Origin of the sequence: Aeromonas sp. S41-2 (assembly GCF_027705845.1) — a bacterium.
GTDB classification, from domain to species: domain Bacteria; phylum Pseudomonadota; class Gammaproteobacteria; order Enterobacterales; family Aeromonadaceae; genus Aeromonas; species Aeromonas hydrophila.
Genome location: NZ_JAPDCG010000003.1, coordinates 1 through 57,671, shown reverse-complemented (window position 1 = coordinate 57,671; position 57,671 = coordinate 1). Strand labels below are relative to the sequence as shown.

At 61.4% G+C, this 57,671-nt stretch carries 48 protein-coding genes and 1 pseudogene (1 of these 49 running past the window's edge); 24 read left to right on the top strand and 25 right to left on the bottom strand.

The window, feature by feature from the left end; all coding sequences use genetic code 11:
- A protein-coding gene (locus OKC44_RS08275) for a M16 family metallopeptidase (protein WP_270812196.1) crosses the window boundary here: on the bottom strand, positions 1 to 1,039 show its beginning. Its footprint begins 1,739 nt before the window's first position; the window shows 1,039 of its 2,778 coding nt (coding positions 1-1,039); it begins with the start codon at positions 1,037 to 1,039; its stop codon lies off the left edge, out of view.
- Between the two features lie 563 nt (positions 1,040 to 1,602).
- On the bottom strand, positions 1,603 to 2,718 hold the full coding sequence (gene asd, locus OKC44_RS08270) for an aspartate-semialdehyde dehydrogenase (RefSeq protein WP_227289637.1): 1,116 nt from the start codon (positions 2,716 to 2,718) through the stop codon (positions 1,603 to 1,605).
- Between the two features lie 339 nt (positions 2,719 to 3,057).
- Between asd and sugE the strand changes: the two genes are divergently transcribed.
- The 4 genes from sugE to pflB all read left to right on the top strand — a co-directional run bounded on the left by sugE (position 3,058) and on the right by pflB (position 8,817).
- Positions 3,058 to 3,372, top strand: a complete 315-nt coding sequence (sugE, locus tag OKC44_RS08265; RefSeq protein ID WP_011705814.1) for a quaternary ammonium compound efflux SMR transporter SugE — start codon at positions 3,058 to 3,060, stop codon at positions 3,370 to 3,372.
- Positions 3,373 to 3,499: 127 nt separating this feature from the next.
- On the top strand, positions 3,500 to 5,260 hold the full coding sequence (ycaO, locus tag OKC44_RS08260; RefSeq protein ID WP_227289638.1) for a 30S ribosomal protein S12 methylthiotransferase accessory factor YcaO: 1,761 nt from the start codon (positions 3,500 to 3,502) through the stop codon (positions 5,258 to 5,260).
- A 380-nt stretch (positions 5,261 to 5,640) separates the two neighbouring features.
- Positions 5,641 to 6,489, top strand: a complete 849-nt coding sequence (gene focA, locus OKC44_RS08255) for a formate transporter FocA (protein WP_011705812.1) — start codon at positions 5,641 to 5,643, stop codon at positions 6,487 to 6,489.
- 45 nt (positions 6,490 to 6,534) lie between these two features.
- Positions 6,535 to 8,817 (top strand): formate C-acetyltransferase, encoded by a 2,283-nt coding sequence (pflB, locus tag OKC44_RS08250; RefSeq protein WP_016350517.1) that lies wholly within the window; start codon positions 6,535 to 6,537, stop codon positions 8,815 to 8,817.
- A gap of 122 nt (positions 8,818 to 8,939) precedes the next feature.
- On the opposite strand, the gene phnX is transcribed toward pflB, so the two are convergent.
- The 3 genes from phnX to phnW are packed head-to-tail and all read right to left on the bottom strand — an operon-like array spanning position 8,940 to position 12,335.
- Complete coding sequence (gene phnX, locus OKC44_RS08245) at positions 8,940 to 9,779, bottom strand: phosphonoacetaldehyde hydrolase (protein WP_227289640.1); 840 nt, start codon at positions 9,777 to 9,779, stop codon at positions 8,940 to 8,942.
- Positions 9,772 to 11,196, bottom strand: coding sequence for an aspartate aminotransferase family protein (locus OKC44_RS08240; RefSeq protein WP_227289642.1), 1,425 nt, complete (start codon positions 11,194 to 11,196; stop codon positions 9,772 to 9,774). Before OKC44_RS08240 ends, phnX begins: the two co-directional genes overlap by 8 nt.
- The gene (gene phnW / locus OKC44_RS08235) at positions 11,193 to 12,335 is read right to left on the bottom strand and encodes a 2-aminoethylphosphonate--pyruvate transaminase (RefSeq protein WP_227289643.1); all 1,143 of its coding nucleotides are present in this window, start codon (positions 12,333 to 12,335) and stop codon (positions 11,193 to 11,195) included. The genes OKC44_RS08240 and phnW overlap by 4 nt, the downstream gene beginning before the upstream one ends.
- Positions 12,336 to 12,576: 241 nt before the next feature.
- Here phnW and phnR point away from each other — a divergent pair, with 241 nt between their 5' ends.
- From phnR to OKC44_RS08210, 5 genes are all read left to right on the top strand, one after another.
- The gene (phnR, locus tag OKC44_RS08230) at positions 12,577 to 13,284 is read left to right on the top strand and encodes a phosphonate utilization transcriptional regulator PhnR (protein WP_029303195.1); all 708 of its coding nucleotides are present in this window, start codon (positions 12,577 to 12,579) and stop codon (positions 13,282 to 13,284) included.
- 120 nt (positions 13,285 to 13,404) lie between these two features.
- Positions 13,405 to 14,424, top strand: coding sequence for a putative 2-aminoethylphosphonate ABC transporter substrate-binding protein (locus tag OKC44_RS08225; protein ID WP_270812193.1), 1,020 nt, complete (start codon positions 13,405 to 13,407; stop codon positions 14,422 to 14,424).
- Between the two features lie 272 nt (positions 14,425 to 14,696).
- Complete coding sequence (locus OKC44_RS08220) at positions 14,697 to 15,791, top strand: putative 2-aminoethylphosphonate ABC transporter ATP-binding protein (protein WP_270812191.1); 1,095 nt, start codon at positions 14,697 to 14,699, stop codon at positions 15,789 to 15,791.
- Entirely contained in the window at positions 15,788 to 17,536 is a 1,749-nt protein-coding gene (locus OKC44_RS08215; protein ID WP_270812190.1) for a putative 2-aminoethylphosphonate ABC transporter permease subunit, read from the top strand. The genes OKC44_RS08220 and OKC44_RS08215 overlap by 4 nt, the downstream gene beginning before the upstream one ends.
- Positions 17,537 to 17,554: 18 nt before the next feature.
- A complete protein-coding gene (locus OKC44_RS08210) occupies positions 17,555 to 18,961 on the top strand; it encodes an FAD-dependent oxidoreductase (RefSeq protein WP_270812188.1) in 1,407 nt (468 codons plus the stop codon).
- A gap of 115 nt (positions 18,962 to 19,076) precedes the next feature.
- Here the strand turns inward: OKC44_RS08210 and OKC44_RS08205 are convergent, their stop codons facing one another.
- From OKC44_RS08205 to sdhC, 10 genes are all read right to left on the bottom strand, one after another.
- Complete coding sequence (locus tag OKC44_RS08205; protein WP_005300228.1) at positions 19,077 to 19,532, bottom strand: YcgN family cysteine cluster protein; 456 nt, start codon at positions 19,530 to 19,532, stop codon at positions 19,077 to 19,079.
- Positions 19,533 to 19,698: 166 nt separating this feature from the next.
- Positions 19,699 to 20,634, bottom strand: a complete 936-nt coding sequence (locus tag OKC44_RS08200) for a 5'-nucleotidase (RefSeq protein WP_080722093.1) — start codon at positions 20,632 to 20,634, stop codon at positions 19,699 to 19,701.
- 182 nt (positions 20,635 to 20,816) lie between these two features.
- Complete coding sequence (gene sucD, locus OKC44_RS08195) at positions 20,817 to 21,689, bottom strand: succinate--CoA ligase subunit alpha (RefSeq protein ID WP_005300222.1); 873 nt, start codon at positions 21,687 to 21,689, stop codon at positions 20,817 to 20,819.
- Entirely contained in the window at positions 21,689 to 22,855 is a 1,167-nt protein-coding gene (gene sucC, locus OKC44_RS08190) for an ADP-forming succinate--CoA ligase subunit beta (RefSeq protein WP_016350506.1), read from the bottom strand. Before sucC ends, sucD begins: the two co-directional genes overlap by 1 nt.
- A gap of 223 nt (positions 22,856 to 23,078) precedes the next feature.
- Positions 23,079 to 24,266 carry a 2-oxoglutarate dehydrogenase complex dihydrolipoyllysine-residue succinyltransferase gene (odhB, locus tag OKC44_RS08185; protein WP_011705800.1) on the bottom strand — a complete coding sequence of 396 codons (1,188 nt, stop codon included), beginning with the start codon at positions 24,264 to 24,266 and terminating at the stop codon, positions 23,079 to 23,081.
- Positions 24,267 to 24,358: 92 nt separating this feature from the next.
- Positions 24,359 to 27,169: a 2-oxoglutarate dehydrogenase E1 component gene (sucA, locus tag OKC44_RS08180; protein WP_060389579.1), complete on the bottom strand. Its 2,811-nt coding sequence runs from the start codon at positions 27,167 to 27,169 to the stop codon at positions 24,359 to 24,361.
- Between the two features lie 122 nt (positions 27,170 to 27,291).
- The gene (locus OKC44_RS08175; RefSeq protein ID WP_011705798.1) at positions 27,292 to 28,008 is read right to left on the bottom strand and encodes a succinate dehydrogenase iron-sulfur subunit; all 717 of its coding nucleotides are present in this window, start codon (positions 28,006 to 28,008) and stop codon (positions 27,292 to 27,294) included.
- A 16-nt stretch (positions 28,009 to 28,024) separates the two neighbouring features.
- Complete coding sequence (gene sdhA, locus OKC44_RS08170; protein WP_011705797.1) at positions 28,025 to 29,791, bottom strand: succinate dehydrogenase flavoprotein subunit; 1,767 nt, start codon at positions 29,789 to 29,791, stop codon at positions 28,025 to 28,027.
- Between the two features lies 1 nt (position 29,792).
- Complete coding sequence (gene sdhD / locus OKC44_RS08165; RefSeq protein ID WP_011705796.1) at positions 29,793 to 30,137, bottom strand: succinate dehydrogenase, hydrophobic membrane anchor protein; 345 nt, start codon at positions 30,135 to 30,137, stop codon at positions 29,793 to 29,795.
- Positions 30,131 to 30,520, bottom strand: coding sequence for a succinate dehydrogenase cytochrome b556 subunit (gene sdhC / locus OKC44_RS08160; protein WP_011705795.1), 390 nt, complete (start codon positions 30,518 to 30,520; stop codon positions 30,131 to 30,133). The genes sdhD and sdhC overlap by 7 nt, the downstream gene beginning before the upstream one ends.
- A 424-nt stretch (positions 30,521 to 30,944) precedes the next feature.
- On the opposite strand from sdhC, the gene OKC44_RS08155 reads away from it, so the two are divergent.
- The 3 genes from OKC44_RS08155 to OKC44_RS08145 all read left to right on the top strand — a co-directional run bounded on the left by OKC44_RS08155 (position 30,945) and on the right by OKC44_RS08145 (position 33,259).
- A complete protein-coding gene (locus tag OKC44_RS08155) occupies positions 30,945 to 32,231 on the top strand; it encodes a citrate synthase (protein ID WP_270812185.1) in 1,287 nt (428 codons plus the stop codon).
- A 94-nt stretch (positions 32,232 to 32,325) separates the two neighbouring features.
- Entirely contained in the window at positions 32,326 to 32,652 is a 327-nt protein-coding gene (locus OKC44_RS08150; protein ID WP_270812184.1) for a DUF4377 domain-containing protein, read from the top strand.
- Between the two features lie 112 nt (positions 32,653 to 32,764).
- Positions 32,765 to 33,259 carry a GNAT family N-acetyltransferase gene (locus OKC44_RS08145; protein ID WP_270812181.1) on the top strand — a complete coding sequence of 165 codons (495 nt, stop codon included), beginning with the start codon at positions 32,765 to 32,767 and terminating at the stop codon, positions 33,257 to 33,259.
- A 59-nt stretch (positions 33,260 to 33,318) separates the two neighbouring features.
- Here the strand turns inward: OKC44_RS08145 and fabB are convergent, their stop codons facing one another.
- Positions 33,319 to 34,530, bottom strand: coding sequence for a beta-ketoacyl-ACP synthase I (gene fabB, locus OKC44_RS08140; RefSeq protein WP_016350500.1), 1,212 nt, complete (start codon positions 34,528 to 34,530; stop codon positions 33,319 to 33,321).
- 90 nt (positions 34,531 to 34,620) lie between these two features.
- On the opposite strand from fabB, the gene mnmC reads away from it, so the two are divergent.
- On the top strand, positions 34,621 to 36,639 hold the full coding sequence (mnmC, locus tag OKC44_RS08135) for a bifunctional tRNA (5-methylaminomethyl-2-thiouridine)(34)-methyltransferase MnmD/FAD-dependent 5-carboxymethylaminomethyl-2-thiouridine(34) oxidoreductase MnmC (protein ID WP_270812179.1): 2,019 nt from the start codon (positions 34,621 to 34,623) through the stop codon (positions 36,637 to 36,639).
- Between the two features lie 82 nt (positions 36,640 to 36,721).
- Here the strand turns inward: mnmC and OKC44_RS08130 are convergent, their stop codons facing one another.
- A complete protein-coding gene (locus OKC44_RS08130; RefSeq protein WP_270812177.1) occupies positions 36,722 to 37,321 on the bottom strand; it encodes a DUF922 domain-containing Zn-dependent protease in 600 nt (199 codons plus the stop codon).
- 335 nt (positions 37,322 to 37,656) lie between these two features.
- On the opposite strand from OKC44_RS08130, the gene dcuC reads away from it, so the two are divergent.
- The 5 genes from dcuC to OKC44_RS08105 all read left to right on the top strand — a co-directional run bounded on the left by dcuC (position 37,657) and on the right by OKC44_RS08105 (position 44,128).
- Positions 37,657 to 39,009: an anaerobic C4-dicarboxylate transporter DcuC gene (gene dcuC, locus OKC44_RS08125; RefSeq protein WP_016350497.1), complete on the top strand. Its 1,353-nt coding sequence runs from the start codon at positions 37,657 to 37,659 to the stop codon at positions 39,007 to 39,009.
- Between the two features lie 130 nt (positions 39,010 to 39,139).
- Positions 39,140 to 40,798, top strand: coding sequence for a bifunctional metallophosphatase/5'-nucleotidase (locus OKC44_RS08120; protein WP_270812176.1), 1,659 nt, complete (start codon positions 39,140 to 39,142; stop codon positions 40,796 to 40,798).
- Between the two features lie 195 nt (positions 40,799 to 40,993).
- Complete coding sequence (locus tag OKC44_RS08115) at positions 40,994 to 42,637, top strand: hypothetical protein (protein WP_270812175.1); 1,644 nt, start codon at positions 40,994 to 40,996, stop codon at positions 42,635 to 42,637.
- A 141-nt stretch (positions 42,638 to 42,778) separates the two neighbouring features.
- A complete protein-coding gene (locus OKC44_RS08110) occupies positions 42,779 to 43,282 on the top strand; it encodes a M48 family metallopeptidase (protein ID WP_270812731.1) in 504 nt (167 codons plus the stop codon).
- A gap of 24 nt (positions 43,283 to 43,306) precedes the next feature.
- Positions 43,307 to 44,128: a DUF2927 domain-containing protein gene (locus tag OKC44_RS08105; protein ID WP_270812173.1), complete on the top strand. Its 822-nt coding sequence runs from the start codon at positions 43,307 to 43,309 to the stop codon at positions 44,126 to 44,128.
- Positions 44,129 to 44,263: 135 nt separating this feature from the next.
- Here OKC44_RS08105 and OKC44_RS08100 read toward each other — a convergent pair whose 3' ends face one another.
- Positions 44,264 to 44,512, bottom strand: a complete 249-nt coding sequence (locus tag OKC44_RS08100) for a DinI family protein (protein ID WP_029303211.1) — start codon at positions 44,510 to 44,512, stop codon at positions 44,264 to 44,266.
- A gap of 255 nt (positions 44,513 to 44,767) precedes the next feature.
- On the opposite strand from OKC44_RS08100, the gene OKC44_RS08095 reads away from it, so the two are divergent.
- Complete coding sequence (locus OKC44_RS08095) at positions 44,768 to 45,037, top strand: type B 50S ribosomal protein L31 (protein WP_043122476.1); 270 nt, start codon at positions 44,768 to 44,770, stop codon at positions 45,035 to 45,037.
- Positions 45,034 to 45,159, top strand: coding sequence for a type B 50S ribosomal protein L36 (gene ykgO / locus OKC44_RS08090; protein ID WP_005300174.1), 126 nt, complete (start codon positions 45,034 to 45,036; stop codon positions 45,157 to 45,159). The genes OKC44_RS08095 and ykgO overlap by 4 nt, the downstream gene beginning before the upstream one ends.
- Positions 45,160 to 45,209: 50 nt before the next feature.
- On the opposite strand, the gene OKC44_RS08085 is transcribed toward ykgO, so the two are convergent.
- Positions 45,210 to 46,076: a pirin family protein gene (locus OKC44_RS08085; RefSeq protein ID WP_270812170.1), complete on the bottom strand. Its 867-nt coding sequence runs from the start codon at positions 46,074 to 46,076 to the stop codon at positions 45,210 to 45,212.
- 123 nt (positions 46,077 to 46,199) lie between these two features.
- Between OKC44_RS08085 and OKC44_RS08080 the strand changes: the two genes are divergently transcribed.
- Positions 46,200 to 47,105, top strand: coding sequence for a LysR family transcriptional regulator (locus tag OKC44_RS08080; RefSeq protein WP_270812168.1), 906 nt, complete (start codon positions 46,200 to 46,202; stop codon positions 47,103 to 47,105).
- A gap of 93 nt (positions 47,106 to 47,198) precedes the next feature.
- Here OKC44_RS08080 and araC read toward each other — a convergent pair whose 3' ends face one another.
- From araC to OKC44_RS08060, 4 genes are all read right to left on the bottom strand, one after another.
- The gene (gene araC, locus OKC44_RS08075; protein ID WP_045790020.1) at positions 47,199 to 48,110 is read right to left on the bottom strand and encodes an arabinose operon transcriptional regulator AraC; all 912 of its coding nucleotides are present in this window, start codon (positions 48,108 to 48,110) and stop codon (positions 47,199 to 47,201) included.
- 144 nt (positions 48,111 to 48,254) lie between these two features.
- The gene (gene araH / locus OKC44_RS08070) at positions 48,255 to 49,256 is read right to left on the bottom strand and encodes an L-arabinose ABC transporter permease AraH (RefSeq protein ID WP_011705780.1); all 1,002 of its coding nucleotides are present in this window, start codon (positions 49,254 to 49,256) and stop codon (positions 48,255 to 48,257) included.
- Positions 49,257 to 49,304: 48 nt separating this feature from the next.
- Positions 49,305 to 50,804, bottom strand: a complete 1,500-nt coding sequence (gene araG, locus OKC44_RS08065) for an L-arabinose ABC transporter ATP-binding protein AraG (protein WP_269381284.1) — start codon at positions 50,802 to 50,804, stop codon at positions 49,305 to 49,307.
- Positions 50,805 to 50,876: 72 nt separating this feature from the next.
- Positions 50,877 to 51,860: an arabinose ABC transporter substrate-binding protein gene (locus OKC44_RS08060; RefSeq protein WP_011705778.1), complete on the bottom strand. Its 984-nt coding sequence runs from the start codon at positions 51,858 to 51,860 to the stop codon at positions 50,877 to 50,879.
- 361 nt (positions 51,861 to 52,221) lie between these two features.
- Here OKC44_RS08060 and OKC44_RS08055 point away from each other — a divergent pair, with 361 nt between their 5' ends.
- From OKC44_RS08055 to araA, 3 genes are read left to right on the top strand one after another with little or no spacing between them, the layout of a single operon-like run.
- Positions 52,222 to 53,913 (top strand): ribulokinase, encoded by a 1,692-nt coding sequence (locus OKC44_RS08055; protein WP_270812163.1) that lies wholly within the window; start codon positions 52,222 to 52,224, stop codon positions 53,911 to 53,913.
- The gene (locus OKC44_RS08050; protein ID WP_011705776.1) at positions 53,910 to 54,608 is read left to right on the top strand and encodes an L-ribulose-5-phosphate 4-epimerase; all 699 of its coding nucleotides are present in this window, start codon (positions 53,910 to 53,912) and stop codon (positions 54,606 to 54,608) included. The genes OKC44_RS08055 and OKC44_RS08050 overlap by 4 nt, the downstream gene beginning before the upstream one ends.
- A 13-nt stretch (positions 54,609 to 54,621) precedes the next feature.
- Positions 54,622 to 56,121, top strand: coding sequence for an L-arabinose isomerase (araA, locus tag OKC44_RS08045; RefSeq protein WP_270812161.1), 1,500 nt, complete (start codon positions 54,622 to 54,624; stop codon positions 56,119 to 56,121).
- A gap of 854 nt (positions 56,122 to 56,975) precedes the next feature.
- Here the strand turns inward: araA and OKC44_RS08040 are convergent.
- Together OKC44_RS08040 and OKC44_RS08035 are read right to left on the bottom strand one after the other, a co-directional pair.
- Positions 56,976 to 57,249, bottom strand: a pseudogene (locus OKC44_RS08040) (leucine zipper domain-containing protein); the annotation flags it as partial.
- Positions 57,250 to 57,410: 161 nt separating this feature from the next.
- A partial coding sequence (locus OKC44_RS08035) for a pyruvate kinase alpha/beta domain-containing protein (RefSeq protein WP_333563242.1) occupies positions 57,411 to 57,671 on the bottom strand: 261 nt, incomplete at its 5' end.

Genomic DNA, 57,671 nt, shown 5'->3' with positions numbered 1-57,671 from the left:
CCAGATTGGGCACCGCCTCAATCACCAGCATGCAGGCCAGCACGCCGCACTCTTGCCTGGCCGTCACCGAGACCAGCCGGCCACTTTGCTGCAGTTGTCGCTGCAACAGGCCGCTGGCCGACCCCCCCAGCTGATCCGCCAGCAGATCGAGGGCCTCGAAGTCGGGCTCGCGGGCGGAGACGGTCGGATAGGCCAGCACCAGCATGGGCTCGCTGACCCGATCGACCAGGGTGCGATAGCGGCTCTTCTTCAGCGTCACCGGACGCACCACCGGGCTTGTCTGGGTTGGTGACGGAGGCAGCGCGGCAAAATAGCGCTCGACCCAGGCCAGGGTCTGGGCCGGCTGAATGTCGCCACCGATCACCAGGGTGGCGTTGTTGGGCCCATACCAGCGCAGGAAGAACTGGCGCACGTCCTCCAGGGTGAGGCGATCCAGATCCGCCACCCGGCCAAACGGCGTGTTGAAATAGGGGTGATTGGGGGGGTAGAGAGTGCGGTTGAGCACTTCCAGCACCCGGCCGTAGGGGGCAGCATCCACCAGGGTGGCACGCTCGTTCTTGGCGATGTCGCGCTTGGCCTCCAATTTCTGCTGGTAAAGGGTATCGAGCAGAAACCCCATGCGATCCGCCTCCAGCCAGAGCACCTTCTCCAGCTGATTGGCTGGCAGCGTCTGGTAATAACGGGTCTGATCCCGGGAGGTCAGGCCGTTGATGTTGCGCCCGCCCACCTGTTGCAGCAGCCGGATGTAGCCCTCCTCCCCCACGTGGGCCGAGCCCTGAAACATCATGTGTTCGAACAGATGGGCCAACCCGGACTGGCCGGGGGCCTCTTCCGGCAGCCCAACCCGGTAGTGGACCGCCACGTGCACCAGGGGATCGGAGTGATCCTGGGTCAAGATCACCGTCAGGCCATTGTCGAGCCGATATTGCTGATAAGGGACGATCAGCGGATCGGCCACTTTTTTCTGCTCCTTGACCAGCACAGGGCCGGCCAAGGCCAAGACACTGAAGAAATAGAGCAAACTCCACACGACTCTCATGTTATTTCCCAATTTTCAAACCTGAACATTATTATTGGCGGTCGCTGCGCGTCGTTCATATCCAGCGCGCAACAACGGAAAAATGGCGACAGCACTCTGCAGGTGCCTCGCATTATTGATGACATGAATAATATTTTTGCCGGCAGCAATTACAGCAACCAAAGGCTGGCAGCCTGCAACCCGGCCGTGGTCGTCAGTGTAATCAATCAAGCCCCGAAGGGATATCAGCAACAGACGTGCTTTTGTAACAAGGTATATATCTGGCCCATCCGTCAACGCCCTTGAATAGCCTGAACGGCGCTATTTAAGCTTGCTGGTTAACAGTGCCGAAAAATATCGTCGGCATGGCGTTTCGCCCGCTGATGGGAAATAAATCTGCCGTTATTGAGTCACGCAAAAATAAGCCAAGAGCGTATTCAATATTGATGCCATTAGTAACAAGCGGATGGCAGGCGCCACTCGCCAGCCCACTCTTTTTTGCACTCGCTGCCGGCCGGCAGGGTTGGCAAAGGTGCAAAAAAACAGGGGGCCGCGGCCCCCTGTTCATGCTGGGTGCAACCGGATCAACCGCGATCCAGCAGGATGTTGAGCATGCGGCGCAGCGGCTCGGCGGCGCCCCACAGCAGCTGGTCACCCACGGTGAAGGCGGCCAGGTACTCCGGCCCCATATTGAGCTTGCGCAGACGACCGACCGGGATGCTGAGGGTACCGGTAACGGCAGCCGGGGTCAGCTCACGGGCGGTGATGTCGCGATCGTTGGGGATCACCTTGACCCAGTCGTTGTGGGCAGCCAGCAGGCCTTCGATTTCCGCCAGCGGCACGTCCTTCTTCAGCTTGATGGTGAAGGCCTGGCTGTGGCAGCGCAGGGCGCCGATACGCACGCACAGACCATCCACCGGAATGGCGGCGTTTTCGATGCCGAGGATCTTGTTGGTCTCGGCCTGACCCTTCCACTCTTCGCGGCTCTGGCCGTTGTCGAGCTTGGTGTCGATCCAGGGGATCAGGCCACCGGCCAGCGGTACGCCGAAGTTGTCCACCGGCAGGGTGCCGGAGCGGGTCTTCTCGGTGATCTTGCGCTCGATGTCGAGGATGGCGGAGGCGGGATCCGCCAGCTCCACCGCCACTTCATCGCGCAGCAGGCCCATCTGGGTGACCAGCTCGCGCATGTGGCGCGCACCGCCACCGGAGGCGGCCTGATAGGTGGCCACGCTCACCCACTCCACCAGATCGGCCTTGAACAGGCCACCCAGGGCCAGCAGCATCAGGCTGACGGTGCAGTTGCCGCCGACGAAGGTCTTGATGCCGTTGTTAAGGGCATGCTCGATGACGTCGCCGTTGACCGGATCCAGGATGATGACCGCGTCCTTCTCCATGCGTAGGGAGGAGGCTGCATCAATCCAGTAGCCCTGCCAGCCGGCGGCTTTCAGGCGCGGATAGACATCCTTGGTGTAGTCGCCGCCCTGGGCGGTGATGATGACGTCCTGTGCGGCCAGCGCCTCGATGTCGAAGGCATCCTGCAGAGTGCCGGCATCGACGCCGAAATTGGGGGCGGCCTCACCGGCCTGGGAGGTGGTGAAGAAGGTGGGCTGAATGCGGGAAAAATCCTTCTCTTCCTGCATCCGGCTCATCAACACCGAACCCACCATGCCACGCCAACCGACCAAACCTACTTTTTTCATAATGTCCTACCCTGGATAGCTGCTTATAGAAACCGAGTGTGATACCCGTGATCCCTTGTCCGGCGCGGGCCGTTTACAAGCGGTTCACAAAATATGGGTTGCGAAAAATGTGTCTGTCCACATTACGGATTGTGACGGCGGGCGCAAGTCGAATTGCGCAATATTCTGTGCCGTTCGCTGCAATATCCGTCAGCCTGGCCGACCTGCGGGCAGCCGGTTGGCATCCCGCCACCACTTGGGGCATCATTGAGACCGACCGGCAGCCCCGCTGCCCCTCGGGGACGACCCCGAGGCCTCCTGATACGCAGGGACGACCCTGCTTCCTGCGGAATCTGCCTCATGTCCTGGTTGCTCCTGCTGTTGGCCGGCCTGTTCGAGGTCGCCTGGGCCATCGGCCTCAAGTACACCGACGGTTTCAGCCGTCCCCTGCCCACCCTGCTGACCCTGATCGCCATGGGGGTGAGCGTGCTGCTGCTCGCCATGGCGGTCAAACAGTTGCCCCTTGGCACCGCCTACGCGGTCTGGACCGGCATCGGCGCGGTCGGCACCGTGCTGATGGGAATCTGGTTGTTCAACGAACCGGCCACCCTCGCCCGGGTGCTCTGCCTGCTGCTGATCATCGGCGGGATCCTGGGTCTGAAATTCATCGGCTGAGTCGTGGCCGAGCTCGGTTGAATGGAGAGCAAAACGGGGTATGAGCCCCGTTTTTTGCCTGCCAAACGCGCCGACCCCTGCTATTATCTGCGGCCAAACATGAGCCAATAAAAATCAGGATATCGTGATGACCGACCACACTTTTATTCCCGGCAAGGACGCGGCGCTGGAAGACTCCATCGAACGCTTCCAGACCAAGCTGCAAGCCCTGGGGTTTGATATCGAAGAGGCCTCCTGGCTCAACCCCGTGCCCAATGTCTGGTCCGTGCACATCCGGGACAAGGAGTGCTCCCTCTGTTTCACCAACGGCAAGGGTGCCAGCAAGAAGGCGGCGCTCGCCTCCGCCCTTGGCGAATATTTCGAGCGTCTCTCCACCAACTACTTCTTCGCCGACTTCTATCTGGGCGAGCAGGTCGCCAATGGCGACTTCGTTCACTACCCGAACGAGAAGTGGTTCCCCATCGAGGGGGATCAGCTGCCCACCGGTCTGCTCGACCCCTTCACCCGCAAGTTCTACAACCCGGACGGTGAAGTGACCGCCGACATGCTGGTGGATCTGCAATCCGGCAACGAAGAACGCGGCATCGTCGCCCTGCCCTTCGAGCGCCAGTCTGATCACCAGACCGTCTACATCCCGATGAACATCATCGGCAACCTGTATGTCTCCAACGGCATGAGCGCCGGCAACACCCGCACCGAGGCCCGCACCCAGGGGCTGTCGGAGGTGTTCGAACGCCACGTGAAAAACAAGATCATCGCCGAGGCCCTCAGCCTGCCGCTGATCCCGAGCGAGGTGATCGCCCGTTACCCCGGCATCAAGGCCTCCATCGATGCGCTGGAAGCCGAAGGTTTCCCCATCTACAGCTTCGATGCGTCGCTCGGCGGCCGCTACCCGGTCATCTGCGTGGTGCTGCTCAACCCGAGCAACGGCACCTGCTTTGCCTCCTTCGGCGCCCACCCGCGCTTCGAAGTGGCGTTCGAGCGCACCGTCACCGAACTGCTGCAGGGCCGTAGCCTCAAGGATCTGGATGTATTCGTGCCGCCCTCGTTCGACAACGAGCAGGTGGCGGATCACCACAACCTGGAGACCCACTTCATCGACTCTTCCGGCCTCATCAGCTGGGATCTGTTCAAGCAGGATGCGGACTTCGAGTTTGCCGACTGGGACTTCCGCGGCACCTCGCAGGAGGAGTTCGACCACCTGATCGGCATCTTCCACGAGCTGGAGCAGCCGGTCTACATCGCCGACTACGAGCACCTGGGCGTCTACGCCTGCCGCATCCTGGTGCCCGGCATGTCCGACATCTATCCGGCCGAAGATCTGCTGCTGGCCAACAACACCATGGGTGCCCACCTGCGGGAGACCATCCTGGCGCTGCCGGCGCTGGAGTGGGACGCGGAGCAGTACATGGCGCTGTTCGACCAGCTGGATGAAGAGGGTCACGACGAGCGCACCCGGGTGCGCGAGCTGCTCGGCATCGCCGCCGCCAAGGGCACCGCCCTGCACACCCTGCGGGTGGGCGAGCTCAAAGCCATGCTGGCACTGGCCGCCGGCGAACTCGACACGGCGCTCGATCTCATCGACTGGACCATGGAGTTCAACCAATCGGTGTTCCCGGCCGATCGTGCCAACTACTACCGTGCCCTGCGCGCCTGCGTCGAGCTGTTCCTGGATGAGGATCGCGACCCCGAGCAGTACCGCGCCGTGTTCACCCGCATGTATGGTGCAGAGACGCTGGCACAGGCCTGGGCCCACGCCAGTGGCGAAGCGCGCTTCCACGGGTTGGAAGCTGCCGACCTGTCCCTCAGCCAGTTCCCGCTGCATCAGAAGCTGCTGGCAGCCTATGAGAAGCTGCAGAAGGCCAAACGAGCCCACTCATGGGGCTGATGTGGTAGTATGTGAAGGGGCCCTGATGGCCCCTTTTGCTTTATGGTCGCCAGAGAGGCGATTTGTTATTCAAAGATGAAATAAAAAACAAAAAATACCTCTTAGGGGGTTGCCAAGCCGGGGCAGAGAATGCTGGGGAGATGCAAAGATGCCTTGCCAGTACCATTTTTAGGCGATGAAAAATAAATTGTTTAAAATCATTGCATTAAAAAATCAGCATTTATGTTTCAGCTGAAACCTGGTGTAAAGCAACGCTGCCGGAGGACTCAAATTTTTGTAGTAAAATTACATTCACAATCTGCAATTCTTGATCGGAGTCAATTTTGACGATCTGGCCCTTTGTTATGATTTCCACAGGCAAAACATCAGGTACATGAGAATTGAAAGCAGAATCTCCCTTTGATTGTCTCAAGCCAGAAGCCATCGCTGCACTGGCAGAAGATATCACCTATGCCAAGGCCACCAAGCCTGCATACAAGGTCATCCCCCTGGCCATCACCGCAGGCGCTTTCATCGCCATTGCTTTCGTCTTCTTCATCACGGTGACTACCGGTGCCGGCAATGTGGCCTGGGGCCTCAGCAAGCTGGTCGGCGGTCTCTGTTTCGCACTGGGTCTGATCCTCTGCGTGCTGCTCGGTGCCGAGCTGTTCACCTCCACCACCCTGACCCTGGTGGCCAAGGCAGCCAACCGCATCACCTGGGCCCAGCTGTTCAAGAACTGGGGACTGGTCTACTTCGGCAACCTCATCGGCGGTCTCATCATCGTCGGCCTCATCATCATGTCGGCCGAATACATGGCGGCAGATGGTCAGTGGGGTCTGAACGCCCTCAAGGTGGCCCAGCACAAGATCCACCATACCTTCTTCGAGGCCCTTGCCCTCGGTATCCTCTGCAACCTCATGGTGTGTCTCGCCGTGTGGATGGCGTTCGGCGCCCGCAGTGCGACCGACAAGGTGATGGTCATGCTGCTCCCCGTCGCCATGTTCGTGGCCTCCGGTTTTGAGCACAGCATCGCAAACATGTTTATGATCCCGGTCGGTATCGCTATCCATGCGGTAGCAGGCCCGGAATTTTGGCAGGCCATCGGCCAGGACCCGGCGACCTTTGCCGACCTGACCGTATCCAACTTCGTCCTACACAACCTCATTCCCGTCACCATAGGTAATATCATTGGTGGTGGCGTCATGGTTGGTCTGACTTACTGGTTTATCTTCCGTCGTCATCATTAAGGATGATTGCGGGATACTACATCAATACCGTGTGAGGTAATGAAAATGGCAGAACTTAACGAACAGTTCCAAAAAGCATGGGAAGGCTTCGCGGCCGGTGAATGGCAGACCTCTGTCAACACCCGTGACTTCATCCAGAAGAACTACACCCCGTATGAAGGTGACGAGTCCTTCCTGGCTGGCGCGACCGAAGCTACCACCAAGCTGTGGGACAAGGTCATGGAAGGCATCAAGATCGAGAACCGCACCCACGCGCCGGTCGATTTTGATACCGACCTGCCCTCCACCATTACCGCTCACGATGCCGGCTATATCGATCAGAGCCTGGAGCAAATCGTTGGTCTGCAGACCGACAAGCCGCTCAAGCGCGCCATCATCGCCAACGGCGGTATCAAGATGGTCAAGACCTCTTGCGAAGTGTACGGTCGTCAGCTGGACCCGATGGTCGAGAAGATCTTCACCGAGTACCGCAAGACTCACAACCAGGGCGTGTTTGACGTTTACACCAAAGACATCCTGAACTGCCGCAAGTCCGGCGTCATCACCGGTCTGCCGGATGCCTACGGCCGTGGCCGTATCATCGGTGACTACCGTCGTGTTGCCCTGTACGGTATCGACTTCCTGATGGCCGACAAACTGGCCCAGTTCAAGTCCCTGCAGGCTGACCTGGAAAACGGTGTCAACCTGGAAGCCACCATCCGTCTGCGCGAAGAGATCTCCGAGCAGCACCGTGCCCTGGCACAGATGAAGGTAATGGCTGCCAAGTACGGTTGCGATATCTCCGTACCGGCCAAGAACGCCAAAGAAGCCGTCCAGTGGACCTACTTCGCCTACCTGGCGGCAGTCAAGTCCCAGAACGGTGCCGCCATGTCCTTCGGTCGTACCTCCAGCTTCCTGGACGTGTACATCGAGCGTGACCTGAAGAAAGGCCTGATCACCGAGCAAGAAGCCCAAGAGCTGATGGACCACATGGTCATGAAGCTGCGTATGGTTCGCTTCCTGCGTACCCCGGAATACGATTCACTGTTCTCCGGCGACCCGATGTGGGCTACCGAGACCCTGGCTGGTATGGGCGTTGACGGCCGTACCCTGGTCACCAAGAACAGCTTCCGTATGCTGAACACCCTGTACACCATGGGCCCGTCCCCTGAGCCGAACCTGACCATCCTGTGGTCCGAGAAGCTGCCGGTCGGTTTCAAGAAGTACTGCGCCAAGGTATCCATCGAGACCTCTTCCGTTCAGTACGAGAACGACGACCTGATGCGTCCGGACTTCAACAACGATGACTACGCCATCGCTTGCTGTGTGTCCCCGATGATCGTCGGCAAACAGATGCAGTTCTTCGGTGCCCGTGCCAACCTGGCCAAAACCATGCTGTATGCAATCAACGGCGGTATGGACGAGAAGCTCAAGATCCAGGTCGGTCCGAAGACCGAAATGGTCAAGTCCGAGTACCTCGACTACAACGACGTGATGGATCGTCTGGATCACTTCATGGACTGGCTGGCCAAGCAATACGTTGCCGCGCTGAACATCATCCACTACATGCACGACAAGTACAGCTACGAAGCCTCTCTGATGGCGCTGCACGACCGTGACGTATATCGCACCATGGCGTGTGGTATCGCCGGTCTGTCCGTAGCCGCTGACTCCCTGTCTGCCATCAAGTTCGCCAAGGTCAAGCCAGTTCGTGACGAAGATGGCGTTGCCATCGACTTCGAAATCGAAGGCGAGTACCCGCAGTTCGGTAACAACGACGCTCGCGTCGACGACATCGCCTGCGACCTGGTTGAGCGCTTCATGAAGAAAATTCAGAAGCTGAACACCTACCGTGGTGCTGTTGCTACCCAGTCCGTGCTGACCATCACCTCCAACGTGGTGTACGGCAAGAAGACCGGTAACACCCCGGATGGTCGTCGCGCTGGTGCGCCGTTCGGCCCGGGTGCCAACCCGATGCACGGTCGTGACCAGAAGGGTGCCGTTGCTTCCCTGACTTCCGTTGCCAAGCTGCCGTTCGCTTACGCCAAAGATGGTATCTCCTATACCTTCTCCATCGTGCCGAACGCGCTGGGTAAAGACATGGAAGCCCAGAAAGCCAACCTGGCCGGTCTGATGGATGGTTACTTCCACCATGAGTCCAACCTGGAAGGCGGTCAGCACCTGAACGTCAACGTGATGAACCGTGAAATGCTGCTGGACGCCATGGAAAACCCGGAAAAATATCCGCAGTTGACCATCCGCGTATCCGGTTATGCCGTTCGCTTCAACTCTTTGACCAAAGAGCAACAGCAAGACGTCATCACCCGTACCTTCACCGCTTCTCTGTAATAGAGTCTCGGTGAACAAAAACCGGCGCCAAGGCGCCGGTTTTTTTATGCCTGATAGTCAGGGAACATAGGCCTGAAAACCTGCCGGCAAGGCCGGCACTCCCCTCCTCTCACCCGCCTTGTTCAGGGCCGCTCTCCTGCCGCCAGACGGCGGTTGATATCGGCAATGACCGGGGCGATGTCGGCCAGGGTGTCGATGACATAGTGCGCCCCCGCCGCCCGCAGTTTGGCCTCGGCCGGTGCGCGCCGGGCGGCGATCTCGGCTTCACTCATGGCGGAAAACGCTTCCCAGGTGGCGCCAAACTCGTTGCCGGAGACCGACAATCCCACCGTCCACATGCCCGCGTTCAACCCTTCGCTGATGCCGGGCACGGCGTCATCCACCTTGATGCAGCGATGCACCGCATTCACTCCCAGCTCAATCACGTTGGCCAGCGCCATCCAGGGACCGGGGCGACCACCGGCTTTGAGATCGTCGGTGGCGACCCAGTGATCCGGCCGATAGCCGTGATCGGCCGCCGCAGGTACCAGCGCCGCCATCACTGGGCGGGGGTAACCGGAGCAGGAGCCGATTTTCATCCCCTGCCCCCGCAGAGCATCCAGCACCGGCAGCACACCGGGGATGGGGTCTGCGAAGCGGGTCACCGCAGCAATCTGCAACGGCATAAAGGTGTGATAGAGGTGGTCCACCTCGGCGTGGCTCATGGGGTGGCCAAAGCGGGCCTGCCAGCGCGCATCCACCGAGGGCAGACGACCCAGCGCGGCGATATGGTCCCACTTGCCCAGCCCCATGGGCTGGCGCGCCTCATCCAGGGTCACAGCAAAGTCATAGGCGCGGGCGAAGGCCTCGACGAAGATGGAGGTGGGGGCGAAGGAGCCAAAATCGACGACGGTACCGGCCCAATCGAGGATCAGCGCCTCTACGTCGGTGGCCGGGTCGATGGCAATCTGCAAGTCAGTCATGGTGATGTTCCTGTTTCGGTGAAAGCGCGATCTCGCCAAGGGCGCGATCGAGAATGGTGATGGCGCGCACCAGATCGGCGCGGACGATATTGAGCGGCGGCGAGAGCTGGATAACGTTCCCCTGGGAGACCTTGAAGCTGAGCCCCAGCTCCAGACAGCGGTAGAGCAGCCGCTCGGCGGCCTGGCTATTGCGGGTGCGACTCTGGTGATCGACCACTAGATCGAGCGCCCACAAAAGACCGATACCGCGCACCTGCCCGATCAGCGGGTGACGCTCGGCCAACTTGCCGAGCTCGGCCGCCATAAAGCGGCCATCTTCCTGCGCTTTTGCAAGCAACCCCTCTTCGCGGATGGTAGCGATGGTGGCGAGGGCCGCCGCACAGCCGATGGGGCTCTTCTCGTGGGTGTAGTGACCGAGCGAGATGGCCGCCGCCTGATTGAAACGGTCGCGGGTGATAAGCGCCGCAAACGGCACCACCCCGCCCCCCAATCCCTTGCCAAGGCAGATGATGTCTGGCTCGATGCCGAACGCTTCGAAGCTGAACCAGTGGCCGGTACGACCCAGTGCATTGGGGATCTCGTCGACGATCAGCAGCACCTTGTGGCGATCGCAGATCTCCCGCACCCGCTGCCAGTAGGCCTTCGAGGGCACCTGCACGTCGGTGTTGCGAATGGGCTCGGCGATAAAGGCGCCTATTCCCCCCTCCTTCTCGATGACGTACTCCAGATAATCGGCGTAGTGCAGGTCATCCCCCTCCCCGCGATACCAGACGCCGCGATAGCGGGTGGGGGGTGGGATGCGCTCCACTCCGGCCATCAGCGGGCCCATGCCGGCGCGAAAACAGGCTTCACCGCCGACCGAGATGGCATCAAGGGAGGCGCCGTGAAAGGCATCCCACAGGGACACCACCTTGCTGTTGCCGGTGATGAAGCGGGCGAGCTTCAGGGCAATCCCCACCACCTCGCTGCCGCCGGGGGCGAACAGCACCCGGTTGAGATCGCCGGGGGCCAGCTCGGCCAGAGTGCGGGCGCAGTCGATGGCGACCTGATGGGTGTAGCGGCGGGGTGCGAACGGTAGATCGGCGAGTTGCTGCTGCACCGCGGCCACCACCCTGGGGTGACCGTGGCCCAGCTGATGGACGCTGTTGCCGTGAAAATCGAGATACCGTTTGCCCGATACGCTGGTCAGCCAACTCCCCTGCGCCCCCTCAAGCAGATCGAGACAGGGGGTGGAGAGTGCCTGATGGAGGAAGTAACGGCTATCCTCCGCCAATCCGGCCTGTACATCTTCGTTTTGACCCGCCCACCAGCGTGAGCGCCCCTCGCCGAGGTTGATATCCCCTTCGCTGTCGGCGCGGCCGCTGCCGTGCAGCTTGCCGTCATGCAGATCACAACCGGGAGGCGCCATGCTGGTCATCGCGCGTCCCCTTGCCAGTAGCAGGCGCTGGCCATGGCGGCAAGCAAGCCGCGCACCCGCTCTGGGGTCACATCACCGATATTGCCGATGCGAAAGCAGTCGGCTTGCGAGACCTTGCCCGGATAGATGACAAAGCCCTGTGCCTTGAGTCGCAGGTAAAAATCGGCGAAGCGGTAGTCTGGATGGGCCGGAGAGTAGAAGGCGGTGATGATGGGAGACTGCCACTGCTCGGGCAGCAGCGGCGCAAAGCCGAGGGCGGCCATGCCATCCACCAGCGTGCGCTGGTTCTCGCTGTAGCGCCGATGGCGGGCAGCAATGCCCCCCTCTTCGTCCAGCTCTCGCAGGGCCTGGGCAAAGGCCAGCACGGTATGGGTGGGCGAGGTAAAGCGCCACTTGCCTCCCTGCTGCTCCATGGTCTGCCACTGGGCATGCAGGTCGAGGGAGACCGAGCGGGCACGACCGGCGCTGCCCGTGAGCGCGGCGCGGCGAGCGATGACGAAGCCAAAGCCCGGCACCCCCTGAATGCACTTGTTGGCCGAGCTGATGAGAAACTCGATGCCAAGGCACCCCATGTCGATGGGAATGCCACCAAAGCTGCTCATGGCATCGACGATAAGACGAATGCCACGGCGCTGGCAGAGCGCAGCCACCTCCTCAAGGGGGTTGAGCATGCCGGTGGTGGTCTCGCAGTGCACCATGGCCAGATGGGTGATCTCGGGGTGGCACACCAGCATCGCCTCGATGGCGGCGGGTTCCGGGCGGCTTGTCTCGCCGCAGTCGAGCTCATGGTGGCGCAGGCCAAGGCAGCGAGCCATCTCCCCCATGCGGGCACCGTAGGCGCCGTTGTTGATGATCAGCAGGCACTCGTCGCTGCCGATCGCCGAGCCCAGCACGCTCTCCACCACATAGCTGCCGCTCCCCTGCAGCAGTACGGCGCTGTAGTCGCTTTCATATTCCGGGCCGGTGGCCAGTCGCACCAGCTCGCGGCGGATGGGCTCGACCACACCCTGGTTGTAGTCCGCATCCCAGGTGCAGCTGTCTTGCAGCATGGCGGCGCGTACCGTCGCGGTGGTCGAGAGGGGGCCCGGGGTCAGCAGCAGGTAATCGACGGCGGCGGGGGCTGCAGGAATATGGGTCATGACTTCGCTCCTTTTGGTATATACCAGAATGAGCGCATTGTGGGTAACTGCCCCGCCAAGGTCAAAGGGGTGGCGCTACGTGCAACAAAAAATTCATTTTCAGCGCCGGGATCGCGATAATCTAGGAGGCCTCAACAGCAGGACCAATTCTGGTCTCTACCAATGTAGTCAAGCACCTGTATTTAGCGACTAGGCCGACGACCAGCCCGGTGCCCAACTCATTGCACAATCAGGGATTTTCATGAGCAAACCCCAATACCTGCAGATCAAGGATGCCCTCGCCAACCAGATCCTGGCGGGGGGCCTGGCCCCCAACGACAAGCTCCCCTCCGAGCGGCTGCTGGGGGAACTCTATGGCACCACAAGGGTCACCATTCGCGAGGCGCTGGTGCAGCTGGAGGCAAACGGCCTTATCTATCGGGAGGATCGCCGCGGATGGTTCGTCACCCCGCCGCGTTTCAGCCTCAACCCCAGACGCACCTCCAACTTTCACCAGATAGTGCGGGAGCAAGGGGGCGAGCCGCGCACCGAACTGCTGGAAAAAAGCCGCCAGGCGGTGCCGCCCGCGCTGATGGCGCAGTTGCAGCTCAAGCCGTTTGACAGCCTGTTTCTGCTCAAGCGGCTGCGCTATGCCAACGGGCGCGCCATCTGCTATTGCGAGAACCACTGCCTGCCAGAGCGTGTGCCTGGCCTGCTGGAGCTGGATCTCAACGGCAGCCTGACCGAGATCTACCAGGCCCATTACGATCTCCACTACGCCCGCATGCAGGTGCGCTTCTTCCCCACCGCCCTGCCGGATGAGGTTGCCAAGGCGCTGGGGGCCACCGCCGGTCTGCCCGCCCTGCGCCTCGAGCGGCTCAACTTCGATCAGCACGGCCGGGTGCTCGACTTCGATCTGGAGTACTGGCGCCACGACAGTCTGGAGATCGAGGTGGATACCCAGGATTAGTCACGAACATATCAGGAACGGCAAAACGTCACGGGGCCGTCACGGTCACGTCATAAAGATCCCCTAGCCTCTCTCTCGACCAATCTGGTTTATACCAAGCCAATTTATATGGAGAAGAGGATGAAACAGGGAACCCATCTGCTGGCCGCCGCCGTGCTGGCCGCCACGACAGCCCCGGCACTGGCCGCCACCGATATCACCGTCTATACCGCCTTCGAACCGGAGCAGCTCAGCGAGCTGAAAACCGCGTTCGAGCGCCAGCATCCGGACATCAACATCAAGTGGGTGCGTGACTCCACCGGCGTGGTCACCGCCCGCTTGCTGGCGGAAAAAGCCCAGCCCAAGGCGGATGTGGTATGGGGACTGGCCGCCACCAGCCTGATGCAGCTCGATCAGCAGCAGATGCTCAATGCCTATGCACCGAAAGGGCTGGATAAGCTCGACAGCCGCTTTCGCGACAGCAAGCCCGAGCCGCACTGGATCGGTCTGGACGCCTTCTTCAGTGCCATCTGCTTCAACAAGGTAGAGGCCGAGAAACAGGGGATCCCGGCGCCCACCAGCTGGGCCGACCTCACCAAGCCCATCTACAAGGGCAAGGTGATCATGCCCAACCCCAGCTCTTCCGGCACCGGTTACCTGAGCGTCGCTGGCTGGCTGCAGACCATGGGCGAGCAGCAGGGCTGGCAATTCATGAACGGCCTGCACCAGAACATCGACCGTTACACCCACTCGGGCTCCGCCCCCTGCAAGCTGGCCGCCAGCGGCGAGACGGTGATCGGCATCTCCTTTGACTTCCCGGCCACCAGCCTCAAGGCCAAGGGCGCCCCCATCGAGGTGGTGTTCCCGAAAGAGGGTTCGGGCTGGGACATGGAAGCCGCCGCCATCATCAAGGGCACCCCCAAGCTGGAGGCCGCCAAACAGCTGCTCGACTTTGCCGCCACCGAACAGGCCAACGCCCTCTACAACAAGTCGTTCGCCGTGGTCGCCATTCCGGAGGTAGCCAAGCCAAGAGCCGGCTATCCCGCCAACATCAAGGGCCAGATGATCGACAACGACTTTGGCTGGGCTGCCCGCAAGCGCAACGCCATTCTGGCCCAGTGGAGCGCCAGCTTCGACGGCAAGACCGAAGCCAAGCAGTAAGCGTGAAGGGCGGCGGTTTGCTCACGCCACACACCGCAGCCAATAAACTGCTTGCCGAAGGTCAACTCAAGTTGGCCTTCGCTTTTTTTTGGCATCGCCTCCCCTGTTTGTATCGTCCTCAATGGGCGACGCCTAACCCATCCACAAGCGACCAAGCCAGCTGCTTGCGACCCGATGTCATCTGACTGTCATCAAGCTGTCATCCCCCGATCACCTGACCGTCACACTTCACCCGCAAACTGGTATATACCAAATCAGTAGCGAGTCGAACCATGACCCAGCCCTATCTGGACATTCAACATCTCAACAAGCAGTTCGGTGCTTTTCAGGCCCTCAAGGGGATCTCTCTGACCATTGAGCCGGGGGAGTTTATCTGCTTTCTCGGCCCCTCCGGCTGCGGCAAAACTACCCTGCTCAGAGCCATCGCCGGGCTGGATCTGCCGGACAGCGGCGAGATCTGGCAAGGGGGGCGCAATATCTCCCAACTGCCGCCCCAGCAGCGCGATTTTGGCATCGTGTTTCAGTCCTATGCTCTCTTCCCCAACCTGACGGTGGCGCAGAACATCGCCTTCGGCCTTGAGAATCAGGGGCTGGCGCGGGATCTCATCAAGGAGCGGGTCGATCACTGGCTGGGGCTGGTGGATCTCACTGCCCAGTCCCACAAATACCCAAGCCAGATCTCCGGCGGCCAGCAGCAGCGGGTGGCGCTGGCCCGGGCCTTGGCCCTCTCCCCCGGCCTGTTGTTGCTGGACGAACCGCTCAGCGCGCTGGATGCGCTGGTGCGCACCCATCTTCGTAGCGAGATCCGCGCCCTGCAGCAGCGCCTTGGCATCACCACCATCATGGTGACCCACGATCAGGAAGAGGCGCTGACCATGGCCGATCGCATCGTGGTGATGGAGGGCGGCCGCATCGTGCAGATAGGCACACCGCAGGAGATCTACCACCAGCCTACCAGCCGCTTCGTGGCAAGCTTCGTCGGCACCATGAACTTCCTCGACACCCTGGTGCTGAGCCCCACTCAGGTGCGCCTCAACGAACAACCGCTGACACTGGCCAACCAAGCCGCTGCCGGCAGCAAATTGCAGGTGGCGATCCGCCCCGAGGCGATCACCCTGAGTGCGCCGAGCGAGCCGCACCTTGGGCAACATGGCGTTGAAGCAACCATCGATCAGGTGGAGTTTCTCGGCGCCGCTCAGCGCCTCATCTGCACCGCCGACACCTATCTGGGCCCACAGCAGATCCTGGTGGAGCGCCCGACCCACGAGCTGCCCCGCCACGAGCAGGGTGGCTGGCGCAGCGGCATGCGCTGCTCGCTGCACTGGCCCGCCAGGGCGATGCAGCTGTTTGAAGGAGAGCACCCATGACAGCCCCCCTGGCGACCTCCTCCCTGCAGCCACCAGCGACAGCCCGCCAAGACGCCCGCTGGCAGCGGCTCTGTCGCGGCTGGAGCCGGGATCAGCTGCTGCAACTGATCCTGCTGGTGCTCGGCATCGCCCTGCTCACCGGCGGCTTGCTGCTGCCGCTGCTCACCATGTTGCAAAAGAGCCTGCAGGATGAGAACGGCCTCTGGGTGGGCCTTGCCAACTTCAGCGCCTACTTCGACGCCCCTCATCTGGGGCGCACCATCGGCAACACCCTCTGGCTCGGGGTGCTGATCACCGCGCTGGTGGTGACCATCGCCTTTGGCTACGCCTACGCCCTCACCCGCACCTGCATGCCGGGCAAGAGCCTGTTTCGCCTCATCGGCCTTATTCCGCTGTTGATGCCCTCCCTGCTGCCCGCCATCAGTCTGGTCTACTGGTTTGGCAATCAGGGGATCGCCAAGGGGCTGCTCGGCGGCGAGAGCATCTACGGCCCCATCGGTATCGTCATTGGTCTGGGCTTCTGGTGCTTCCCCCACGCCCTGATGATCCTTATCACGGCGCTCGGTCAGAGCGACGCCCGCCTCTATGAAGCCTCCCGAGTGCTCGGCAGCAGCGGCTGGCGCACCTTTGTCACCGTCACCCTGCCCACCGCCCGTTATGGCCTGCTCAGCGCCGCCATCGCGGTCTTCACCCTCACCATCTGCGACTTCGGGGTGGCCAAGGTGATTGGCGGCCAGTACAGCGTGCTGGCCACCGATATCTACCGGCAGGTGATCGGGATGCAGAACTTCTCGCTGGGCGCCGTTGCCAGCGTCACCCTGCTGCTGCCGGCGCTCTTGAGCTTTGCGCTGGAGCACAGAGTGCGCAGCAAGATGCAGGAGCAGAGCAGCGCCAAGGCGGTTCCCTATCAGCCCAAACCCCATCGGCTGCGGGATCTGCTGGCGCTCGGTTGGTGTACCCTCTGGGCCCTGCTGTTTCTGGCACTGGTGGGGATGGCCGTTTACGGATCCTTGGTACAGTTCTGGCCTTACAACCTCGGGCTGACGCTCGATCACTACGCCTTTGACAGCAACAGCGTCTATGGCTGGCAGCCCTTTACCAACACCTTGCAACTGGGCTTCTATACCGCGCTTATCGGCACCGTGCTGGTGATGGTGCTGGCTTGGGCACAGGAGAAGGGGCGCCACTTCGCGCCGCTGCGCCAGTTGTTGCATCTGCTCGCCATGCTGTCGCTGGCGGTACCCGGCATGGTGCTGGGGCTGGGTTACATCTTCTTTTTCAACGGCAATCCGCTCTTTGGCAGCCTCTACGGCACTCTCTATGGCACTCTGCCGCTGATGGTGCTCTCCTGCGTCATCCACTACTACACCGTGGGCCATATGACGGCGCTGACCAGCCTCAAGCAACTGCCAAAGGAGCTGGAGCTGGTGGCCATCTCATTGCGCATTCCGCTCTGGAAGGCGTTCTGGCGAGTCACCCTGCCCGCCTCCCTGCCCGCACTGCTGGAGATCTTCATCTATCTGTTCGTCAACGCCATGACCACCACCTCGGCGGTGATCTTCCTCTATTCGAGCGACAGCGTGCTCGCCTCCATCGCCGTGCTGAACATGGAGGATTCCGGCGATACCGCCGCGGCTGCCGCCATGGCCACCCTGATCCTGCTGGCCGCCGCCACCGTCAAGCTGCTCCAGCTCTTTTTAAGTCGCGCCCTGCTGGATCGCACCCAGCGTTGGCGCCACCCATAACCTTGCCGAGGAGTCATCATGTCCACTCTCCCCTTCTGGCTGGCCGAGGCGCTCGCCGCCGAACAACCCGCGCCCCCCACGCCACTTCACGGCCACCACGAGGCCGATGTCTGCATCGTCGGCGGCGGCTTTACCGGGCTCTGGAGCGCCATCGCCCTTAAACAGGCCGAGCCACACTTGCGCATCATGGTGCTGGAGAAAGATCGCTGCGGCAGCGGCGCCTCCGGGCGCAACGGCGGCTGCCTGCTCACCTGGTCGGCCAAATACCTGACGTTAAAGCGCCTCTTTGGCGAGCAGCAGGCCGCCTTGCTGGTGCAAAGATCCGAACAGGCGGTACACGAGATCGCCCGCTTCTGCGAAACACACAACATAGAGGCAGAGCTGAGGGTCGAGGGCACCTGCTACACCGCCACCAGCGAGGCGCAGCGCGGCCTGATGGAGCCGGTATTGCAGGAACTCAAGCGCGCCGACCTTAACCAGTGGCAGGCAATTGCGGAGGGTGAACTGGCCAGCCAGAGCGGCTCCCACGTCCATCTGGAGGGGCTCTACAGCCCGCACGCGGGTTCGGTGCAACCAGCACTGTTGGTGCGCGGCCTGCTGCGGGTGGCGCGGGAATTGGGTATCGAGGTCTATGAAGGCTCCCCCATGCAGCGCCTCGAAGGGGGCCAGCCTGTACGGGTGCAGACGCCGCAGGGCATCGTCCACGCCCGCAAGGTGGTGCTGGCCCTCAACAGCGCCATGGTGCAACACTTTCGCGAGTTTCGCCGCAGTATCGTGCTGGTCTCCTCCGATATGGTGATAACCGACCCCGCGCCGGATGCACTGGCCGCCCAGCAGCTTGCGCACGGCCGCTCCGTGGTGGATGGCCGCACCTTTGTCCATTACTACCGTTCCACCCCGCAAGGGCGGCTGATGCTGGGCAAGGGAGGCAACACCTTCGCCTTTGCCAACCGCCATCTGGCCGAGTTCGACGCGCCTAGCCGTTATCTTGCCCCCCTCACCCACACCCTGCGCCGCTTCTTTCCGGCGCTCAAAGAGGTGCCCATCGCCGCCAGCTGGTGCGGCGCCTCCGACCGCTCGGTGGATGGCCTCCCCTTCTTCGGCCACTGGCGAGGACAGCCCAATATCGTCTATGGCCTCGGCTATTCCGGCAACGGGGTGGCCCAGAGCTGGTTGGGCGGCCAGATCCTGGCAGCGTTGGTGCGCGATGAGGTGCGGGAAGCGGACAAGCCGTGGCGCGACTGCGCGCTGGTCAGCGGCCCGCGCGGCTATTTTCCGCCCGAGCCATTTCGCTGGCTGGGGGCCATGGTGGTGCGCAATGCCATCCGGCGCAAGGAGCGGGCAGAAGATGAAAATCGCCCGGTGGCCTGGTATGACAAACAGCTGGCCAAACTTGCCGATGCGGCGGGCAAGGCGGACAAATAGGCGCCTTCACAGCGCTTCTGAAGGAGCCAGAAAGCCGAAGGGGCAGGAGAGTGATGACTCCCCTGCCCCTTCTCAGTTGGTACGGCTCGCAGCTGGCCCGATAGGCAGTCCGGCGTTAGCTGGCCCAGGTAATGATGTGATCGATCCAGTCGCCGGCATCCACCTCGTGCACCACCTTGCCGCGCACCGACTGGCCGGCCTGGTGCATGGCGCTGCGGCTGCCGGTGATAAGCGGATGCCACTCTGGCAGGCTCTGCCCCTCCGCCAGCAGGCGGTAGGCACAGGTAGAGGGCAGCCAGTCATATTCGGCAATCTTGTCGTGGGTGATCTGCAGGCAGTCCGGCTCTTTTTTAAAGCGGTTGCCGTAGTCGGAGCACTGGCAGGTCTTGGTATTGAGCAGGTTGCAGGCCACGTTGGTGAACACCAGCTCCTCGGTGTCCTCGTCGATCAGCTTGTTCAGGCAGCACTTGCCGCAGCCGTCGCACAGGGACTCCCACTCCGTCATGGTCATCTGTTGCAGGCTTTTTACCTGCCAAAAGGGGGCGTTCTGCACGGGTTCACTCTGCTGCATAAAAGTTGGCTCACTCAATACACTGACAAGCGCGTGGTTATACGCCCTATGGCCCGATTTTTCAAGGTTTGCGACTGAGGTTAATGTGAGCCTTGCTGGCTCAGCATTAACCTGCCACATCTGTAAGTTATGGGGGAGACTCAGAAGTCCAACATACGAAACTCTATTAAATTACCAAGTCCTTATTGGCGACACCAAACGGGATATGTACAGATGGTAAAATAGATGATGACTGTAAATGTAATTTTTGATCATCGAAAAATATGTGCGGTCTTAATATATTTAACACTTTTGACTTTTCAACCCCTCCCATAAAGAATGCCTCATTTACAGAAATCCCCCAAGAACGCATTGTATTGATAACACGCTTATGCGAGGGTGCATTTCTAGCTGTCACGATTGATACCTTAAGCATGGGCAAGTAACTTGAGTCTTCTTTTTTCTTGTCAGATTCAATTTTTTGTATATCCGATATCCGCTGTAGAAAATTTTTAAGTGGACCTGGGTTATGTGGCACATCAACAAGTTCAGATTCATGAGAGTGAAAATCAGCTAGCTGCCCTGAGCTTTTATAAATTCCCTCTGCCTCATCATCCGCAAGAACTCCATCAAAGTCGAACGCAATTCTAAGCTCTAAATCTTCGGTATCATCTTTTATATCACCATTCAAAATTTGTCCTGCTGGATAACCGGCAAGCACTGCTTGCCGAACATCTTGATAATTAGCTGATAAAAATAGCTCGATATCAAATGCAGGAATATATATGTAAGGTGATTTACCTTGTAAAAATACAGCTCTTGTAATGCCAAGCTCGTAGTGTTCAATCGAGTTCATCACTCGAAGTCCGGTGTCAGAATCATTTCGAGATAATAAAATGACCTCCACTAGAGGATCTTGTGGGCATAGAGTATTTAGCTTCAGTAATCGACGAACAAAAGGAAATGCAACACCTTTACCTAACGGTTCATCCTGCTTTTTTCGTTGATACTCTCTGTAAGACTCCTCCCCCTCTGTCCTAAATATCTCATCGGACTCCTGAAGATCAAATAGCGCACTAGAAGAAAGGCCAACAACTAATCTCTTAGTTAAATCATATGGCACGTAGCACCTTCCTGTTTTTCGATAGATTTCACTTTAATCTAGTTCATGCATCTTGCATTGATAGTTGACTTGAATCAAACCATAGGCAATTGCTTTTTACTAGATAGCGCTCAGTAATCTGTTGCAATAAAAAAATGCCACCCTTGGGCGGCATTTTTATCAGAGATAACAGGCTAAAGAACTTACCAGCCGGTTACTTCACGCAGGGCCTTGCCGATATCGGCGAGCGACCGCACAGTTTTCACGCCGGCATCTTCCAGGGCGGCAAATTTCTCGGCCGCGGTGCCCTTACCACCGGCGATGATGGCGCCCGCATGACCCATGCGCTTGCCTGCCGGGGCGGTGACACCCGCGATGTAGGAGACCACCGGCTTGGTGACGTGGGCCTTGATGTAGGCCGCCGCGTCTTCCTCGGCGTTGCCGCCGATCTCGCCGATCATCACGATGGCTTCGGTCTGCGGGTCATTCTGGAACATCTCCAGGATGTCGATGAAGTTGGAACCCGGGATGGGGTCGCCACCGATACCGACGCAGGTGGACTGGCCGAAGCCCTCGTCCGTGGTCTGCTTGACCGCTTCATAGGTCAGGGTGCCGGAGCGGGAGACGATGCCCACCTTGCCCGGCTTGTGGATGTGGCCAGGCATGATGCCGATCTTGCACTCACCCGGGGTGATGACGCCCGGGCAGTTGGGCCCGATCATCCGCACGCCGGTCTCCTGCAGCTTCACCTTGACGTCCAGCATGTCCAGGGTCGGGATGCCTTCGGTGATGGTGACGATGAGCTTGATGCCGGCATCGATGGCTTCCAGGATGGCGTCCTTGCAGAACGGGGCCGGAACATAGATGACGGAGGCAGTAGCGCCGGTGGCTTCCACGGCGTCACGGACGGTGTTGAACACCGGCAGGCCCAGGTGAGTGGTGCCACCCTTGCCCGGGGAGACGCCGCCGACCATCTGGGTACCGTAGGCAATCGCCTGTTCGGAGTGGAAAGTGCCCTGACCGCCGGTAAAGCCCTGGCAGATCACCTTGGTGTCTTTGTTGATCAGAACGCTCATTATTTGGCCTCCGCTGCTTTTACCACTTGCTGAGCTGCGTCAGTCAGACTCGTTGCGGCGATGATATTGAGGCCGCTGTCGGCCAGTTTACGGGCACCCAGTTCGGCGTTGTTGCCTTCCAGACGCACCACCACGGGCACTTTCACCCCCACTTCCTTGACGGCGCCGATGATGCCTTCCGCGATCATGTCGCAGCGCACGATGCCACCGAAGATGTTGACCAGCACGGCTTGTACCTTGCTGTCGGAGAGGATGATCTTGAACGCCTCGGTCACCCGCTCCTTGGTGGCGCCGCCGCCGACGTCTAGGAAGTTGGCCGGGGAACCGCCGTGCAGGTTGACGATGTCCATGGTGCCCATGGCCAGACCTGCGCCGTTGACCATGCAGCCGATGTTGCCATCGAGCGCCACATAGTTCAGCTCCCACTGGGCGGCGTGCGCTTCGCGGGGGTCATCCTGGGACGGATCGTGCATCTGGCGCAGCTTGGGCTGACGGTACAGGGCGTTGGCGTCGATGTTGATCTTGCCGTCCAGGCAGTGCAGGTTGCCCTGGGCGGTGATCACCAGCGGGTTGATTTCCAGCAAAGCGAAGTCGCAGTCCAGGAACATCTGGCCCAGACCCATGAAGATCTTGGTGAACTGCTTGATCTGCTCGCCGACCAGACCCAGTTTGAAGGCCAGCTCGCGGGCCTGATAAGGCTGCGGGCCTACCAGCGGATCGATGGCGGCTTTGTGAATGAGTTCCGGGGTTTCGTGGGCGACTTTCTCAATCTCCACGCCACCTTCGGTAGAGGCCATGAAGACCACGCGGCGCGAACCACGGTCAACCACGGCGCCCAGATAGAGCTCCTTGGCGATGTCGGTGCAAGATTCCACCAGGATCTTGGTGACCGGCTGACCGTTGGCGTCAGTCTGATAGGTCACCAGGTTCTTGCCGAGCCAGTTCTGGGCGAAGGCACGGATCTCGTCCTTGCTCTTGGCCAGCTTGACGCCGCCCGCTTTACCGCGGCCACCGGCGTGGACCTGGCACTTGACGACCCAGGTATTGCCGCCAATCTTGTCGGCCGCTTCGGCCGCTTCCTGCGGGGTGGCACAGGCATAACCTTCGGAGACCGGCAGGCCATACTCGGCAAACAGCTGTTTTGCCTGATATTCATGCAGATTCATAGATGCTCTATCCGTGTTGTAGGTATTTCCGTCCGGGGCTCGTGTTTCTCAATCCCCTGTGAAAGGGGCCAAGGCGACCCCTCGTTATCTTTCTAATTTCACTTTCACTCAGACGTTCCGTCGGGGCCGGGTTGGCCCCCGCTTGCCGCCGAACGGGAAGTCCGGCGGCAAGCTTGTGGCGCGAGCCGTCAAGCCAGAGGGCTTGCCGGTCCGGCCGATTTCTTTAGACGTCCAGCAGCAGACGGGTCGGATCTTCCAGCAGCTCCTTGATGGAGACCAGGAAGCCCACCGACTCGCGGCCGTCGATGATGCGGTGATCGTAGGAGAGCGCCAGGTACATCATCGGCAGGATCTCGACCTTGCCGTCGACGGCCATGGGGCGGTCCTGGATCTTGTGCATACCCAGAATGGCGCTCTGGGGCGGGTTGATGATCGGGGTGGACATCAGGGAACCGAACACGCCACCGTTGGTGATGGTGAAGTTGCCGCCGGTCAGTTCATCCACGGTCAGCTTGCCGTCACGGCCCTTGCCGGCCAGGTCTTTGATGGCCTTCTCGATGTCGGCCAGGCTCATGTTGTCGCAGTCACGCAGCACCGGGGTCACCAGACCACGGGGGGTAGAGACGGCGATGCTGACGTCGAAGTAGTTGTGGTAGACGATGTCGTCACCGTCCAGCGCCGCGTTCACTTCCGGGTAGCGCTTGAGGGATTCCACCACTGCCTTCACGTAGAAGGACATGAAGCCGAGCTTGATGCCGTGCTTCTTCTCGAAGATCTCGCCGTACTGCTTGCGCAGCTTCATGATGGGCGCCATGTTGATCTCGTTGAAGGTGGTCAGCATGGCGGTGGTGTTCTTGGCCTCCAGCAGACGCTCGGCGATGCGCTTGCGCAGACGGGTCATGGGCACGCGTTTTTCGGTGCGACCGGCCAGCGGGGCGACCGGCGCAGCCGGGGCTGCAGCGGCAACCGGGGCGGCGGCAGGCTTGTTGCCACCCTTGATGAAGGCTTCCACGTCTTCCTTGGTGACGCGACCGCCCTTGCCGGTACCGGTCAGCTTGGCGACGTCGATGTCATGCTCGGCCACCAGGCGGCGCACGGAGGGGCTCAGGCCATCGGCAGCGTCATCGGCCACCGCTTCGACCGGTTTCTCCTTGGTCTCTTCGCCGGCCACCGGGGCAGGCTTGAGCATGGCGATCAGCTGGCGGGAGAGCACGGTGGCCCCTTCGCTTTGCAGGATGTCGCCCAGCACGCCGGCTTCCGGCGCCGGCACTTCCAGCACGACCTTGTCGGTCTCGATGTCGACCAGCACTTCATCACGGGCAACCAGATCACCCGGTTTCTTGTGCCAGGTGGCGATGGTGGCATCCGCCACTGATTCCGGCAGGTCCGGTACTTTGATCTCGATAGTCATCTAATCAGTTCCTTGTTACTTCTTGGCCAGCAGGCTTGTTCCAGAGTCAGAGAGGGTCGACGCAGCGGCGTGCCCTCTCCTTCGCAACGGGTTTATTCCAGGGTCAGCGCGTCTTCCACCAGGGCTTTTTGCTGCTTGGCGTGGACTGACATGTAACCGACGGCCGGTGAGGCCGACGCCGGGCGACCGGCATAACGCAGACGGGCATGGCTTGGCAGCACGCTGTCGTAGTGATGACGGGTGCAGTACCAGGCGCCCTGGTTCTGCGGCTCTTCCTGACACCAGACGAAGTCGGTGACATGGCTGTAGTCGGCCAGGATGGCGCGCACTTCCTCTTCCGGGAAGGGGTAGAGCTGCTCAATTCGCACCAGCGCCACATCTTGCTGCTCGGCCTTGCGACGGGCATCGAGCAGGTCGTAGTAGACCTTGCCGGAGCAGAACACCACGCGCTTGACGCCCTTCGGATCCAGCGCATCGATCTCGCCGATGGCGTTCTGGAAGGTGCCTTCGGCCAGCTCTTCGAGCTTGCTCACCGCCAGCGGGTGGCGCAGCAGGGATTTGGGCGTCATCACGATGAGCGGACGGCGCATCGGACGCACCACCTGGCGGCGCAGCATGTGGAACACCTGCGCCGGGGTGGACGGGACGCACACCTGCATGTTGTGCTGGGCACACATCTGCAGATAGCGCTCCAGACGGGCGGAGGAGTGCTCCGGGCCCTGCCCTTCGTAGCCGTGCGGCAGCAGCATGGTCAGGCCGCACATCCGGCCCCACTTCTGCTCGCCAGAGGAGAGGAACTGATCCACCACCACCTGAGCACAGTTGGCGAAGTCACCGAACTGGGCTTCCCAGATGGTGAGGCCGGCCGGCTCGGCGCTGGCGTAGCCATATTCAAACGCCAATACCGCGTTCTCGGTCAGCACGGAGTCGTACACCTCGAACGGGCCCTGCTCGTCGTGCAGGTTGCACAGCGGGGTGTAGGTGCTGGCATCGGTCTGGCTGTGCAGCACGGCGTGGCGGTGGAAGAAGGTGCCACGGCCGGAGTCTTCACCGGTGAAACGGATGCGCGAGCCCTTGTCCACCAGGGTGGCATAGGCCAGGGTCTCGGCAAAGCCCCAGTCCAGCAGCTTCTCGCCGGCGGCCATCAGGCGACGGTCTTCGTAGATCTTCTCGACCTGGCGCTGCAGCACATGGGTGGCCGGGTACTGGCTGATGCGCTCGCCGAGGGACTTCAGATGATCCATCGGCACTGTGCTGTCATAGGCCATGGCCCAGTCGTGGCCCAGATAAGGGGTCCAGTCGACTGAGTGCAGCTCCATCGGACGCCACTCCTTGCTCACCCGTTCACCGCGATCCAGAGTTTCGCGATATTCGTTGACCAGGGTAGTGGCCAGCTCCTGACTGATGCTGCCTTCCGCCACCAGTTGGTCGGCGTAGATCTTGCGCGGGGTCGGGTGCTGTTTGATCTTCTGGTACATCAGCGGCTGGGTCGCACTCGGCTCGTCGGCCTCGTTGTGACCGTGACGACGGTAGCAGACCAGCTCGATCACCACGTCGCGCTTGAAGGTGTTGCGGTAATCCAGCGCAATCTGGGTCACCAGCACCACGGCTTCCGGGTCATCGCCGTTGACGTGCAGCACGGGGGCCTGCACGGATTTGGCGATGTCGGTGCAATATTCGGTGGAGCGCAGGTCACGGATGTAAGAGGTGGTGAAGCCCACCTGGTTGTTGATGACGATGCGCACCGTCCCGCCCACGCCATAGGCACGGGTCTGGGACATGTTGAAGGTCTCGGCCACCACGCCCTGACCGGCCATGGCCGAGTCGCCGTGGATGGTGATGGGCAGTACGGTCGAGCCGTCCTTGTCACCGCGGCGGTCCATGCGGGCACGGACCGAGCCGATGACCACAGGGTTGACGATTTCGAGGTGAGACGGGTTGAAGGCGAGTGCCAGGTGGACATTGCCGCCCGGGGTGGCGAAGTCGGACGAGAAGCCCATGTGGTACTTCACGTCACCCGTGCCCCAGGATTCGCCGTGCTTGCCGGCAAACTCGTCGAACAGGTCCTGGGCGCGCTTGCCCAGCACGTTGATCAGCACGTTGAGACGGCCGCGGTGGGCCATGCCGATGACGGCCTCTTTGCAGCCCTGCTCACCGGCGCGACGGATAAGCTCTTTGAGCATGGGCACCATGGCATCGCCCCCTTCCAGGGAGAAACGCTTGGCTCCCGGGAACTTGGCGCCCAGGTATTTTTCCAGCCCTTCGGCGGCGGTCAGGCTCTCGAGGAAGCGGGTCTTCTCTTCCAGGGTGTAGCTCCCCGTCCCTTCGATGGATTCGAGACGCTGTTGCAGCCAGCGCTTCTCCTCGGTGGAGGTGAGGTGCATGTAGTCGGCGCCGATGCTGCCGCAGTAGGTTTTTTTCAACGAGGCATACAGATCGGAGAGCACCATGGTCTCGCGACCGATGGCGTAGGAGCCCACGTTGAAGGTGGCCTCCATGTCTGCGCCCTGCAGGTTGTGAAACGCGGGATCCAGTTCGGCAACGGTTTCACGCGCCCAGAGGCCGAGCGGATCCAGGTTGGCGTTTTGATGGCCACGGAAGCGGAAGGCGTTGATCAGCTGCAATACCCGCACCTGCTTGGCATCCACTTGCGGATCGGAGACGGGGGCACTGTAGCGGGAGGGATCCTTGGCCAGGCGACGGAAATAATCGCGGACTCGGGAGTGAGGTTGTTCTATCGCATGGCCATTGACCTGGGGCAGCGAGCTAAACAGGCTGCGCCACTCTTCGGCTACGGACTCGGGGTCTTCCAGGAAGGATTCGTACAAATCCTCAATATAGCTTGCATTCGCACCAGCCAGGTGAGATGACTCCAACCAGGCCTTCATCACGCCGTTATGCATTTCTATCCCTTGTACATCTTGTTCACTGCAGCGCAGCTTGTAGGGTTTAAATAGCCATCCAGCCATGGTGACGGATGGCTATCCAGAGGTCGGGCCTGGCGCGTGACGCCCTGGCCCTGATACTAAACAGCCCGATTGAGCAGCATCGACTTGATCTGACCGATGGCCTTGGTCGGATTCAAGCCCTTGGGACAGACGTTCACGCAGTTCATGATGCCGTGGCAACGGAACACGCTGAAGGCGTCATCCAGATTACCCAGTCGATCGGTAGCAGCGGTATCGCGGCTGTCCGCCAGCCAGCGATAGGCGGCGAGCAGACCGGCCGGGCCGATGAACTTGTCCGGGTTCCACCAGAAGGAGGGGCAAGAGGTGGAGCAGCAGGCACAGAGAATACACTCGTACAGGCCATCCAGCTTGGCGCGCTCTTCGGGGGATTGCAGGTGCTCACGCACGGGCGGCAATTTTTCGTCGTTGATGAGGAAGGGTTTGACCTTCTCCCACTGGGTGTAGAACTGGGTCATGTCGATCACCAGATCACGGATCACCGGCAGGCCTGGCAAGGGGCGGATAACGACGTTATTGCCCTTCTTCAGCAGATCGGAGAGCGGGGTGATGCAGGCAAGACCGTTCTTGCCATTCATGTTGAGACCATCAGATCCACAGACCCCTTCGCGGCAAGAGCGGCGGAAGGCGAGCGTGGGATCCAGCTCTTTGAGCTGGATCAGTGCGTCGAGCACCATCATGTCGGAACCTTCAGGAATATCAAGACGATATTCCTTCATATGGGGGACGTTATCAACATCCGGATTGTATCTGTAGACAGAGAATGTGACGTTCATAGGGCTAGCTCCGCAATCAGTAAGTCCGGACCTTGGGCGGGAACGCCTCACGGGTCTTGGGTGACATGTTGACAGCGCGACGGGTCATGGACTCGGTGTCCGGATGATAGAGGCTGTGGCACAACCAGCTCTCATCGTCACGCTCCGGGAAATCGAAGCGGCTGTGGGCGCCCCGGCTCTCGGTACGGAAGTTGGCAGCCACCGCGGTGGCATAGGCCGTCTCCATCAGGTTGTCCAGCTCCAGGCACTCGATGCGCTGGGTGTTGAACTCCTTGGAGGTGTCGTCCAGACGGGCGTTCTTGAGGCGCTCGCGGATGAGTTTCAGCTCGGCCAGCCCTTCGGCCATGGCATCGCCTTCCCGGAATACGGAGAAGTTGTTCTGCATGCAGCGCTGCAAGTCCTTGCGGATCTGCACCGGATCTTCACCGTCACGGCAATTTTCCCAGCGATTGAAGCGGGACAGTGCGGCGTCGATATCGGCGTCGGAGGCGGCGCGGCCGTGCTCCATCTCGCTCAGGGTGTTGACCAGGTGCATGCCGGCGGCGCGGCCAAATACCACCAGATCCAGCAGCGAGTTGCCGCCCAGACGGTTGGCACCGTGCACCGAGACGCAGGCGATTTCGCCCACCGCAAACAGACCGACCACCGGCACGTCGTTGCCGTCCTTGTCCTGGGTCAGGCACTGGCCGTTCACGTTGGTCGGCACGCCGCCCATCATGTAGTGGCAGGTCGGGATGATGGGAATGGGCTCTTTGACCGGATCCACGTGGGCGAAGGTGCGAGAGAGCTCGCAGATGCCCGGCAGACGGGATTCCAGCACCTCTTTGCCGAGGTGATCCAGCTTGAGCTTGATGTGCGGGCCCCAGGGACCGTCACAGCCGCGCCCTTCGCGGATCTCGATCATGATGGAGCGGGCCACCACGTCGCGACCAGCCAGATCCTTGGCGTTCGGCGCATAACGCTCCATGAAGCGCTCGCCGTCTTTATTGAGCAGGTAACCGCCTTCACCGCGGCAACCTTCGGTCACCAGCACCCCTGCCCCGGCGATGCCGGTCGGGTGGAACTGCCAGAACTCCATGTCCTGCACGCCGACCCCGGCGCGCAGCGCCATGCCGACGCCATCACCGGTGTTGATGTGGGCGTTGGTGGTGGACTGATAGATGCGACCGGCGCCGCCGGTGGCCAGTACGGTGGCCTTGGCCTTGAAGTAGACGACTTCACCGCTCTCCATGTCGATGGCGGTACAGCCAACGATGTGGCCGTCCTGGTTCTTCACCAGATCCAGCGCATACCACTCGGAGAAGACGGTGGTCTTGTTCTTGACGTTCTGCTGATAGAGGGTGTGCAACAGGGCGTGACCGGTACGGTCGGCTGCCGCCGCGGTACGGGCCGCCTGCTCGCCACCGAAATTCTTGGACTGGCCACCAAACGGACGCTGGTAGACGGTGCCGTTGTCGAAGCGGGAGAAGGGCAGACCCATGTTCTCCAGTTCATAAACGGCCTCGGGGCCGGTCTTGCACATATATTCAATGGCTTCCTGATCACCGATGTAATCGGAGCCCTTGACGGTGTCGTACATGTGCCACTGCCAGTTGTCGTCGTGGGCATTGCCCAGCGCAACCGTGATCCCGCCCTGGGCAGAAACCGTGTGAGAACGGGTCGGGAATACTTTGGATAACAGAGCGCAGCTCTTGCCGGATTGGGCAATCTGCAGCGCGGCGCGCATGCCGGCGCCACCGGCACCGATCACCACCGCATCAAATTCACGAGTTGGAATAGTCACCTTACACCCCCCACAGTACAACGAAGCCGGTCATCAGGTAGACGAACAGCACCACTACCAGGGCAAATTGCAGCGCACCGCGCAACCCCACCGGCTTGATATAGTCGGTCAGCACCTGCCACAGACCGATCCAGGCGTGGATCAGTACGCACAGCAGCGCCAACAGGGTGAACACCTTGGTGAAGGTTTTGGCGAAGAAGCCGGTCCACACCTCGTAGCTGATGTCGTTGAACGCGACAAAGCCCACCAGGTAGAGGACATAACAGGTCATGATGAGGGCGGTGGCGCGGATCAGGATGTAATCATGAACGCCGCTGCGCCCGAAGGTTGCAGAATTGGTTACCATACCAGTACCCCCGCCAATACCGCCAAAACCGCAGTGATCACGAAAGCCACACGGGCACTCTGATTACCGGATTCCAGCTCTTCCCAATAGCCCATGTCCATGACCAGGTGACGCAGTCCGCCCACAATGTGGTAAGCCAGCGCAGTCAGGATCCCCCACAGCACGAATTTGACCAGGAAGTTGTCCATGATGGACACCACGGTCTCAAATCCTTCGGGAGAGGCGAGTGAAGTACCAAGCATCCACAGCAAGATTGAGAGCGCCACAAAGGTGATGACCCCTGAGACACGATGCAAGATGGAAGCGATGGCGGTGACAGGAAAGCTGATCGTCTGTAGGTCGAGGTTTACAGGTCTCTGTTTATTTTTCACGGCTTTGCCCACTCAGCTCCATTGAGCACGTTAGTTATTGTTTTTACACGCTTATGAGGGCATGGAGTGGCATTTGTTAGGTTTTTGTTACCAAAACAACTCAGGAAAGCCAAAAATAACATTTTCAATATCACATCTAGCTTTGCGAAAGCGTTTCAAACACCGACAGCCATCACCCACGAGGCGCAGTATATCGGCGGGCTTAACCAATGACAATCAATTAGCTACAAAGAAAACCCAAAACCGTAAACCAGATCTCACAACTCATTTAACAAATCATTAATGATCATCCAGCAAAATTGACAACAGCCCTGAACTCTGTTTCAAATAAGGCGCTCCAGCCGCCCTGGTACGGGTCAGAACCTTTGCCAGCGTCATCAAACTCGTAATAAAGTAGAGCTGGAATCAAATTATAAAAGAGCAAAGGAGACGTGCTATGGCTGATAAGATAGCCACCCTACATCTGCCCGGTAAAGACCCGGTAGAACTCCCGATCCTGTCAGGAACTGTCGGACCCGACGTGATCGATGTCAGAAAACTGGGCGCGCAAGGGTACTTCACCTTCGACCCCGGTTTTATGGCAACCGGTTCTTGCAAATCATCCATTACGTACATAGATGGCGATCAGGGTGTCTTGCTGCACCGTGGTTACCCCATCGCCCAGTTGGCTACCCAGGCCAGCTATCTGGAAGTCTGCTACATCCTGCTGTACGGCGAGGCGCCCACCAAGACGCAGTACACGGAATTCGAACGTCTGGTCACCCGCCACACCATGGTGCACGAGCAGATTGCCTTCTTCTTCCGCGGCTTCCGTCGCGACGCTCACCCCATGGCCGTCATGTGCGGCGTGGTCAGTGCGCTCTCCGCCTTCTATCACGATGCCCTCGACATCAACAACGAAGAGCACCGCGAGATCTGCGCCTTCCGTCTGCTCTCCAAGATGCCGACCCTGGCCGCCATGTGCTACAAGTACTCCATCGGTCAGCCGTTCATGCAGCCGCGTAACGCCCTCTCCTATGCCGGCAACTTCCTGCACATGATGTTTGGCGTGCCGACCGAGGAGTACAAGGTCAACCCCATCGTCGAACGCGCCATGGACCGCATCTTCACCCTGCATGCGGACCACGAGCAGAACGCCTCCACCTCCACCGTGCGTCTGGCCGGCTCCTCCGGCGCCAACCCGTTTGCCTGTATCGCCGCGGGGATCGCCTCCCTGTGGGGACCGGCCCACGGCGGTGCCAACGAAGCCTGCCTCAAGATGCTTGAGGAGATCGGCTCGGTTGACCGCATTCCCGAGTACATCGCCAAGGCCAAGGACAAGAACGATCCGTTCCGTCTGATGGGCTTCGGCCACCGGGTCTACAAGAACCACGACCCCCGTGCCACCGTGATGCGCGAAACCTGTCACGAGGTACTGACCGAGCTGCAGATCAAGGATCCGCTGCTGGACGTGGCCATGGAGCTGGAGCGCATCGCGCTCTCCGACCCCTACTTCATCGAGAAGAAGCTCTACCCGAACGTGGACTTCTACTCCGGCATCATCATGAAGGCCATCGGCATCCCCATGTCCATGTTCACCGTGATCTTCGCCATCTCCCGTACCATCGGCTGGATTGCCCACTGGAACGAAATGCACTCGGATCCGGATCAGAAGATCGGCCGTCCGCGTCAGCTCTATACCGGTCAGCCGCAACGCGAGTTCACCCCGCTCGACCAGCGTTGAGTCACGGGTTTCGGATTTTTTGTTACAAAGGCGGTCATTGACCGCCTTTTTATTTGCCGCTCTAATGCCCCCCTTTCCATCGAAGGAGTTCATCATGAGACCACTGTTCCTCAGCGCCGCTGCCGCCCTGCTGCTCAGCGCCTGTCAAAACGCCCCCACGCCAACCGCAGGCGAGACCCTCTACGTCAACAGCCAGCTGGTACACTGCGTCGGTGTCGGCCCCATGCACTGCATGCAGGTGCGCAGTGACGAGCAGCAGCCCTGGACCCTGTTCTATCAGCAGATTGAAGGCTTTCAGTTTGAGCCCGGCTACCGCTATCAGCTGACCGTCAGCAAGGAGCAGCTCACCGATGTGCCGGCAGATGCCCCTTCCCTACGCTACCAGCTCATCAAGGTCGTCAGCAAACAGGCGGCGCGCTGATCAAAAAAGGCATCGTTTGGAGATGTCTGTTCAGTTCATGACCCGGTTCTGGTACGCTGGTTGACGAATCCATTGTTTAATCAGCGTTTTCGGGCAGCCATGCCCTACCACTATGATCAAGATCCGCACGACCCGGGCCAACGACTGGCCCGCCATCATGGCCATTCAGGACGAGTGTTATCACCAGCTGGATCCTGAGCCCATCGAAGTCATGAGCAACAAGGCCGAACTGGCCCCCGCTTGCTGCTGGGTAGCCGAACATCAGGGCCAGGTACTGGGCTATTTGCTCTGCCACCCCTGGCGTGCCCACCAGCCCCCGCCCCTCTCCGTCCCCATTCAGCGCCTGGCCGGCAATGACGAGTTCTATCTGCACGATCTCGCCGTCTCACGGCAGGCCCGCGGCAAGGGCATAGGGCAGCGGCTGCTCGCCACCGCCCTCGCGTTTGCCGCAGACGAAGGGTTCGAGCACGCCGGTCTGGTGGCGGTACAGGATGCGCCGGCCTTCTGGCGCAAGCAGGGCTTCCAGCCGGCCAGTACCCGCAAGTCCCTCACCGAATATGGCGAGGGTGCGACCTACATGAGACTGACACTGACGCAACGGGGCTGACGATCACCCAATGAAAAAGGCGCCTTACGGCGCCTTTTTTTCGACTCATGGTGGACTCATCAAGCCTTGAATTTGCTGAACACCAGGGAGGCGTTGGTCCCGCCAAAGCCGAAGCTGTTGGACATGACGGTGTTGAGATCCGCCTCTTCGTACGCGCGCACGATGGGCAGGCCTTCGGCCTTCTCGTCCAGGGTTTCGATGTTGATGCTGGGGGCGATGAAGCCGTGTTCCATCATCAGCAGGGAGTAGACGGCCTCGTGCACGCCGGCAGCACCCAGGGCATGACCGGTCATGGCCTTGGTGGCGGAGAGCTTGGGCGCATTGCTGCCAAACAGCGTCTGGATGGCTTCCAGCTCCTTGGTATCACCGACCGGAGTGGAGGTACCGTGGGTGTTGATGTAATCCACCTTGCCGACACCCTGCATCGCCATCTTCATGCAACGCACCGCGCCTTCACCGCTCGGCGCGACCATGTCGTAGCCATCGGAGGTGGCACCGTAACCGGTGATCTCGGCATAGATGTGGGCACCACGGGCCAGGGCGTGTTCCAGCTCCTCGACCACTAGGATGCCGCCGCCACCGGAGATGACGAAACCGTCGCGATCCGCATCATAGGTACGGGAGGCTTTTTCCGGGGTGTCGTTGTACTTGGTGGACAGGGCGCCCATGGCATCGAACTGGATGGTGGAAGACCAGTCCAGCTCCTCGCCGCCGCCGGCGAAGACGATGTCCTGCTTGCCGAGCTGGATCAGTTCCAGAGCGTGACCGATGCAGTGGGCAGAGGTGGCGCAGGCGGAGCTGATGGTGTAGTTGACACCCTTGATCTTGAACGGGGTGGCCAGGCAGGCGGAGGTGGTGGAGGACATGGTGCGCGGCACCATGTAGGGGCCCACACGCTTGACGCCCTTCTCGCGGGCAATATCCGCAGACTCGGAGGTGTTCTTGCCGGAGGCGCCACCGGAGCCGGTCACGATACCGGAACGCTCGTTGGACACCATCTCTTCCGGCAAACCGGCGTCTTCGATGGCCTGTTGCATGGAGAGATAGGCATAAGCCGCTGCATCGCCCATGAAACGCATGACTTTACGGTCGATCAGTTCAGACGGGTCGAGTTTGATGTTACCCCAGACACGGCTGCGCAGGTTGTACTGTTCGAACTGCTCGGAATAGGTGATGCCAGATTTGCCTGCTTTCAGGGAGGCCAGCACTTCTTCCTTGTTGTTGCCGATACTGGAGATGACGCCGATACCGGTGATCACTGCTCTTCTCATTAATTCATCTCGTCTGGAAAAACTGGCGCCAAGTCTACCCGCTTTCGGCTGCCAAACTGGTCTGCTTTCACGTAGAATGCCCGCGATTTTGTGACGCGAGCAGAGGAAAACGTGAGTCAAACATCCTTACATCATGCCCGATTGGACTGGAATGAAGCGGGAACTCCAGTCTCCAGTGAGTTCGGGGATGTGTACTTTTCCAATGATAACGGTCTAAGTGAAACCCGCTACGTCTTTTTGCAGCAAAATCGGCTGCCAGCGCGATTTTCGCATCACGATAGTGACATTTTCGTGATAGGTGAGACAGGTTTCGGCACAGGTCTTAACTTTCTGGCGACAATGGCCGCCTTTCTGGAACAGGCGCCCCAATCCGGCAACGGTGCCCGCCTCCACTTCATCAGTTTCGAAAAATACCCGCTGACCCGGGAGGACCTGCGCAAGGCGCTGGCCGCCTGGCCCGAGCTCGCCACCTTCAGCCAGCCCCTCATCGCGCAGTGGCCGCTGCCCGTCGCAGGCTGTCATCGGCTGCTCTTTGCCGGCGGCCGGATCCGGCTCGACCTCTGGTTTGGCGACATCAAGGAGATGCTGCCCCAGGTGCCCCACCCGGCAGACGGGCTGGTGGACGCCTGGTATCTGGATGGCTTCTCCCCTGCCAAAAATCCCGAGATGTGGACGCAAGACTTGTTCGACGGCCTGGCCCGCCTCGCGCGTCCCCACGCCACCATCGCCACCTTTACCTGTGCCGGCTTCGTGCGCCGCGGCCTGATTGCCGCCGGTTTTGCCATGCAGAAGGTGAAAGGGCATGGCAGCAAGCGGGAGATGCTGGCCGGGGAGCGCGCAGAGAAACAGCCACAGCAGACCATCGCACCCTGGTATGCCAGACCTGCCGGCCGCGCGGGCGAGGTGCTGATCATCGGTGGCGGCATCGCCTCGGCCATGACCGCGCTCTCGCTGGTAGAGCGAGGCCGCAGGGTGACGCTCTTGTGCCAGGATGGCGAGCCCGCGACCGGCGCCTCCGGCAACCGGCAGGGAGCCCTCTACCCGCTGCTCAACGGCGAGCACGATGCCCTGTCGCGCTTCTATTCGCTGGCCTTCGGCTTTGCCAGAAGCCGACTGCTGTCCCTGGCCAAGCGCCACCCCATCGCCTTCTCGCTGTGCGGCGTCACCCAGCTCGGCTATGACGACAAGTCCGCCGCCAAGCTGGCCAAGATGGCGCAAGGCCCCTTCCCGCCCGAGCTGATGCAGGTACTTTCCGAGCCGGAGGTTGAGCAAGTGGTCGGCTTGCCCTGCGGTCACGGTGGTGTCAGCTATCCGCAGGGGGGCTGGCTCTGCCCGGCGGATCTCACCCGCGCCGCCATCCAGGAAGCACAAGCCAGCGGGCTGCTTGAGGTGGCGTTCAATACCGAGGTGGTCGCCATGGCCGAACAGGCCGATGGCTGGCTGATCGAGAGCCGTGACGGGCGTCGCTGGCAAGCCCCCAATCTGGTGGTGGCCGCCGGCCATCAGTTGCCTGCGCTCATCCCCTTTGCCGAGCTGCCGCTCTATCCGGTGCGCGGCCAGGTGAGCCATGTGCCGACCTCGGCGAGCTTGAGCAAGCTCAACACCGTGCTCTGCTACGATGGCTACCTCACTCCGTCCCACCACGATCACCACTGCATCGGCGCCAGCTATGGCCGCAACCAGACCGATCTCGAGTTTCGCGCCGACGAGCAGGCCCAGAACCAGGCGCGACTGCAAGCCTGCCTGCCACAGCAAGCCTGGCCCGCCGAGGTGGATGTGAGTGGCAATCAGGCCCGGGTCGGCGTGCGCAGTGCCAGCCGGGATCACCTGCCGGTGGTGGGGCCAATCGCCTGCTTGGCAAACCTGGCGGATCACTACGTCAGGCTGCAGGGCGAGCAGCAAAACGCCGCGCCGTTACCGCTGCATCCTGGTCTCTATGTGCTGGGGGCACTCGGCTCGCGGGGACTCTGCTCGGCGCCCCTTTGCGGCGAGCTGCTGGCCAGCGAGATCTGTGGCGATCCGCTGCCGCTGGCGGCCGATCTGCTGGAGGCGCTCCACCCGGCCCGCTACTGGGTGCGCAAGCTGCTCAAAGGCAAGCCGCTCCAGTGAGCGCTAAGGTGCTCGGCAAGGCGCAACAACAAAAAGGGCTCCCCGACGGGAGCCCTTTTTGTTCGCTCAAATCCTGTCGGGCTCAGATGCCCTTTGGCCAGTTAAGCCCCAGCTTGCGACCGTGATCGGTCTGCTGCTGCAACTGGCTGAAACGCTCGCGCGAGCTGGCCAGCACCCCCTGCCCCCGTTGCCAGGCCTGATATTCCAGGGCGGCGCAGTCACGCTCCACCGGCAGCTGTGCCAGCTGGATGCCGAGCTGGCTGACGCTCTCCAGCAAGATATCCTTGTGGCGGCTCTCGTAGTCGAACATGGCGGCCACCAGCTTGTCCCACTTCTGGCGCTCGGCGGCGGAGGCCCTGGCCTTGTCCATCCAGTTCGGCACCATCACCTTGATCCGGGTGGTGACCCTGACTTGTTCCAGCTCGCAGCGCTGCGCCTCGGGACGGGTCTGCAACTGCCAGGAGAGTTGGTAACTGGCCATGCCGATGTGGCCGTTGGCCCGGGCTGTGCCCGCATTGGTCATCTGGCGCGCCAGGCTCGCCACGTCCGGTCCAGAAACCCGATAAAACTGAAAGTCGACCTTGATGTCAGGCACCGCCTTGATACCGGTGTAATGGGAACTCTCGGCCCCGGCCGTGGCGGCGTACAACATCAGTGCCACCATGAAAACTTTGCTGACCATTCCCATCTCTGCTGCCTTGACCTCGTTGCTGGCGGGGTTGTTATTTTAATTAATAATCAACGCATTAATACTCGAAGCAGGAGATTAACCGCGATCCCCGCGACTGTCACCTACTCCCGTCACAAAGCCTAAGTGTCAGGTTGACAAGTCGCAACCCCGCACCGCCATTGATTTGCAAGCAAGATCACAAGTGATGCGCAACATCATGGTGAGATACCCCTTATTGGATAATAATCGCCGAGTTTTATGTCGATACATTTCGGGATTGGCCAGATTAACCTCCAAGTTGACGCCAGGAATGCATCCACCTTCATTCGTACTCAGGAACTCACTCTATGATGGAACTCCTTATCGGCACCCTGGTCACCCTGGCTGTGGGTCGCTACATCTTCAAGGGCTACTCGGCCACCGGGGTGCTGCTCAGCGGCGGCTTGCTGCTGCTGGCGATCACCGCCCTGATGGGCAAGGCGGTGCTGCCCACCAGCGTCACCTCCACCGGCCACGTGGCCACCGACATCTTCGAATACGTGCGCTTCCTGCTGGTGGATCGGGGCGGTGGCCTCGGCATGCTCATCATGGTGCTGTGCGGCTTCGCCGGCTACATGAGCCACATCGGCGCCAACACCATCTTGGTGAAGCTGGCCAGCAAGCCGCTTGGCATCATCAAGTCCCCCTACATCCTGCTGGTTGCCGCCTATCTGGTGGCCTGCGCCATGTCGCTGGCGGTGAGCTCCGCCACCGGTCTGGGCGTGCTCTTGATGGCCACCCTGTTCCCGCTGATGGTCAACATGGGGATCTCCCGTGGCGCCGCGGCGGCGGTATGTGCCTCGCCGGCCGCCATCATCCTGGCCCCCACCTCCGGGGACGTGGTGATGGCCGCCCAGGCCGCCAACATGGAGCTGCTCGATTTTGCCTTCAAGCTGACCCTGCCCATCTCGCTGGTGGCCATCGCCGCCATGGCGGTGACCCACTTCTTCTGGCAGCGCTATCTGGATCAGAAGGCCGGCGAGCACAACGAGGCGGTCGCCCCGAGCGATCTCATCACCGATGCCCCCGGCTTCTACGCCATCCTGCCCTTCACTCCCATCATCGGGGTGCTGCTGTTTGACGGCAAACTCGGGCCCAAGCTCGACATCGTCACCATCATCGTCATCTGCCTGGTGCTGGCCGCCCTGCTGGAGCTGGCCCGCAAGCGCAACGGCAAAGAGCTGCTGGACGGGCTGCAGGTGTGCTGGCGCAGCATGGCCGACGCCTTCGCCGGCGTGGTGATGCTGCTGGTGGGTGCCGGGGTGTTTGCCCAGGGGTTGATGGGGCTCGGCTTCATCGCCAACCTCCTGGATCTGGCCCAGAGCTTTGGTACCGGCGGCATCGTCATCATGCTGGTGCTGGTGGTCATCACCACCCTGGCCGCCTTTACCACGGGGTCCGGCAACGCCCCCTTCTACGCCTTCGTGGAGCTTATCCCCCATCTGGCCACCAGCCTCGGCGTCAACCCCGCCTACCTGGTGATCCCCATGCTGCAGGCCTCCAACCTGGGCCGCACCATCTCGCCGGTCTCCGGAGTGGTGGTCGCCTGTGCGGGGATGGGCAACCTCTCTCCGTTCGAAGTGGTCAAGCGCACCTCGGTGCCGGTCGCGGTCGGCCTGCTGGTGGTGATCCTCGCTACCCAGATCATGGTGCCCGCCTAAATTGGCCGGGGCTCCCTGAGCGGATGCCCCGCCTCTATCTCGCGCTATCAGCCCGGCCTGCCGCCGGGCTGGTATCTCCCCCCGCCATTGGAGTAGACTCGGTGCTCTTTTTTCTCTAAGGAGGACCGAGATGAGTATTACGGTTCAACTTGCCCACTTCAGTGACTGCCACTCCCATTTTGATGGCGCTCCCATGCGCTTCGCCCCTGAAGGAGAGTCCGAGTGGCGCACCCAGTGTGGTGGCTACGCCCGCATCCTGACCCGGCTCAACGCCTTGCGCCGACAAGCCGACGCGGCGGGCCAGACCTGCCTGTTCCTGCACGGCGGTGACACCTTCCAGGGCTCGCTCTATTTCAACCGCTTCAAGGGGCGGGCCAACGCCGACCTGCTGAGCCTGCTGCGACCGGACGCCATGGTGATCGGCAATCACGAGTTCGATCTGGGCAACGGGCCGCTGGTGGAGTTTTTGCGCCAGCTCGACTTTCCGGTGCTGGCCGCCAACCTCGACAGCAGCCAGGAGCCCGCCGACGCCCCGCTGCGGCTGCGCGGCCTGCCCCAGTTGTATGACGCCAGCCGTCCCTGGCACCAGCGCATCATCGACGGTGTGCCCTTCGCCCTGCTCGGCATCACGCTGCCGCAGATGGCGGCCATTGCCAGCCCCGATCCCCATACCCGCTTTCACGGCATCGAACAGACCCTGAAGGCCGCGCTGGCAGAGATCAAGGCCGCCGGCATCCACCACATCATCCTGCTGAGCCACCTGGGGCTGGAGCAGGACAAACAGCTGGCCGAGCATTTCCCCGAGCTCAGCCTCATCATCGGTGGCCACACCCACAGCCAGCTGGGGGATCTGGCGCCGCTCGGTCTGGCGAGCGAGGGCAGCTATCCGCTGATGCGAAACGGCGTCGCCATCCTGCACGCCGCCCACAGCGCCCTCTGCCTCGGCGTGTGCGAGCTGACGTTTGACCAGCACGGCCGGGTAGCGCGCAGCCGTGGCCAGCTGGAATGGCTGCCCTGGCAGCCCTGGCCGTTTGCCTCGACACCGCCGGCCGGGCTGCATTTTTGCGAGCCGGCGCCCGCACTCGAGCAACTGCTGGCCAAACGCTACCGGCCAGAGCTCGAGACCATGACCCAGCGCATCGTGACCCGCCTTGGCGGGCCGCTGCATCATCAGCGGCTGCCCGATGCCAGCCTGCCGGCCGGCAGCCAGGTGGCGCCCCTGGTGGCCAGCGCCATGCTGGCCGGGGCCCGCGAGCAAGTCGGTCAGGTGGACTTCGCCCTGCACAATGCCGGCGGGGTACGCTGTTCCCTCGAGCCCGGGCCGCTCAGCGAAGCGGACATCGCCGGCCGCCTGCTGCCGTTCGCCATCCCGCTCACCCTCTATCGGGTGCACGGCCATGAGCTCGCCGAGGCGCTGGAGGGGGCCATCGACAACGCCACCAACAACGGCGTGACGGGCAATGGCAGCGGCAGCTTCCCCTATACCGCCGGAGTGCGCTTCTGTTATCAGGTGGACCAACCCAAAGGGAGCCGGATCACCCGGCTGGAGTGGGAGCGCGCCCCCGGCCAGTGGCAGCCGGTCGAAGCCGATGCCATCTATCGGGGGGTTTCCAGCGCCTACACCGCCTCCGGCAAGGAGGGCTATACCGCGCTGGCCCGCACCCTGACCCAGCACAACCAGGAGCTCGGCATCACCCTGGCGGATGCCTTCATCCGCTGGGCCCGCTACCTGCCCGAGCTCGCCGCCACGCCGGCACTGGTGGAGTATCAGGGGCCGTCTACCCGATGATGACCTGGCGGGCCCCTTGGTGGTGGCCCGCCAGGTCGCTTTAGCCGGTTTTGTCAGAAAACGTGCCGCTCTCATGCCGTAAAGCGGCACTTTTACAAATTATTTCAAGCACATTCCCCTCGCCCATTGCATCGTGCTGTCAGGCTCGGCAAGATAGGCCCGCTTTCGAGACTTCCCAGCAGGAACAGGTCACCCATGAATCATGCCATCCGTTTTACCCCTCCTCGCGTCAATCCGGGCCTGCGGCCACTGGTGATCCTGCTCACCAGCTTGCTGGCCTTGCTGTTCTGCCTGCGCAACCCGCTGTTCCACGGCATGGCGCCAGGTTTCGACGCCTCGCTGTTTGCGGTGATGGGCAAGATGTGGAGCGAAGGGGGCGTGCTGTACCGGGACATGATCGACATCAAGGGCCCCATGATCTTCGCCCTCGACGCCCTCGGCTACGGCCTCGGCGGCTTCTTCGGGATCTGGCTGCTGGAGTGGGCACTCTGCTGGCTGGGGCTGCTGGCCAGCTGGCAGGCATTCGGCCAGCTCGGCCTCTCGCTGCGGGCCCGGCTCGGCAGCATGCTGGCGGTGCTGGCGCTCTACGGCACCCGCTACTACTACGGCAACATGACCGAGGATTGGACCTTCCATCTGGCCCTCATCGCCCAGTGGGCCTTCATCACCATGCTGCTGGACAAGCGCTGCAGCTGGGGACCGGCGCTGGTGGCCGCGCTCACCTTTGCCATCGTGGCCTGGATGCGCACCAACAACGGCGCCTTCTGGGGTGCCTGGTATCTGGTGCTGTTCTGCCACTGGTGCCTGCGCGAACAGTGGCGCTGCGCCCTCTCCCTGCTCTGCTCCAGCCTGCTGGGGCTGGCGCTGGTCGGTGGCCCGCTGCTGGCCTACTTCCAGCATCACAACCTGCTGGCCGAATTCAAATACTATGCCTTCGATATCTTCTTCGAGGGGAGCTATGGCAATGGCTTCTCACCGGATGTGGGCAGCGTCGGCCTGCTGCGTACCGGCCTCATCATGCTGTTGCCCGCCTTCATCGTGCTGATGATGGGGCGCCGTCAGGAGTGGTATCTGCCGGCCCTGTGCGCCACCCTGTTTGGGGTCATCTTCACCCTGATCGCCAACTCGGTCTCCGGCCACGTGTTCGATCACTACGATGTGCTCTATCTGCCGCTGGCCCTGCTGCCGCTGGCCTGCCTGCTGGATCGCAGCGAACAGCAGGCCGATGGCCTCGGCCTGCTCTGTATCTCGCTGGTGGTGCTGACCGCCAGCTGGCTGTTGGCCCAGCAGCTGGGTTACGGTTGGAGCACCAAGGAGTGGTCGCTGGAGCGGGTGCGTGAAGTGCTCGGCAACAGCCTGTTGTGGGCGCTGCCGGTGCTCATCCTGGTGCCCCTGTGGCGCGCCTGGGATGTGCGCAGCGCCACCCCCTGGCTCGCTTCGCTGGCCATGCTGGCCCTGCTGCTCAACAACGCCTGGGAAGGCACCCTGAAGGGCACGCCGTTCAACCCGCCGGCCCAGGTACGGGTCGATCGGATCAAGGCCGAAACCAGCCCCACCGACAAGATCTGGGTGGACGGCATCCAGCCGCAATATTACCTCTGGACCGATCGCCAGCCGGCCTCCGCCTACCTGTTCTTTGCCAACGTCAACCCGCCCTACGACGTGCGTGAACGGGTGCTGGCCGACCTCAAGCGCCAGAGTCCCAAGTTCATCATCGCCAAGCCGGATCGGGTGGCCGATGAGCTCAAAAAACCCAGCTCCCCCTCCAGTCTCGCCTTCTATCAATATCTGGTGAGCCAGTATGAAGAGGTGGATCCGGGCCTCTATCGCAGACGCTGAGCCCCCCTTGACCGAACAGGGCCGTCATCCCGCGATGACGGCCCTTTTCATTGCGCCAACCCAGGCAAGGCCCGAAACGGTAGGCAAGCGGCGACGCGCTGACTACAATGGCGCTCTTTTGATATGACGAGTAATGCAGACATGGCGGAACTGACCTACCTCGGTGGCTACCCCGAGCCCCTCAAGGCCCAGGTGCAACAGCTGATCGCGGCGGGCAAGCTGGGGGACGTGCTGGCAAAGCGTTATCCAGAGACCCACCTCATCCAGAGTGACAAGGCACTGCTCGCCTACACCATGGAGCTGAAGAACCGCTACCTGAAAAGCTCGGCGCCACTTTCCAAGGTGATCTTCGATGGCAAGGTCAACGTGATCAAGGATGCCCTCGGCCTGCACACCTATGTGAGCCGGGTGCAGGGCAGCAAGCTCAAGGCCAAGAACGAGATCCGCATCGCCGCCCTGTTCAAGGAGGCCCACCCAGCCTTCCTGAAGATGATCGTGGTGCACGAGCTGGCCCACCTGAAAGAGAAGGATCACAACAAGGGCTTTTATCAGCTCTGTCAGCATATGGAGCCGGACTATCATCAACTGGAGTTTGATCTGCGGCTCTGGCTCACCTGGCGCGATCTCGAACGGGCCACGCGCTGATCCCGACTGTTTCAAGGAGGAGACATGACTTCATTGCGCCGTTACCTTGCCGTGTGCCACTCAGGCTGGCGCCGGCCGCTCGGCCGCTGGCTGGTGGCGCTCCTGTTGCTGAGCCCATGGCTGCAGGCTGCCGAGCGTTGGCAGAGCGATGCCTATCTCACCGAGAGTTTCTTCGAGGTCGCCATGAAGCGGGAGTACGGCCACGAACAGAACGTGCGCTTCTCCCGCTGGGAACAGCCCATCCGGCTCAAGCTGGTCAACGAATTTGGCGACAAGGCGCTGCAAAGCGAGGTGGTCAAAGTACAAAGCCAGCATCTGGCCGGCATCATAGGTCGTCCCATCGCCCTGGTCAGCGAGCGACCCAACATCACCCTGATCATGACCGAACGCGCCAAGATGGCGAGCTGGGCCAAGCGCACCATGGGGCAGGATGCCTCCGTCAAGACCGCGCTAAAGGAGGGGCTCTGCATGGCCAACTTCACCACCAATACCCGCCGCGAGATGGCCCGCGCCACCATCATCATTCCGGTGGATTACAGCCGGGCCAAGGGGCGCTTTCTCGACTGCGTGGTGGAGGAGCTCACCCAGGTGATGGGGTTGCCCAACGATTCGGACAAGGTGTTCCCCTCCATCTTCAACGACAACAGCATCGACAGCTTCCCGACCGGGCTCGATTACGTGCTGCTCAAGCTTGCCTATCACCCGGCCCTGCAGGCCGGCATGACGGCCAGCGAAGTGCGTGCCGCCCTGCCCGTCGCCCTCAAGGCACTGCGCGCCAGCGGCGACATTGCCCAGGCCGATCAGCGGGTGCAGGTCAACAGTCTCAAACGCTGGGCCGGGCTTTGACGGTTGAGGATTAAAGGTTGAGTGCTGACGCACCATCAGCTCGGGAACTCATCCCAGCAGCAACAAAAAACGCAGCCTTGGGCTGCGTTTTTTGTTCGGCAAGAAAGCTGCTAGATGAGAGCCCGGCAACCAGGCTCAGGAGGCAACACTCTCCGGCATCCAGCTGTCGGCATTTTCCCACACCTCCTGCACCATGGCTTCTGCCAGCTCCTTGTCCTCCTTGCTGGCGCGGCTGACCGTCAGCGCCATGGCGCTGCCGGGGGCGACCCGCACATGCAGGTCGGGGAACTTCTCGCCCAGTTGCTTGAGCAGCTCCTGACGCAGCGCCTCCATGGTCGAGGTGGCCACCTGATGTTTTTTGTCGATGATGATTTCCAGACGCATAGGATACTTCTCCATGATTTATAACTGTATTTTTATACAGTAAAAATTAAAAGTAAAGCGCATCATCAACCTCTTGTTGCCAACTCTGCTGCGGCATCACCAAACCCGGCCGCTTACCCTGCTTGCCGGAGAGGCAGAACCTCGCTCGGTGGTATTACCCCATCACCAAACAAGACAAAAATTGTTGATATCTATTCTCAACAAAGGCATGATTTGTTTGTTATGTTATAACAATCAAATCATGAGGCCAGCATCATGCGTCCCGACATTCACCCCGAGTACCGTCAGGTTCTGTTCCACGACCTGACCGCCAACACCTATTTTCTGGTGGGCTCCACCCTCAAGACCGATCGCACCAAGCAGTGGGAAGACGGCAATACCTACCCCTATGTGACGCTGGATGTCTCCAGTGCGTCACACCCCTTCTATACCGGCAAGCAGAAGCAGGTCAGCAAGGAAGGTCAGGTCGCCCGCTTCGGCCAGCGTTTCGGTCAGTTCTTCAACAAAGGAAAAGCGCAGCCATGAAAGTCCTCTCCTCCCTCAAATCAGCCAAGTCGCGCCACCCCGATTGCCAGATTGTCCGTCGCCGCGGCAAGCTGTTCGTGATCTGCAAGAGCAACCCCAGGTTCAAGGCCCGTCAGCGCTGATCCGCAGCCTCATAAATACAAGGCCCTCATGCGAGGGCCTTGTCCATTTATCACTCCGGCATCACGCCGAATCTGCCGCTGTTGAAATCATCGATGGCCTGCACTATCTCCTCATGGCTGTTCATCACGAAGGGGCCGTGACCCACGATGGGCTCCTCGATGGGCTCACCGCTCAGCAGCAGCACAATAGCATCACTGTTTGCCTCAATCATGACCTGCCGCCCTGCCCGGTCCAGCACCACCATCTGCGCCTCCCGGGCGATGGCACTGCCGTTGACCTGTACGGTCCCCTTGAGCACGATGAGCGCGCCGGTCCAGCCTTCGGGCAACTCGAGTGTGCTGACGCTGCCCTGCACCAGACGCAGATCCCAGACATGCAGCGGGCTGAAAGTATGAGCCGGGCCACGGACCCCCTCAAACTCGCCGGCGATGACCCGCACCGACCCCGCGTCGTTGGCCAGTGCCACCGTCGGAATGTCGCCCGCCAGGATGGGCTGGTAACCGGGCGGCGTCATCTTGTGCCGGCTCGGCAGATTCACCCACAACTGCACCATCTCGAGCTCACCGCCCGACTCGCTGAAAGCCGGGGCGTGAAATTCCTCGTGCAGGATACCGGCGCCGGTGGTCATCCACTGCACATCGCCCGGGCCTATCACGCCGCCCTGACCGGTCGAATCCCGGTGCGCCACTTCGCCCTTGTAGACGATGGTCACCGTCTCGAAACCGCGATGGGGATGCTCACCCACCCCGCGTGGCCGGCTGGTCGGCGTAAAGTTGGCCGGGCCGGCATAGTCGAGCAGCAGGAAGGGGCTCAGCTGCTTGCCGTGGCTGTTGTAGGAGAAGAGAGAGCGTACGGGAAAGCCGTCGCCTACCCAGTGAGAACGGGGTGCGCTGTAAACGCCGAGGATCTTTTTCATCTGTCGCTCCTGACATATCCAGTGGAATTGAACACTGGAGACAGCATAGTTTCGAGACGAATAGGTGGGTAGACTGCTAAATTGGGCATCAGCGTCCTATTTTTGGAACGATGAGAGCACCCTATGCAGGATCTGAACGATCTCTACTATTTCGTCCAGGTGGTGGATCACGGCGGCTTTGCCCCCGCTGGCCGCGCCATCGGCATGCCCAAATCCCGCCTCAGCCGGCGGATAGCGCAGCTTGAAGAGCGGCTCGGCGTGCGGCTGCTCCAGCGCTCGACCCGCCAGTTTGCGGTGACCGAGCTGGGCCGCACCTATTACGAGCACTGCAAGGCGATGTTGGTGGAGGCCGAGGCGGCGCAGGCCGCCATCGAGATGACCCGGGCCGAGCCCTGCGGGCTGATCCGCATGAGCTGCCCCATCGCCCTGCTGCACACCCATGTCGGCCCCATGCTGGCGGATTTCATGGCCCGTCACCCGCAGATCAGGGTCGAGCTGGAAGGGACCAATCGGCGGGTCGACCCCATCGCCGAAGGGGTCGATGTGACCATCCGGGTCAGGCCGCCGCCGCTGCAGGACAGCGAGCTGGTGATCCGGGTACTGGCGCAGCGTCGTCAGTGCCTGGTGGCCAGCCCGGCACTCGTCGCACAACGGGGTTTGCCCACCGCGCCGGCAGATCTGCACGACTGGCCCAGCATGGGGCTGGGGACGCCGCGGCAGCACTACCTCTGGTCGCTGTTCGGGCCGCAGGGGGCGCATGCCGACCTCACCCACCAGCCCCGCTTCGTCACCACCGACATGGTGGCGCTGCGCAGTGCGGCGCTGGCCGGGGTCGGGGTGGTGCAGTTGCCGCTGTTGATGGTGCAGGAGCAGCTGACCGCCGCCACCCTGGTCAAGGTGGTGCCCGCCTGGGAGCCGAGGCCCGAACTCATTCACGCCGTGTTCCCCTCCCGGCGCGGCCTGCTCCCCTCGGTGCGAGCCCTCATCGACTATCTGGTGGAGCGCTTCGCCGCCATCGACGAGGAGTGATGAAGAAAGCAGCGCCCCCTGCCCCAGACAGCCACCCCATCATGGGGTGAACGCTGAAGGGACAGGATGGGCCGCAACCTCAGACAAGAGGGGTCACAGCGGGGTGGCACACTTGCGGTATTCGGTGGGGCTCACCCCCACCCGCTTTCGAAACACCCGCGAGAAGTAGAGCTGATCGTCATAGCCCACCTGCTGGCCGATGGTGGCCACCGACAGCGGCGTGGTCTGCAGCAGCAGCTTGGCCCGCATGATGCGCTGATCCTCGCGCCAGCGCACTATGCTCACCCCCACCTGCTCGCGAAACAGGTGCGCGAGGCGCGAGGGGGACAAGAACACCTGCTCCGCCAGCGCCTCCACCGAGATCTCGGCGCAGAGCGACTCGCTCAGGATCTGGCACGCCTGGTGAACCCGGTGGTCGATGGCGGGATAGGCATCCAGGGAGGAGGCTTCGTAGCAGCGAATGAGCAGCCGCTCCAGCAGGTTCATCGCCAGCTGCTCCGACATGGGCCGCAGCTGCTGGTGGGTCTCTTCAATGTCGAGGAACAGGGCATCGAACTCGGCGAGCAAGGCGGCGTCCGCCAGTTGCAGGCGCCCCACCCGCTCCGTCACCTGTGGCCACTTGAGCCAGTCGGCCCAGTAGGCCCGCGGCCGGAAATAGACCCAGCGGTGGTACCACGCTTGCGCATCCGGCGCCCGGCCGTAATGGTGCACCGCCGCCGGCGGAAACAACAGCAGGTCGCCGGGCTCCACGGTGAAGGCCTGCTCCCCCTGAAAGATCTGCCCCTTGCCCCTGATGGTCAGATTGACGATGAAGCCCTTCATCCCCTGGGGCCGGTCGATGATGAAGTCGAGCGCACTCCCCTGCTCGATGGGGGTCATGCCCGAGACCAGGAAGACGTCGAAGGCGTAACCCGGCAGCAGGGGGTTGAGTTGTTTCGGCTTCTCTTTTTGCATCGAGGACATGGCGGAAAACAGCGCTTGGGTAAAAAAATCGGCTTGGGCCATTGTAAAGACTCACCTTGGGAACGCGCTATCCGGCGCGCGGCGCCGTGTGAAATTGGTGAACTGGCTCACAACGGGATGCATCGTGCGCCGCGGGGCAACCCTCGGCAGGCCCGCTGCGCGCGGGCCTGCATGGTTGGACAGGGATCAGATGCGCGCCTTGCGTACCTGCTTGTAGCGGTCGAACAGCACGGCGGCGAGCAGGATTAAGCCACGCACCACGTACTGGGCAAACGGGGAGATGTTGAGCAGGTTCATGGCGTTTTCCATCAGCCCCAGGATCAGTACCCCGGCGATGATGTAGGAGATCTTGCCGATCCCCCCCTTCATGGAGACCCCTCCCAGCACACAGGCGGAGATCACCACCAGCTCGAAGCCGATGGAGGTCATCGGCTGGCCCGAGGTCATGCGCGAGGCGAGTATGATGCCGGCGATGGAGGCAATCAGCCCGGTCATGGTGAAGATGATGATCTTGGTGCGCACCACGTTGACCCCGGCCAGACGCGCCGCCTCCTCGTTGCCCCCCATGGCCAGGGTGTTGCGGCCAAAGGTGGTCTTGTTGAGCAGCAAGCCGAACAGCACGAAGCAGACGGCGGTCAACCAGACCGGGGTCGGGATGCCGAGCAGGGCGGAGTTGCCCAGCTCGAAGAAACGCTCCTCGACGATGCCCACCGCCTTGCCGTCGGAGATGATGTAGCCCACCCCGCGCGCCATCTGCATGGTGGCGAGGGTGGTGATGAGGGCGTTGATCTTGAATTTGGCCACGACTATGCCGTTGATGAGGCCAAACAGCACCCCCACCGACATGCCGGCCAGGATGCCCACCGTGATACTCTCGGTGGCGTTGATGCCGACCGCGCAGGCGACGCCGGAGCAGGCCACCACTGAGCCCACCGACATGTCGAACTCGCCGGAGGCGAGGCAGAACAACATGCCGCAGGCCACCATGCCCGACATGGAGACGGCGAGCCCGAGCCCGCGCATGTTGATCAGGCTGGCGAAGTTGGGCACCAGCACGCAGGCCAGCAGGAACAGGATGGCGAAGATCACCAGCATGCCGTATTGATCCCAGACACGGGCCAGTTGCAGGCGGGAGCCGCTGGCCGCCGCGGTGCTGGCGGCCTGGCCGACTGAGGTAGTAGTTGTCATGGTATTTCTCCTGAAAATTCCGGGTGCTATCTCGTTGCGGTCAGCGGATCAACGGGCCGGCATGGCCAGATTGAGCGCCTTGACCTCGTTGGCCTCGTCGTGGGAAAGCTCGCCGGCGATCTCCCCCTCCCGCATGACCATGATCCTGTCCGCGATGCCCAGCACTTCCGGCAGCTCGCTGGATACCACCACCACGGCGATGCCCACCTTGGCCAGATCGTAAATCACGTTGTAAATCTCGTTCTTTGCCCCGACGTCGATGCCGCGGGTCGGCTCGTCGAGCAAGATGACCTTCATGTCCTCGGAGAGCCAGCGCCCCAGAATGGCCTTCTGCTGGTTGCCGCCGGAGAGGTTCATGATGGCCTGCTGGGGAGACGGGGTCTTGACCCGCATGTCGCGGATCCGCAGCCTCGCGTTCTCGTCTTCCCACTGCTGGTTGATCCAGAAGCCCCTCCACGCGTGGTGGCGGCGGGCACTGATGTTGATGTTCTCCTGCACCGAGTGGATGGGGATGATGCCGAGCGCCTTGCGGTCTTCGGTGCAGAGCATGATGCCGCTGCGAATGGCGTCGATGGGGCTGCCGATGACCACCGGCTTGCCGAACACCGCTATCTCGCCGCTGTGCATCTTGTCGGCGCCGAAGATGAGCTTCATCAGCTCGCTGCGCCCGGCCCCCACCAGCCCGAAGATGCCGAGGATCTCCCCGCGTTTGACCTCGAACGATACCGGCGCCTTGAGCCCAGGCCCCATCAGGTTATCTACCTTGAGGCCCGCCTCGCCGAGCGGTCTTGGGCTGTAGCCATAGATGTCGGTCAGCTCGCGCCCCACCATGGTCTTGACCAGCAGATCCCGGTCCACCTCGGCCATGGAGGCGAAGGTGCGCACGAACTGGCCATCCTTGAATACCGTGATGGCGTCGCACAGGGCGAAGATCTCGTCCATCCGGTGGGAGACGTAGAGAATGACCTTGCCCTCGTCACGCAGCTGACGGATGACCCGAAACAGCTGCTCGATCTCGCGCGACGACAGGCTGCTGGTCGGCTCGTCGAAGGCGATGACGCTGGCATCCCGGGTCAGTGCCTTGGCGATCTCCACCATCTGCCACTGCCCGAGCGACAGGTACTTGAGCGGCGTCTCGGGGGAGACGTCCATACCGAGGCGCGCCAGCTGCCTGGCCGCATCCTGATAGAGCTTCTCTCGATCGATGACCCCGCGCCGGGTCGGCAGCTGACCGAGGTAGATGTTCTCGGCCACCGTCATCTCGGGCACCAGATGCAACTCCTGATAGATGATGGCGATCCCGCACTCCAGCGCATCGACCGTGCTCTGAAAGACCCGCTCCTGGCCGGCCAGCTTCACCACTCCGGTGGTGGGCGACTGAAAACCGCTCAGGATCTTGAGCAGGGTGGACTTGCCCGCGCCGTTTTCCCCCATCAGCGCGTGCACCGTGCCCTGCTGGCAGCAGAAGGAGACGTTCTTCAGCGCCTTGACGCCGGGAAACTCCTTGCTGATGCCGCAAAACTCCAGATAAGGAACTGACTGATTCATGTTTCACTCCAGCCGACCGGCATGGCGCACACCGCCATGCCGGTCTCGGTGTCAGGGTTTAGATGGCGTCAATCACAGACCTTTCTTCTGCAGCTCGACCTTGAAGTTGTCGCGGGTGATGAGCACCACGTCGGTCACCTCGGTGAACTTGGCCGGTTCGGCGCCGTTGACCACCCAGTCATGGAGCATCTGGATGCTCTTGTAACCGTGCACGTCCGGGCTGGGCAGCAGGGAGCCGAGGAAGCCGGTGGCGCTGGACTTGGACAGCTCGTTCACCGCATCCACCCCGTTGATGCCGATGCCGATGACATTCTCGGCCTTGAAGCCCTGCCCTTCGGTGGCGCGCACTCCGCCGAGCACGGTGTTGTCATTCATGCCGACGATGAGCCAGTTCTTCACCTCGGGATGCTGCACCAGCATGGAGTTGGCGGCATCCAGCGCCCCCGGAATGTCGTTGGCCTTGGTGGGTGAGCGGTAGATCTGCCCCTCGGGGAAACCGGCGGCCTTGAGCGCACTCAAGGAGCCTTCGACCCGGCGACGGGCGGTATCGAGCTCGTCGGCGGTGATGGCGAGCACCCCGGTCGCCTTCACGTCCCACTGGCGTTTTTGCATCTCCTTGTAGAGCTCCTGGCCCTGGCGTTCACCAATCTTGGTGGCGGCCATCATCACCAGCGGCACCTGCTCCATGGGCTGGCCCTTGGCGTTGACGAACTGGTCGTCCACCGTGATGACCTTCAGATCCATGCTGTTGGCCTTGGCCATGATGGCGGCCCCGAGCTTGGGATCAGGGGTGCAGATGACGAAGCCCTTGGCGCCGTTGGCCGCCAGGCTGTCGATGGCATTGAGGGTCTTCTCGCCATCGGGGACGGCGATCTTGATCACCTCGAAGCCGAGATCCTTGCCCGCCTTGTCGGCGAAGTTCCATTCGGTCTGGAACCAGGGCTCCTCCGGCTGCTTGACCAGATAGCCCAGCTTCAATGCCTCGGCAGAGAAAGCAGAATTTGCCATACCAAGGGCAAACCCCATTGCGATCATGCTGTTAACGATTTTGTTCATGCGAGTGTCTCCAGGTGTTCTATCAATCCATGTATCCACGCAGTGCTGCTCCTTGAGTCAATCAAGTCGCAGCCATATAAAAACATGCTTAAACAGGACGTTATTGTTGTTGCTAGTTGAGCGAACCAAGTTGTAATCGTTTTCACATGGAAAAATGGAGAGCAGGATCACGCCATGAAATTGCAGCCGTTTTGTCTATGTTTTCAGCAAAATAATCACATAGCGGATCTTCGATGACCGTCACCCTCTTGCCGGCATAGCGTTTAAATCCATATTTCCAGCAGCCAATGGCTAACCGCCCGTCCGGTCCATCTCCTATGGTTCCTCCCCAGTCACCCCTCATTGATGGTCAGGAGCACTTATGTCTGAGCACCCCAGGTCCGAGCAGATCACCATCGGACTCGATTTCGGCAGCGATTCGGTCAGGGCACTCGCCGTGCGCTGCCACGACGGCGCCGAGCTGGCAACCCAGGTCGTCTATTACCCGCGCTGGCAGGCCGGTCGTTACTGCCAGCCGGTCACCAACCAGTTCCGCCACCACCCCCTCGACTATCTGGAATCCATGGAGCAGGCGGTGGTGGCGGTGGTGAGCCAGCTCACCCCGAGTCAGCGCGCCGCCGTGTGCGGCATAGGGGTGGACAGCACCGGCTCCACGCCAGCCCCCATCGACGAGGAGGGCCGTGTGCTGGCCCTGCGCCCGGAGTTTGCCGACAACCCCAACGCCATGTTCGTGCTGTGGAAGGATCACACCGCCATCGAGGAGGCCGAGGCCATCACCGCCCTGTGCCACGGCGGCCAGTTCCCCGACTACAGCCGCTACATCGGCGGGGTCTACTCCTCCGAGTGGTTCTGGGCCAAGATCCTGCACGTCTCCCGCGCCGATGCGGCGGTGCGCGCCGCCGCCTGCAACTGGATCGAGCTGTGCGACTGGGTTCCCGCCATCCTGAGCGGCACCCTGGCCCCGGCCGACATCCGGCGCGGGCGCTGCTCCGCCGGCCACAAGTCTCTCTGGCACCCGAGCTGGGGCGGCCTGCCCCCCGCCGAGTTTCTCAACGCGCTGGATCCGCTGTTGACCGAGGATCTCGACTACCCGCTCTTTACCGACAGCTGGACCGCCGATCTGCCGGTCGGCACCCTGACCCCCGAGTGGGCGGAGCGGCTGCACCTCTCCTGCGAGGTGGTGATCGCCGGCGGGGCCTTTGACTGCCACATGGGGGCAGTGGGGGCCGGGGCCGGCAACAATGCGCTGGTCAAGGTAATAGGCACCTCCACCTGCGACATCCTGATCGCCGACGAAGCCACCATAGGTGATCGGGCCATTGCCGGGATCTGCGGCCAGGTGGACGGCAGCGTGGTGCCGGGCATGGTGGGGCTGGAGGCGGGACAATCGGCGTTCGGCGACATCTATGCCTGGTATCAGCGCCAGCTCGGCTGGCCGCTGGAGAGCCTCGCCGCCCAGTATCCGGAGCTGCGCACCGCCATCGAGGCCCACAAGCGGGAACTGCTGCCAAGCCTTGCCGCCGCCTGGGAGCAGCAGCGCGATCTGGCCCACCTGCCGGTGGTGCTCGACTGGTTCAACGGCCGGCGCACCCCTTATGCTAACCAGCGCCTGCAGGGCACAGTCACCGGGCTCAACCTCGGCACCGATGCGCCCGATCTGTTTGGTGCCCTGGTGGCCTCCACCGCCTTCGGGGCCCGCAGCATCATGGAGTGCATGACCAGTCAGCAGGTGCCGGTGGAGCAGGTGATCGCCCTTGGCGGCATCGCCCGCAAGTCGGCCACTGTGATGCAGACCTGCGCCGACGTGATGAACAGGCCCATCCAAGTAGTGGCCTCGGATCAGTGCTGCGCCCTGGGGGCGGCCATCTTTGCCGCCGTGGCGGCCGGGATCCACGCCGATGTGGCCGAGGCCCAGCGCCACATGGCGAGCGCCGTGGAGCGTACCCACCAGCCTGACCCTGAGCGGGTCGCCGAATACGAGCGCCTCTACCAGCGCTACCTCGCCTGGGGCGCCGCCGCCGAGCCGCTCTATAACCGGGGAGTACCGGCATGAACCTCAAAATGCTCAAGGAGCAGGTGCTCGTCGCCAACCTGGATCTGCCGCGCCACGAGCTGGTGACCTTCACCTGGGGCAACGTCAGCGGCATCGACCGAGAGCGCAATCTGGTGGTTATCAAGCCAAGCGGCGTCAGTTATGAGCGGATGCTGCTCGAAGACATGGTGGTGCTGGATCTGGCGGGCAAGCAGGTGGAAGGCGCCTTGCGCCCCTCCTCCGACACCGCCACCCATTTGGTGCTCTATCGCGCCTACCCCGAGCTTGGCGGCGTGGTACACACCCACTCCACCCACGCCACCGCCTGGGCCCAGGCGGGGCGCCCCATCCCCATTTTCGGCACTACCCAGGCCGACTACTTTCACGGCGAGATCCCCTGCTCGCGCCTGCTTACCCCGGGTGAAGTGGAGGAGGATTACGAGGGGCTGACCGGTCATCTCATCGTCGAGACCCTCAAGCAGACCCCCATTCTCACCATGCCGGGGGTGCTGGTGGCCAACCACGGCCCCTTCAGCTGGGGCAAGAGCGCCGAGGATGCAGTACACAATGCCGTGGTGCTGGAAGAGGTGGCCCGCATGGCCTGGCTCACCGGCCAGATCAACCCCGCGGCCCGCCCCCTGCCCGATTACCTGCTGGAGAAGCACTACCAGCGCAAACATGGCAAACACGCCTATTACGGCCAGACAAAAGCATAAAGAGGACACCAAGATGGAATTGATGAAACAGCTGGAAGTGTGGTTCCTGGTCGGCAGCCAGCACCTGTATGGCGCCGCCACCCTGAAGCAGGTGGCCGATCACGCTCACACCATCGCCAACCAGCTCAACGAGCGCGCCGGCCTGCCGGTCAAGATAGTGCTCAAGCCCACCGGCACCACCCTCGATGAAATAAGCGCGGTGGCCCGCGATGCCAACCACGATGAGCGCTGCATCGGGCTCATGGTGTGGATGCACACCTTCTCCCCCGCCAAGATGTGGATCCCGGCCCTCAGCCAGTTGCAAAAACCCCTGTTGCAGTTCCATACCCAGTTCAATAGGGATCTGCCGTGGAGCGAGATCGACATGGACTTCATGAACCTGAACCAGACCGCCCACGGCGGCCGTGAGTTCGGCTTCATGGGGGCCCGGCTGCGGCTGCCGCGCACCGTGGTGGTCGGTCACTGGCAGGATGAAGAGGCCCATCGCAAGCTGGGCAACTGGATGCGGGTCGCCGCCGCCATCCACGACAGCCGCCACCTGAAGATCGCCCGCTTCGGCGACAACATGCGCAACGTGGCGGTCACCGAGGGCGACAAGATTGAGGCCCAGATCCAGTTCGGCTATCAGGTGAACTACCACCCGGTCGGCGATCTGGTGAAGGTGATCGACGCCGTGCCTGCAAGCGACATCGAGGCGCTGCTGGCCGAATACGAAGAGAGCTACACCCTGACCGAGGCGGTGCAGGCGGGCGGGGAGCTTCGCGCCTCTCTGTATGAGGCGGCGCGCCAGGAGCTGGGGATGAAGAAATTCCTCACCGACGGCGGCTTTGGCGCCTTCACCACCACCTTCGAAGATCTCCATGGCCTGCACCAGCTGCCGGGGCTCGCCTGTCAGCGCCTGATGCAGCAAGGCTTCGGTTTTGGGGCAGAAGGGGACTGGAAGACGGCCGCCCTGCTGCGCACCCTCAAGGTGATGGGAACCGGCCTTGCGGGCGGCACCTCCTTCATGGAGGACTACACCTACCACCTGGAGGCGGGCAACAACCTGGTGCTGGGGGCCCATATGCTGGAGGTCTGCCCCTCCATCGCCGCCGATAAACCCGTGCTGGATGCCCAGCATCTGGGCATAGGCAAGAAGGCCGACCCGGCCCGCCTGCTGTTTGCGGCCCCCGCCGGCAAGGCGGTCAACGCCAGCCTCATCGATCTGGGCAACCGCTTCCGGCTGGTGGTCAATCAGCTGGAGGTGGTGGACCTGCCAGAGGCCATGCCGAAACTGCCGGTGGCCAGCGCCCTGTGGAACCCCATGCCGGACCTGCAGACCAGCGCCGAGGCCTGGATCCTGGCCGGAGCCGCCCACCACTCGGTGTTCACCCAGTCGGTGGATATCGAGCAGCTGCGTACCTTCGCCGACCTCATGGGCATCGAGTTTGTGGTCATCGACGAGCACACCCGCATCCCCGAGCTCAAGCAGACCCTGCAGTGGAACGAGGTCTACTACAAGCTCTGCCACTGAGCCCGCCACCAGAAAACCTGGACAGCCCCGCCAACGGGGCTGTCTCTTTGTACTCTCTCCCCCGTACCTCTTTTTCTCCTGCCACTGGCGCCTGCCTGCCCAATAAAGCGGCAGCCGGCCGGTCTGCCCTTCGTTCTGCCTGCGCTATGGTTTACCATGCAGGCAACCGAGGTGCATGGCACCCCCACCCTGGCGCCAGGCGCCACCGTCATCGGATATCCCTCTCGAGCAACATGAGCAAAACAGCACACGCCGGCAGCGAGCCGACCTTCTACTTCCACGTTTTGCAATATGTGTTTTTTAATGGACTGATTTATAAAGGTTTATGGTTCTTACGCTGATGAGCGCGGTACACAATTGGGACATGGTGAAATTTGAGGGCATTGCTACAGATAGCAACGCTGTTCGTGTGAGTAACTGAAGGGTCAGGACTTCATCCGCTTTGGCCGCAAAAAAACCAGTAAAGCCAGTCCGCTGTTTCATATGTGAAACACAACATGCAGAAGTTCGTGACCATAAACAGCAGAAGTTCAATTTGTAGTTATATTTCAATGCATTGCAGTAGAATTCAAACAAAACAAAACGAGTCCTCAATGCTCATCTCTGTAGAAAGCACCAATCAACAGCCCATAGACCAACCGCATTCGGCCATCCCGGCCCAGCAATGCACCGAACAATATCTCGCCGCTTGCCGGGTCGACCCCATGCCAGAAACACCAAATGGCGCTTCCGCCACATCCTGCCTAGCTAGTTCTTACGCTTAGCTGCGAGAGATGGGTGAGACCTGTGGGAAACGCCCGATGGCACGATTGATGCGGCATGATGGTTTACATTTACACGCAGGCTAGCACCACCAGCCCATGACTGATGGGTCGATAGGTTTGTTGAGGCTTGCGCAGTTCGATAATCCCTGTTGGCGCTGGTCATCGATGGCATGGGGGCAAGAAGAGTGACCGAGCAAGCCATCAGGTCCCTCCTTGCGATATCGAGTGAGCCACTTGTCAGTTGCTCGGATAGTGACTCGGCAGCGTGATCCGCCTCTTCAACACGCAGGCCCTGTTCAAGGACGCGCCGGACAAGAAGCTGTCGACCAAAGACGGTTAAGTGGACATTTTTATGGTTGTTCACTCGCACATCTCCGACGATTAGTTTGGTTGGCGCCTCCAATTCTCCGGTAATGCCCCGAGTGAACAACCTGCAGAGAGATCACAGCTAGGGAGACCATATTACCCCCGATATACAGAACCCCCGATGTACCACATCGGAGGCTCTTGGTGATTAGAAGATGCTCAGAGCATATGAACGGAGGCGGTGTTGGTGGTACCGCTCGGTACCAGGGCACCGGAGACCATGACAACCACATCACCCTTCACGCCCATGCCGATTTCCAGCGCAGCTTCTTTGCCGATGCGATAGAAGTCGTCGGTGGAGGCGATGGAGTCAACCACGTGAGCAACCACACCCTTGGTCAGCACCAGCTGGGCAGCGGTCTTCTTGTTGGTGGTGATGGCCAGGATCCAGGCTTTCGGGAAGTACTTGCGGATGGCCTT

Coding starts and splice junctions, on each gene's coding strand:
- ykgO (WP_005300174.1), top strand. CDS start 45,034: ATGAAAGTCCTCTCCTCCCTCAAATCAGCCAAGTCGCGCCACCCCGAT.
- araH (WP_011705780.1), bottom strand. CDS start 49,256: ATGACAACTACTACCTCAGTCGGCCAGGCCGCCAGCACCGCGGCGGCC.
- asd (WP_227289637.1), bottom strand. CDS start 2,718: ATGAAAAAAGTAGGTTTGGTCGGTTGGCGTGGCATGGTGGGTTCGGTG.
- araG (WP_269381284.1), bottom strand. CDS start 50,804: ATGAATCAGTCAGTTCCTTATCTGGAGTTTTGCGGCATCAGCAAGGAG.
- OKC44_RS08085 (WP_270812170.1), bottom strand. CDS start 46,076: ATGAAAAAGATCCTCGGCGTTTACAGCGCACCCCGTTCTCACTGGGTA.
- phnW (WP_227289643.1), bottom strand. CDS start 12,335: ATGACCCATATTCCTGCAGCCCCCGCCGCCGTCGATTACCTGCTGCTG.
- OKC44_RS08150 (WP_270812184.1), top strand. CDS start 32,326: ATGAGACCACTGTTCCTCAGCGCCGCTGCCGCCCTGCTGCTCAGCGCC.
- OKC44_RS08210 (WP_270812188.1), top strand. CDS start 17,555: ATGTCCACTCTCCCCTTCTGGCTGGCCGAGGCGCTCGCCGCCGAACAA.
- OKC44_RS08130 (WP_270812177.1), bottom strand. CDS start 37,321: ATGGTCAGCAAAGTTTTCATGGTGGCACTGATGTTGTACGCCGCCACG.
- OKC44_RS08120 (WP_270812176.1), top strand. CDS start 39,140: ATGAGTATTACGGTTCAACTTGCCCACTTCAGTGACTGCCACTCCCAT.
- OKC44_RS08215 (WP_270812190.1), top strand. CDS start 15,788: ATGACAGCCCCCCTGGCGACCTCCTCCCTGCAGCCACCAGCGACAGCC.
- OKC44_RS08225 (WP_270812193.1), top strand. CDS start 13,405: ATGAAACAGGGAACCCATCTGCTGGCCGCCGCCGTGCTGGCCGCCACG.
- OKC44_RS08050 (WP_011705776.1), top strand. CDS start 53,910: ATGAACCTCAAAATGCTCAAGGAGCAGGTGCTCGTCGCCAACCTGGAT.
- OKC44_RS08175 (WP_011705798.1), bottom strand. CDS start 28,008: ATGAACGTCACATTCTCTGTCTACAGATACAATCCGGATGTTGATAAC.
- sucD (WP_005300222.1), bottom strand. CDS start 21,689: ATGAGCGTTCTGATCAACAAAGACACCAAGGTGATCTGCCAGGGCTTT.
- pflB (WP_016350517.1), top strand. CDS start 6,535: ATGGCAGAACTTAACGAACAGTTCCAAAAAGCATGGGAAGGCTTCGCG.
- OKC44_RS08095 (WP_043122476.1), top strand. CDS start 44,768: ATGCGTCCCGACATTCACCCCGAGTACCGTCAGGTTCTGTTCCACGAC.
- OKC44_RS08155 (WP_270812185.1), top strand. CDS start 30,945: ATGGCTGATAAGATAGCCACCCTACATCTGCCCGGTAAAGACCCGGTA.
- sucA (WP_060389579.1), bottom strand. CDS start 27,169: ATGCATAACGGCGTGATGAAGGCCTGGTTGGAGTCATCTCACCTGGCT.
- OKC44_RS08220 (WP_270812191.1), top strand. CDS start 14,697: ATGACCCAGCCCTATCTGGACATTCAACATCTCAACAAGCAGTTCGGT.
- phnX (WP_227289640.1), bottom strand. CDS start 9,779: ATGACTGACTTGCAGATTGCCATCGACCCGGCCACCGACGTAGAGGCG.
- OKC44_RS08205 (WP_005300228.1), bottom strand. CDS start 19,532: ATGCAGCAGAGTGAACCCGTGCAGAACGCCCCCTTTTGGCAGGTAAAA.
- OKC44_RS08240 (WP_227289642.1), bottom strand. CDS start 11,196: ATGACCAGCATGGCGCCTCCCGGTTGTGATCTGCATGACGGCAAGCTG.
- sdhD (WP_011705796.1), bottom strand. CDS start 30,137: ATGGTAACCAATTCTGCAACCTTCGGGCGCAGCGGCGTTCATGATTAC.
- odhB (WP_011705800.1), bottom strand. CDS start 24,266: ATGACTATCGAGATCAAAGTACCGGACCTGCCGGAATCAGTGGCGGAT.
- araC (WP_045790020.1), bottom strand. CDS start 48,110: ATGGCCCAAGCCGATTTTTTTACCCAAGCGCTGTTTTCCGCCATGTCC.
- phnR (WP_029303195.1), top strand. CDS start 12,577: ATGAGCAAACCCCAATACCTGCAGATCAAGGATGCCCTCGCCAACCAG.
- OKC44_RS08060 (WP_011705778.1), bottom strand. CDS start 51,860: ATGAACAAAATCGTTAACAGCATGATCGCAATGGGGTTTGCCCTTGGT.
- fabB (WP_016350500.1), bottom strand. CDS start 34,530: ATGAGAAGAGCAGTGATCACCGGTATCGGCGTCATCTCCAGTATCGGC.
- OKC44_RS08145 (WP_270812181.1), top strand. CDS start 32,765: ATGATCAAGATCCGCACGACCCGGGCCAACGACTGGCCCGCCATCATG.
- ycaO (WP_227289638.1), top strand. CDS start 3,500: ATGACCGACCACACTTTTATTCCCGGCAAGGACGCGGCGCTGGAAGAC.
- OKC44_RS08055 (WP_270812163.1), top strand. CDS start 52,222: ATGTCTGAGCACCCCAGGTCCGAGCAGATCACCATCGGACTCGATTTC.
- dcuC (WP_016350497.1), top strand. CDS start 37,657: ATGATGGAACTCCTTATCGGCACCCTGGTCACCCTGGCTGTGGGTCGC.
- OKC44_RS08100 (WP_029303211.1), bottom strand. CDS start 44,512: ATGCGTCTGGAAATCATCATCGACAAAAAACATCAGGTGGCCACCTCG.
- OKC44_RS08105 (WP_270812173.1), top strand. CDS start 43,307: ATGACTTCATTGCGCCGTTACCTTGCCGTGTGCCACTCAGGCTGGCGC.
- sucC (WP_016350506.1), bottom strand. CDS start 22,855: ATGAATCTGCATGAATATCAGGCAAAACAGCTGTTTGCCGAGTATGGC.
- sugE (WP_011705814.1), top strand. CDS start 3,058: ATGTCCTGGTTGCTCCTGCTGTTGGCCGGCCTGTTCGAGGTCGCCTGG.
- araA (WP_270812161.1), top strand. CDS start 54,622: ATGGAATTGATGAAACAGCTGGAAGTGTGGTTCCTGGTCGGCAGCCAG.
- OKC44_RS08110 (WP_270812731.1), top strand. CDS start 42,779: ATGGCGGAACTGACCTACCTCGGTGGCTACCCCGAGCCCCTCAAGGCC.
- OKC44_RS08115 (WP_270812175.1), top strand. CDS start 40,994: ATGAATCATGCCATCCGTTTTACCCCTCCTCGCGTCAATCCGGGCCTG.
- OKC44_RS08080 (WP_270812168.1), top strand. CDS start 46,200: ATGCAGGATCTGAACGATCTCTACTATTTCGTCCAGGTGGTGGATCAC.